At 68.2% G+C, this 55,143-nt stretch carries 54 protein-coding genes (1 of these 54 only partly in view); 17 read left to right on the forward strand and 37 right to left on the reverse strand.

Going from position 1 to position 55,143, the window contains the following annotated elements; translation table 11 throughout:
• Positions 1-531: transposase (locus AC3A6J_RS25250; RefSeq protein ID WP_487862748.1), on the forward strand; the 531-nt coding region annotated here is incomplete at its 5' end.
• A gap of 128 nt (positions 532-659) precedes the next feature.
• Here the strand turns inward: AC3A6J_RS25250 and pcaG are convergent.
• Both pcaG and pcaH read right to left on the reverse strand, forming a co-directional pair.
• Entirely contained in the window at positions 660-1,286 is a 627-nt protein-coding gene (pcaG, locus tag AC3A6J_RS25255) for a protocatechuate 3,4-dioxygenase subunit alpha (protein ID WP_487862749.1), read from the reverse strand.
• Between the two features lie 17 nt (positions 1,287-1,303).
• The gene (gene pcaH / locus AC3A6J_RS25260) at positions 1,304-2,041 is read right to left on the reverse strand and encodes a protocatechuate 3,4-dioxygenase subunit beta (protein WP_487862750.1); all 738 of its coding nucleotides are present in this window, start codon (positions 2,039-2,041) and stop codon (positions 1,304-1,306) included.
• Positions 2,042-2,150: 109 nt separating this feature from the next.
• Between pcaH and AC3A6J_RS25265 the strand changes: the two genes are divergently transcribed.
• Complete coding sequence (locus AC3A6J_RS25265) at positions 2,151-3,158, forward strand: LysR substrate-binding domain-containing protein (protein ID WP_487862751.1); 1,008 nt, start codon at positions 2,151-2,153, stop codon at positions 3,156-3,158.
• Here AC3A6J_RS25265 and AC3A6J_RS25270 read toward each other — a convergent pair.
• The gene (locus tag AC3A6J_RS25270) at positions 3,155-3,589 is read right to left on the reverse strand and encodes a DUF1841 family protein (protein WP_487862752.1); all 435 of its coding nucleotides are present in this window, start codon (positions 3,587-3,589) and stop codon (positions 3,155-3,157) included. The genes AC3A6J_RS25265 and AC3A6J_RS25270 overlap by 4 nt on opposite strands.
• A gap of 283 nt (positions 3,590-3,872) precedes the next feature.
• Between AC3A6J_RS25270 and AC3A6J_RS25275 the strand changes: the two genes are divergently transcribed.
• The 7 genes from AC3A6J_RS25275 to AC3A6J_RS25305 all read left to right on the forward strand — a co-directional run bounded on the left by AC3A6J_RS25275 (position 3,873) and on the right by AC3A6J_RS25305 (position 16,049).
• Entirely contained in the window at positions 3,873-7,250 is a 3,378-nt protein-coding gene (locus AC3A6J_RS25275) for a hypothetical protein (RefSeq protein WP_487862753.1), read from the forward strand.
• A 91-nt stretch (positions 7,251-7,341) separates the two neighbouring features.
• The gene (gene pal / locus AC3A6J_RS25280; protein WP_487862754.1) at positions 7,342-7,848 is read left to right on the forward strand and encodes a peptidoglycan-associated lipoprotein Pal; all 507 of its coding nucleotides are present in this window, start codon (positions 7,342-7,344) and stop codon (positions 7,846-7,848) included.
• 49 nt (positions 7,849-7,897) lie between these two features.
• A complete protein-coding gene (locus tag AC3A6J_RS25285; RefSeq protein WP_487862755.1) occupies positions 7,898-10,966 on the forward strand; it encodes a glutamate ligase domain-containing protein in 3,069 nt (1,022 codons plus the stop codon).
• On the forward strand, positions 10,963-11,235 hold the full coding sequence (locus AC3A6J_RS25290; RefSeq protein ID WP_487862756.1) for a hypothetical protein: 273 nt from the start codon (positions 10,963-10,965) through the stop codon (positions 11,233-11,235). Before AC3A6J_RS25285 ends, AC3A6J_RS25290 begins: the two co-directional genes overlap by 4 nt.
• A 78-nt stretch (positions 11,236-11,313) precedes the next feature.
• Complete coding sequence (locus tag AC3A6J_RS25295) at positions 11,314-13,146, forward strand: peptidase domain-containing ABC transporter (RefSeq protein WP_487862757.1); 1,833 nt, start codon at positions 11,314-11,316, stop codon at positions 13,144-13,146.
• A 30-nt stretch (positions 13,147-13,176) separates the two neighbouring features.
• Positions 13,177-14,493 carry an HlyD family type I secretion periplasmic adaptor subunit gene (locus AC3A6J_RS25300; RefSeq protein WP_487862758.1) on the forward strand — a complete coding sequence of 439 codons (1,317 nt, stop codon included), beginning with the start codon at positions 13,177-13,179 and terminating at the stop codon, positions 14,491-14,493.
• On the forward strand, positions 14,490-16,049 hold the full coding sequence (locus tag AC3A6J_RS25305; protein WP_487862759.1) for a TolC family protein: 1,560 nt from the start codon (positions 14,490-14,492) through the stop codon (positions 16,047-16,049). The genes AC3A6J_RS25300 and AC3A6J_RS25305 overlap by 4 nt, the downstream gene beginning before the upstream one ends.
• A 42-nt stretch (positions 16,050-16,091) precedes the next feature.
• Here the strand turns inward: AC3A6J_RS25305 and AC3A6J_RS25310 are convergent, their stop codons facing one another.
• From AC3A6J_RS25310 to AC3A6J_RS25385, 16 genes are all read right to left on the reverse strand, one after another.
• Positions 16,092-17,528, reverse strand: coding sequence for a sigma 54-interacting transcriptional regulator (locus tag AC3A6J_RS25310; RefSeq protein ID WP_487862760.1), 1,437 nt, complete (start codon positions 17,526-17,528; stop codon positions 16,092-16,094).
• A gap of 15 nt (positions 17,529-17,543) precedes the next feature.
• The gene (locus tag AC3A6J_RS25315; protein ID WP_487862761.1) at positions 17,544-19,607 is read right to left on the reverse strand and encodes a TadG family pilus assembly protein; all 2,064 of its coding nucleotides are present in this window, start codon (positions 19,605-19,607) and stop codon (positions 17,544-17,546) included.
• A gap of 9 nt (positions 19,608-19,616) precedes the next feature.
• Positions 19,617-20,090: a TadE family protein gene (locus AC3A6J_RS25320; protein WP_487862762.1), complete on the reverse strand. Its 474-nt coding sequence runs from the start codon at positions 20,088-20,090 to the stop codon at positions 19,617-19,619.
• A 17-nt stretch (positions 20,091-20,107) separates the two neighbouring features.
• Complete coding sequence (locus tag AC3A6J_RS25325; protein ID WP_487862763.1) at positions 20,108-20,593, reverse strand: TadE/TadG family type IV pilus assembly protein; 486 nt, start codon at positions 20,591-20,593, stop codon at positions 20,108-20,110.
• Between the two features lie 35 nt (positions 20,594-20,628).
• The gene (locus AC3A6J_RS25330; RefSeq protein WP_487862764.1) at positions 20,629-21,123 is read right to left on the reverse strand and encodes a DUF3613 domain-containing protein; all 495 of its coding nucleotides are present in this window, start codon (positions 21,121-21,123) and stop codon (positions 20,629-20,631) included.
• The gene (locus tag AC3A6J_RS25335) at positions 21,120-22,079 is read right to left on the reverse strand and encodes a tetratricopeptide repeat protein (RefSeq protein ID WP_487862765.1); all 960 of its coding nucleotides are present in this window, start codon (positions 22,077-22,079) and stop codon (positions 21,120-21,122) included. Before AC3A6J_RS25335 ends, AC3A6J_RS25330 begins: the two co-directional genes overlap by 4 nt.
• Positions 22,076-23,038, reverse strand: a complete 963-nt coding sequence (locus AC3A6J_RS25340) for a type II secretion system F family protein (RefSeq protein WP_487862766.1) — start codon at positions 23,036-23,038, stop codon at positions 22,076-22,078. Before AC3A6J_RS25340 ends, AC3A6J_RS25335 begins: the two co-directional genes overlap by 4 nt.
• Positions 23,035-24,024, reverse strand: coding sequence for a type II secretion system F family protein (locus tag AC3A6J_RS25345; protein WP_487862767.1), 990 nt, complete (start codon positions 24,022-24,024; stop codon positions 23,035-23,037). The genes AC3A6J_RS25340 and AC3A6J_RS25345 overlap by 4 nt, the downstream gene beginning before the upstream one ends.
• Positions 24,017-25,339 carry a TadA family conjugal transfer-associated ATPase gene (locus tag AC3A6J_RS25350; RefSeq protein ID WP_487862768.1) on the reverse strand — a complete coding sequence of 441 codons (1,323 nt, stop codon included), beginning with the start codon at positions 25,337-25,339 and terminating at the stop codon, positions 24,017-24,019. The genes AC3A6J_RS25345 and AC3A6J_RS25350 overlap by 8 nt, the downstream gene beginning before the upstream one ends.
• 9 nt (positions 25,340-25,348) lie before the next feature.
• Positions 25,349-26,632, reverse strand: a complete 1,284-nt coding sequence (locus AC3A6J_RS25355) for a CpaE/TadZ family protein (RefSeq protein WP_487862769.1) — start codon at positions 26,630-26,632, stop codon at positions 25,349-25,351.
• 34 nt (positions 26,633-26,666) lie between these two features.
• A complete protein-coding gene (locus tag AC3A6J_RS25360; protein WP_487862770.1) occupies positions 26,667-28,034 on the reverse strand; it encodes a type II and III secretion system protein family protein in 1,368 nt (455 codons plus the stop codon).
• A 23-nt stretch (positions 28,035-28,057) separates the two neighbouring features.
• Positions 28,058-29,062 carry a Flp pilus assembly protein CpaB gene (cpaB, locus tag AC3A6J_RS25365; RefSeq protein WP_487862771.1) on the reverse strand — a complete coding sequence of 335 codons (1,005 nt, stop codon included), beginning with the start codon at positions 29,060-29,062 and terminating at the stop codon, positions 28,058-28,060.
• A gap of 63 nt (positions 29,063-29,125) precedes the next feature.
• A complete protein-coding gene (locus AC3A6J_RS25370) occupies positions 29,126-29,623 on the reverse strand; it encodes an A24 family peptidase (RefSeq protein ID WP_487862772.1) in 498 nt (165 codons plus the stop codon).
• A gap of 16 nt (positions 29,624-29,639) precedes the next feature.
• Entirely contained in the window at positions 29,640-29,825 is a 186-nt protein-coding gene (locus AC3A6J_RS25375; RefSeq protein ID WP_487862773.1) for a Flp family type IVb pilin, read from the reverse strand.
• A gap of 426 nt (positions 29,826-30,251) precedes the next feature.
• Positions 30,252-31,670 (reverse strand): L,D-transpeptidase family protein, encoded by a 1,419-nt coding sequence (locus AC3A6J_RS25380; protein WP_487862774.1) that lies wholly within the window; start codon positions 31,668-31,670, stop codon positions 30,252-30,254.
• Complete coding sequence (locus AC3A6J_RS25385; protein ID WP_487862775.1) at positions 31,637-32,770, reverse strand: YybH family protein; 1,134 nt, start codon at positions 32,768-32,770, stop codon at positions 31,637-31,639. The genes AC3A6J_RS25380 and AC3A6J_RS25385 overlap by 34 nt, the downstream gene beginning before the upstream one ends.
• Positions 32,771-32,978: 208 nt before the next feature.
• Here AC3A6J_RS25385 and AC3A6J_RS25390 point away from each other — a divergent pair, with 208 nt between their 5' ends.
• Positions 32,979-33,998, forward strand: coding sequence for a Bug family tripartite tricarboxylate transporter substrate binding protein (locus AC3A6J_RS25390; RefSeq protein WP_487862776.1), 1,020 nt, complete (start codon positions 32,979-32,981; stop codon positions 33,996-33,998).
• Positions 33,999-34,108: 110 nt separating this feature from the next.
• On the opposite strand, the gene AC3A6J_RS25395 is transcribed toward AC3A6J_RS25390, so the two are convergent.
• Positions 34,109-34,897, reverse strand: coding sequence for an IclR family transcriptional regulator domain-containing protein (locus tag AC3A6J_RS25395; RefSeq protein WP_487862777.1), 789 nt, complete (start codon positions 34,895-34,897; stop codon positions 34,109-34,111).
• A gap of 145 nt (positions 34,898-35,042) precedes the next feature.
• Between AC3A6J_RS25395 and AC3A6J_RS25400 the strand changes: the two genes are divergently transcribed.
• From AC3A6J_RS25400 to pcaF, 3 genes are read left to right on the forward strand one after another with little or no spacing between them, the layout of a single operon-like run.
• Entirely contained in the window at positions 35,043-35,744 is a 702-nt protein-coding gene (locus tag AC3A6J_RS25400) for a 3-oxoacid CoA-transferase subunit A (RefSeq protein ID WP_487862778.1), read from the forward strand.
• Positions 35,741-36,394, forward strand: coding sequence for a 3-oxoacid CoA-transferase subunit B (locus AC3A6J_RS25405; RefSeq protein WP_487862779.1), 654 nt, complete (start codon positions 35,741-35,743; stop codon positions 36,392-36,394). The genes AC3A6J_RS25400 and AC3A6J_RS25405 overlap by 4 nt, the downstream gene beginning before the upstream one ends.
• 43 nt (positions 36,395-36,437) lie before the next feature.
• Positions 36,438-37,643 (forward strand): 3-oxoadipyl-CoA thiolase, encoded by a 1,206-nt coding sequence (gene pcaF / locus AC3A6J_RS25410; protein WP_487862780.1) that lies wholly within the window; start codon positions 36,438-36,440, stop codon positions 37,641-37,643.
• Between the two features lie 3 nt (positions 37,644-37,646).
• Here pcaF and AC3A6J_RS25415 read toward each other — a convergent pair whose 3' ends face one another.
• The 4 genes from AC3A6J_RS25415 to AC3A6J_RS25430 form a co-directional block, all read right to left on the reverse strand.
• Positions 37,647-39,194: an Ig-like domain-containing protein gene (locus AC3A6J_RS25415; RefSeq protein ID WP_487862781.1), complete on the reverse strand. Its 1,548-nt coding sequence runs from the start codon at positions 39,192-39,194 to the stop codon at positions 37,647-37,649.
• A gap of 160 nt (positions 39,195-39,354) precedes the next feature.
• Positions 39,355-39,609 carry a hypothetical protein gene (locus AC3A6J_RS25420; protein ID WP_487862782.1) on the reverse strand — a complete coding sequence of 85 codons (255 nt, stop codon included), beginning with the start codon at positions 39,607-39,609 and terminating at the stop codon, positions 39,355-39,357.
• Between the two features lie 139 nt (positions 39,610-39,748).
• Positions 39,749-40,702 (reverse strand): bifunctional Delta(1)-pyrroline-2-carboxylate/Delta(1)-piperideine-2-carboxylate reductase, encoded by a 954-nt coding sequence (lhpI, locus tag AC3A6J_RS25425; RefSeq protein ID WP_487862783.1) that lies wholly within the window; start codon positions 40,700-40,702, stop codon positions 39,749-39,751.
• Positions 40,703-40,704: 2 nt separating this feature from the next.
• Entirely contained in the window at positions 40,705-41,547 is an 843-nt protein-coding gene (locus AC3A6J_RS25430) for an alpha/beta hydrolase (protein ID WP_487862784.1), read from the reverse strand.
• Between the two features lie 98 nt (positions 41,548-41,645).
• On the opposite strand from AC3A6J_RS25430, the gene AC3A6J_RS25435 reads away from it, so the two are divergent.
• Positions 41,646-42,404 (forward strand): sulfite exporter TauE/SafE family protein, encoded by a 759-nt coding sequence (locus tag AC3A6J_RS25435; RefSeq protein ID WP_487862785.1) that lies wholly within the window; start codon positions 41,646-41,648, stop codon positions 42,402-42,404.
• A 113-nt stretch (positions 42,405-42,517) separates the two neighbouring features.
• On the opposite strand, the gene AC3A6J_RS25440 is transcribed toward AC3A6J_RS25435, so the two are convergent.
• Genes AC3A6J_RS25440 through AC3A6J_RS25455 form a run of 4 tightly spaced genes read right to left on the reverse strand, consistent with a single transcriptional unit; the run spans position 42,518 to position 45,243 of the window.
• Positions 42,518-42,877 (reverse strand): DUF1428 domain-containing protein, encoded by a 360-nt coding sequence (locus tag AC3A6J_RS25440; RefSeq protein WP_487862786.1) that lies wholly within the window; start codon positions 42,875-42,877, stop codon positions 42,518-42,520.
• Positions 42,878-42,887: 10 nt separating this feature from the next.
• Complete coding sequence (locus AC3A6J_RS25445; RefSeq protein ID WP_487862787.1) at positions 42,888-44,351, reverse strand: DHA2 family efflux MFS transporter permease subunit; 1,464 nt, start codon at positions 44,349-44,351, stop codon at positions 42,888-42,890.
• Between the two features lie 25 nt (positions 44,352-44,376).
• Positions 44,377-44,796, reverse strand: a complete 420-nt coding sequence (locus AC3A6J_RS25450; RefSeq protein WP_487862788.1) for a VOC family protein — start codon at positions 44,794-44,796, stop codon at positions 44,377-44,379.
• A gap of 15 nt (positions 44,797-44,811) precedes the next feature.
• Complete coding sequence (locus tag AC3A6J_RS25455; RefSeq protein WP_487862789.1) at positions 44,812-45,243, reverse strand: VOC family protein; 432 nt, start codon at positions 45,241-45,243, stop codon at positions 44,812-44,814.
• A gap of 125 nt (positions 45,244-45,368) precedes the next feature.
• Here AC3A6J_RS25455 and AC3A6J_RS25460 point away from each other — a divergent pair, with 125 nt between their 5' ends.
• Complete coding sequence (locus AC3A6J_RS25460) at positions 45,369-46,031, forward strand: TetR/AcrR family transcriptional regulator (RefSeq protein WP_487862790.1); 663 nt, start codon at positions 45,369-45,371, stop codon at positions 46,029-46,031.
• Positions 46,032-46,088: 57 nt separating this feature from the next.
• Here AC3A6J_RS25460 and AC3A6J_RS25465 read toward each other — a convergent pair whose 3' ends face one another.
• Entirely contained in the window at positions 46,089-46,574 is a 486-nt protein-coding gene (locus tag AC3A6J_RS25465; protein ID WP_487862791.1) for a MarR family winged helix-turn-helix transcriptional regulator, read from the reverse strand.
• Between the two features lie 24 nt (positions 46,575-46,598).
• Positions 46,599-47,210 carry a TetR/AcrR family transcriptional regulator gene (locus tag AC3A6J_RS25470; protein WP_487862792.1) on the reverse strand — a complete coding sequence of 204 codons (612 nt, stop codon included), beginning with the start codon at positions 47,208-47,210 and terminating at the stop codon, positions 46,599-46,601.
• Positions 47,211-47,294: 84 nt separating this feature from the next.
• Here AC3A6J_RS25470 and AC3A6J_RS25475 point away from each other — a divergent pair, with 84 nt between their 5' ends.
• Positions 47,295-47,933 (forward strand): NAD(P)H-dependent oxidoreductase, encoded by a 639-nt coding sequence (locus AC3A6J_RS25475; protein WP_487862793.1) that lies wholly within the window; start codon positions 47,295-47,297, stop codon positions 47,931-47,933.
• On the opposite strand, the gene AC3A6J_RS25480 is transcribed toward AC3A6J_RS25475, so the two are convergent.
• The 7 genes from AC3A6J_RS25480 to AC3A6J_RS25510 form a co-directional block, all read right to left on the reverse strand.
• Positions 47,872-48,225 (reverse strand): ArsR/SmtB family transcription factor, encoded by a 354-nt coding sequence (locus tag AC3A6J_RS25480; protein ID WP_487862794.1) that lies wholly within the window; start codon positions 48,223-48,225, stop codon positions 47,872-47,874. The genes AC3A6J_RS25475 and AC3A6J_RS25480 overlap by 62 nt on opposite strands.
• Complete coding sequence (locus AC3A6J_RS25485; protein ID WP_487862795.1) at positions 48,209-48,688, reverse strand: SRPBCC family protein; 480 nt, start codon at positions 48,686-48,688, stop codon at positions 48,209-48,211. The genes AC3A6J_RS25480 and AC3A6J_RS25485 overlap by 17 nt, the downstream gene beginning before the upstream one ends.
• 102 nt (positions 48,689-48,790) lie before the next feature.
• Positions 48,791-50,545, reverse strand: coding sequence for an acyl-CoA dehydrogenase family protein (locus tag AC3A6J_RS25490; RefSeq protein WP_487862796.1), 1,755 nt, complete (start codon positions 50,543-50,545; stop codon positions 48,791-48,793).
• 17 nt (positions 50,546-50,562) lie between these two features.
• Complete coding sequence (locus AC3A6J_RS25495; protein ID WP_487862797.1) at positions 50,563-51,552, reverse strand: Bug family tripartite tricarboxylate transporter substrate binding protein; 990 nt, start codon at positions 51,550-51,552, stop codon at positions 50,563-50,565.
• Positions 51,553-51,586: 34 nt separating this feature from the next.
• Positions 51,587-52,351 (reverse strand): SDR family NAD(P)-dependent oxidoreductase, encoded by a 765-nt coding sequence (locus tag AC3A6J_RS25500; protein WP_487862798.1) that lies wholly within the window; start codon positions 52,349-52,351, stop codon positions 51,587-51,589.
• Between the two features lie 19 nt (positions 52,352-52,370).
• On the reverse strand, positions 52,371-54,224 hold the full coding sequence (locus tag AC3A6J_RS25505) for a feruloyl-CoA synthase (RefSeq protein ID WP_487862799.1): 1,854 nt from the start codon (positions 54,222-54,224) through the stop codon (positions 52,371-52,373).
• Positions 54,221-54,994: a crotonase/enoyl-CoA hydratase family protein gene (locus AC3A6J_RS25510; RefSeq protein WP_487862800.1), complete on the reverse strand. Its 774-nt coding sequence runs from the start codon at positions 54,992-54,994 to the stop codon at positions 54,221-54,223. The genes AC3A6J_RS25505 and AC3A6J_RS25510 overlap by 4 nt, the downstream gene beginning before the upstream one ends.
• A 103-nt stretch (positions 54,995-55,097) precedes the next feature.
• Here AC3A6J_RS25510 and AC3A6J_RS25515 point away from each other — a divergent pair, with 103 nt between their 5' ends.
• On the forward strand, positions 55,098-55,143 hold the beginning of the coding sequence (locus tag AC3A6J_RS25515; protein WP_487862801.1) for an amidohydrolase family protein. 821 nt of this gene lie beyond the right edge of the window; only the first 46 of its 867 coding nucleotides appear in the window; it begins with the start codon at positions 55,098-55,100; its stop codon lies off the right edge, out of view.

Consider the following 55,143-nt stretch of genomic DNA (forward strand, 5'->3'; position numbering starts at 1 on the left):
GAGCACATTGCAGCGCTGGACGCCCAGGGCATCACCAGCTACGTGGCGCCCAACCGTGCCGTGAACAACAAAGGCGATGGCAGTCTGTACGAGCGCAGCGCCTTCACCTACGAAGCGGCCAGCGACAGTTTTACTTGCCCTGCAGGCAAGCAACTCAGACGCAAGCAACTCTCGCGCACGGACAAGATGGTGATCTACGCCGCCCAGCCCAGCGACTGTGCCCAGTGCGCGCGCAAGCCCGCATGCACCACGGCCAGGCAACGCTTCGTGACACGCCACCTGTACGAAGAGGCGCTGCAAGCCAACGCGAGCCGGATGGCCGCGCAGCCATGGATGATGGCGCTCAGGCGCAAGACCGTGAAGCACCCCTTCGCCAGCATCAAGCACCTGATCCTGGGCAATGCCCGGTTGCTGATGAGACACACGAGCGGAGCGCGTGCGGAGTTCAGTCTGGCTGTGATGGCCTACAACCTCAAGCGGGTGTTCAACATGAAGGGAGCGCCCTGGATGCTCCGGGCGCTGGGGGGCTGAGGCCCTTGGGGCAATCGCTCGCCTAACGAAAAATGCCCCGCTCTCGCGGGGCATCTCGATCTAAGCGGGCGGCAGACTATTTACACAGACTGTTTCGCGGGCTTTTTACGTGGCACCGTGGCCGTGGCTCAGACGTCGAAGAACACCGTCTCGTCGGCGCCCTGCATGCGGATGTCGAAGCGGTAGCCGACCGCGCCGCCTTGCTCGAAGCGCTCGGCAATCAGCGTGTGGCGCCGCTCCGCCGGCACGCTCGCGAGCACCGCGTCGCGCGCATTGGCCTCTGCCTCGTCGCTGAAGTAGATGCGCGTGAACGTGTGCAGCAGCAGGCCGCGCATGAGCACGATCACGTTGATGTGCGGTGCCTCGCCGGGCGACTCGGCGCCGGGCTTCACCGTGTGGAACACGAAACGGTTCTGCGCGTCGGTGCCGGTGCCGACGCGGCCGAAGGCGCGAAAGCCGATCTCGCGGACCTCGGCCGGCGTCTGCGGATAGCGGCCCTGGCCGTCGGCCTGGCTGATCTCGACCATCGCGTCGTTGATCGGGTTGCCGTCGCCGTCGATGACGCGGCCCTCGAGGCGGATGCGCTCGCCCGCGGCGTCGTCGAGCGCCACGGCGGCATCGAAGGGCTGGTCGAAGTCGTAGCCGTACTGCGTGGCCGTGAGGCCGTAGGCGAAGTAGGGGCCCACCGTCTGTGACGGGGTCTGGCCAAAGTCGGCCTGCTGGGCGGTCATGAGCTGGTTGTTGCTTTTGTCCATGTCGTGCGTCTCCTGGCTCAGCGGTTCTCGAAGGGGGTCTCGTCGGCGCCGCGCAGCACGATGTCGAACTGGTAGCCGAGCGCGTAGCCTTCCTCGGTGATGTCGAGGCTGAAGTCGGCGATCAGCCGGTTGCGGTAGCGCTCGGGCGTGCCGGTGATCATCGGGTCGTACTGCAGCAGCGGGTCGCCGGGAAAGTACATCTGCGTGACCAGCCGGCTCGCAAAGCTCTGGCCGAACAGCGACAGGTGGATGTGCTGCGGGCGCCAGGCGTTCGGATGGTTGCCCCAGGGGTAGGCGCCGGGCTTGATGGTCAGGAAACGGTAGCGGCCTTCGCTGTCGGTGAGGCAGCGGCCAGCACCGAGGAAGTTGGGGTCGAGCGGCGCATCGTGCTGATCGACCTTGTGCACGTAGCGGCCCGAGGCATTGGCCTGCCACAGCTCGACCAGCGTGTTGGCGACGGGGCGGCGGCGCTCGTCGAGCACACGGCCGGTGAGGATCATGCGTTCGCCGAGCGGCTCGCCGTTCTTGCACGCGTTGCGCGTCAGGTCGTGGTCGAGCGCGCCGATGCTGTCGTGGCCGTAGACCGGCTGCTGCAGCTCGCCGAGCGCCGCCTTCAGCGGCACCAGCGGCTTCTGCGGGCCGCGCTTCATCGTCGACTTGTAGCCGGGATAGATGTACGAGGGATGGGCCTGCCAGTCGCGCGGCGTGAGCACGGCGGCGGGGGCGGCCTCGATGGCCTGGGTTTTGGTCAACATGGGATGTCGTCTCCTGGGTGGGGCGGGGTCTTGTCCGAACATCGAACTCTAGAAGGCCGGTCCGATGATGTAAATTGAAGATTGGTCTCATTTGAATAACCACAGGTAATTGAAAGACTCCGCCGATCTCCGCCAGGATTTTTTGCGCAACGTGCAGTTGCGCCATTTGCGCTGCCTGGTCGCGGTGGCGCAGGAGCGTCACTTGGCGCGCGCGGCCGAGCGGCTCGCGCTGAGCCAGCCCGCGGTGTCGAAGACGCTGTCGGAGCTCGAAGCCATCGTCGGCACGCGACTGGTCGAGCGCAGCAGGGCGGGTCGGCGTGGCGTGCAGGGCCTCACGCCCGCCGGCGAGCAGTTGCTCGCGCATGCGCTGCGCGTGCTCGAGGCGCTCGACGCCAGCGCGCAGGCGGTGGCACCGGCCTCGGGCGAGCGCGTCGAGCGGCTGCGCATCGGGGCGCTCCCGAGCGTGGCGCCGGCACTGCTGCCGGGGCCGATCGCGCGCTTTCGCGAGCGCTGGCCCGCGGTGCAGATGCTGGTGAAGAGCGCCGCAAATCCGGTGCTGCTCGACGAGCTGCGCGCCGGCGAGCTCGACCTCGTGGTCGGCCGCATGAGCGACCCGCGGCTCATCGGCGGACTCAGCTTCGAGTTGCTCTACACCGAGCCGCTGGTGTTCGCGGTGCGTGCGGGCCATCCGCTGCTGGCGCGCTCGCCCGCGCGGGCGGTGTCGGTGCAGGCGGTGCTCGGCTATCCGCTGGTGGTGTACGGCGAGGGCACGGTCCCGCGCCACCATACCGAAAGCTTCCTGCAGGCGCGCGGCCTGGCGCTGCCGCCCGATGCGCTGCAGACGCTCGACGTGGCCCTGGCGCGCGGGCTCGTCGCGGTGTCCGACGCGGTCTGGATCACGCCGCTTGGCGCCGCCCGCGGCGAGCTGGCCGACCAGCGCCTCGTGCGCCTGCGCATCGACACCACGGGCACCGACGAACCCGTGGGCCTGCTGCTGCGCAGCGATGCCGAGCCCTCGCTGCCCCGCGCCGCCATGGCCGCGCTGCTGCGCGAGGCGGCCCGGGAGCAGGGTGCGCCGCTGGCCCGGTCCCGGAAGAAGCCCTCCGTTCGCGTCTAGTCGCGCGTTGCGCGGCGCTGCACGCAATCCACGTAGCCATTGCCGTCGGGCGGGCGGCCGGCGCGCTGGCTCTCCCACATCATCTGGCCCAGGCATTCCATCGCCTCGTGGTGCGCATCGAGCAGCGAGCCCCGGCGCGCGGCCAGCAGTTCGACCGCCTGGCGGATGCCGCGCGGCTGGTCGATCGAGCATTGCTCGCTGATAGACAGGTGCATCGACAGGTGCAGGAACGGGTTCTCGCGGCCCGACGCGCCGTCGTACACGCGCGCCACTGCGGCATCGGCATCGGCCAGGTCGTCGTGGTACTCGGGATGGGCCTCGATCCAGCCGGCCGCGAGCGTCTCGAGTGCTTCCATCGGCAGGCTCTGCCGCTGCTTCGCGAAAACGTCGCAGAAGAAGCGCCGCACGTCTTCCTGGGAGGGATTGAACATATCTGTAGGAAACAAGAAAAAGGGGTCGGAGGGGAAGGATTCTCGGCGCCGAGCGGCCGGGAATGGGGGGCGACGTTCCGGTAGCGCCACGTTACGTCGTTACGTAACAAGTGGCTCAAAGACGCCGCCAGAGGCCGTCCACGGCAGCGGTCCGGCGCCCATCGTCTCAAGAATATCCATGTAAATCAAAGGCTTGCAAATTTGTAGGCGCGAATGCCCTGCGGATCTTCGAGGCGGCACGGTAGTTGCCCCTGTAAAGGCATCTTTTGTCACAGAGGCTGCCATGAACGACCCACAAGCATCGACCCCTTCGACCGACGGACTCGCCGCCAGTGGCGTGGCGCCCGTGGTCATTGCCCAGGCCAACACGGGCGCGCCGCTCGGCACATCCGCCGCGGCCGTTTCGTCGGCACCTGCCGCCGCCGCGGCACCCGCAAGCATCGGCACATTGTCCAATGCCACGCAGGGCGTCGCCGTGATGCGCGACGGTGTCCGCATTCCGGTGGAGGGCAATCAGAGCCTGATCGCAGGCGACCGCGTGCTGGTCCCCGAGGGCGGACAAGCCAACGTGCTGTTCCCCGGCTCGGCCAGCAACAAGGCGCCGCTGGCCGGCGTCTTCACCAGCGGCACCGATGCGACCATCGGCTCGACCAAGCTGCCGGGCGGCCTTGAACAAGTGAACGTCGACGTGGCCCAGGGCGACCTGCAGGTCACGCCGCCCGACAGCGACGCCGATGCGGCCGCGCTGGCGGTCAGCAAGAAGCTTCCGGCAGCCGGCGGCCTGGGACTGGGCGAATTCGCACTCGGCGCGCTCGGTGCCGTGGGCCTGGGTGCCGCTCTGGGCGGCGGTGGCGGCGGTGACGGCGGTATTTCGTTCTTTTCACCGATCGGCGGCGGCGAGACCGATGCCGATGCCGACGCGGATGCGGACGCCGATGCGGATGCGGACGGTGACGCCGATGCCGATGCCGATGCCGATGCCGACGCGGATGCAGACGCAGATGCCGACGTGGACGCGGACGCGGATGCCGACGCAGATGCCGACGCGGACGCGGATGCCGACGCCGATGCGGATGCGGATGCAGATGCAGATGCAGATGCAGATGCAGATGCAGATGCAGATGCAGACAGCGACAGCCTGCTCGACCCGGTCGACGACCTCGCGGACGGTCTTCTCGGAACCGGCGGCAGCAGCAGCGGCGGATTGGGCAGCACGCTCCAGCCGGTCGCAGACCTGGTCGACCAGACCACCGACCTGATCGACGACATCGTCGCGCCCGTGCTCGGCTCCGATTTCGTTGCGGACAACCCGAACCAGTTCGAGCCGGTGGACCACTTCGCCGGCGTCGTGCTCGACGGCCTCAACGGTGCGGCCAGCCCCGTTGTCGACGGCCTGCTTGGCCAAGGCGCCACCGACGCGCTGCTCGGCCAGGTCGACTACGTCACCGACGCGGTTCAGAACGGACTGGACCACCTGCTGGGCGAAGAGGGCATCCTGACGGGCGTGACCGACGCGCTGGGCCTCGACGGCGTGATCGACACGCTGATCGGCGAAGACGGCGTGGTCAGCGAAGTGCTCGACGGCCTGCTTGGCGAAGACAGCCTGCTGGCAGGCGTGGTGGGCCCGGACGGCCTGCTGGGCGGCCTGCTGGGCGAAGAAGGCCTCGTTGGCGGTCTGCTCGGTGAAGACGGTCTGGTGGGCGGTCTGGTTGGCGGCGTGCTGGGCGACGACGGCCTGATCGGTGGGCTGCTGGGCGGCGATCTTCTTGGCGGCGACCTGCTGGGTGGTGTGCTCGGCGAAGACGGTCTCGTGGGTGGCCTGCTCGGTGGTGACCTCCTCGGAGGCGACCTGCTGGGTGGTGTGCTCGGCGAAGACGGCATCGTCGGCGGCCTGCTCGGTGGCGACCTCCTCGGCGGCGACCTGCTGGGCGGCGTGCTGGGCGAAGACGGCATCGTCGGCGGCCTGCTCGGTGGTGACCTCCTCGGTGGCGACCTGCTCGGCGGCGTGCTGGGCGAAGACGGCATCGTCGGTGGCCTGCTCGGCGGTGACCTCCTTGGCGGCGACCTGCTGGGCGGCGTGCTCGGCGAAGACGGCATCGTCGGCGGCCTGCTCGGTGGCGACGGTGCACTGGCCGGCGTGCTGGGCAGCGAAGGCCTCACGGGCGGCCTGCTGGGCCAGGACGGTCTGGTGGACAACCTGCTCGGCGCGAACGGCGCACTGGGCGGATTGCTGGCCGACAGCCCGCTCGGCGGCCTGCTGGGCGGCGAAGACGGCCTGCTAGGCGGCCTGACCGACGGGGTGCTGGGCGACGACGGCTTGCTCGGTGGCCTGCTTGGCGACGACGGCCTCGGCGGCGGTCTTCTGGGTGCGGACGGCCTGCTCGGCAACGATGGCCCGATCGGCGGCCTGCTGAACGGTGACCTGTTGGATGGCGTGCTGGGCGAAGACGGTCTGCTCGGCGGCCTGCTGGGTGGCGGCCTCCTTGGCGGCGACCTGCTCGGCGGCGACCTGCTGGGCGGCGTGCTCGGCGAAGACGGCATCGTCGGCGGCCTGCTCGGTGGTGATCTCCTGGGCGGCGACCTGCTCGGCGGCGTGCTCGGTGAAGACGGCATCGTCGGCGGCCTGCTGGGCGGCGATCTCCTGGGTGGCGACCTGCTGGGTGGCGTGCTCGGCGAAGACGGCATCGTCGGCGGCCTGCTCGGTGGTGACCTCCTGGGCGGCGACCTGCTCGGCGGCGTACTCGGTGAAGAGGGCATCGTCGGCGGCCTGCTCGGTGGCGACCTCCTTGGCGGCGACCTGCTCGGCGGCGTGCTCGGTGAAGACGGCATCGTCGGCGGCCTGCTCGGTGGTGACCTCCTCGGCGGCGACCTGCTCGGCGGCGTGCTCGGTGAAGACGGCATCGTCGGCGGCCTGCTGGGTGGTGACCTCCTTGGCGGCGACCTGCTGGGCGGCGTGCTTGGTGAAGACGGCATCGTCGGCGGCCTGCTGGGTGGTGACCTCCTTGGCGGCGACCTGCTGGGCGGCGTGCTTGGTGAAGACGGCATCGTCGGCGGCCTGCTCGGTGGCGACCTCCTTGGCGGCGACCTGCTTGGCGGCGTGCTTGGCGAAGACGGCATCGTCGGCGGCCTGCTCGGTGGCGATCTCCTGGGTGGCGACCTGCTGGGCGGCGTGCTGGGCGAAGACGGCATCGTCGGCGGCCTGCTGGGTGGTGACCTCCTTGGCGGCGACCTGCTGGGCGGCGTGCTGGGCGAAGACGGCATCGTCGGCGGCCTGCTCGGTGGCGACCTCCTGGGCGGCGGCCTGCTGGGCCAGGACGGCCTGGTCGGCAGCCTGCTCGGCAGCGACGGCCTGCTCGGTGGCGTGGTGGCCAACATCCTCGATCCGGTGCTCGAAGTGGCCGGCGGCGCCGCCGAGACGCTGGAGCCAGTCGTGGCTGCCGTGTCCGAAGTGGCCCAACCGGTGACCGACATCCTGGCCGGTGCGGGCACCACGCTGTCGCCGGTGATCGAGACGGTCGCAGGGCTGGTCGACACGGTGGAGCATGCCGCGCCGATCGTGACCGACGTCGTGACCCCGATCGCCAGCCTGGTCGACCAGGTCGCCGGCAACAACAGCGTGCTGACGCCCGTGTCGAACATCCTGCACGGCCTGCTGGGCTGAGCCCCGGAAACACCACGGGGCAACCCATCACAAGAACGACAGCACAGGGACAGGCCGCAACCCGGCCTGTCCCGCCAAAAGGACGATCAACATGAACAAGAACTTCCGGATACTCGCCACCCTCGCATTGGCCGCCAGCCTTGCCGCTTGCGGCACCGGCCCCAAGGACGGCCGCGAAGACGCCAAGTACTACTTCTCGAACAAGGCCGCGAGCAACGTGGCCAGGGTGCAGGCGCCGCCGGCGCCGCTGGCGCAGAACGGCCCGGTCGGCGTGCCGCGCATCGTGTACTTCGACTTCGACAAGTACAACATCCGTGCGCAGGACCGCAGCGTGGTCGAGGCGCACGCGAGCTACCTGCGCAACCGTCCCACGAGCCGCGTGGTGATCGAAGGCCACACCGACTCGCGCGGCGGACGCGAATACAACCTGGCGCTGGGCCAGCGCCGCTCCGAAGCCGTGCAGCGTGCGCTCACGCAGCTGGGCGTGCCGGCCGAGCGCATCGAGGCCATCAGCTGGGGCATCGAGAAGCCTGCGTCGCCCGACAACACCGAGGAGGGCTATCAGCTCAATCGCCGAGCTGAATTCAGCTACCGCTGAAGCCGGAGAACGCGACCCCCTTGCGCAGCGTGAACAGGCCCTGGGCTGAATGATGTCCTTCTCCGAACAGCTCCATGCCTGCCACGAGCGCCTGGCCTCGGTATGTGCGGCGCTGCCACCGCCCTATCCGGCCTTCACGCTCTTCTTCTCGGTCACCGACGGTTCGCAGCGCGCGCATGTGGTGCACGCACGCGCGGCCGATTTCGAGACCGCGTGGCGCGAAGGCGCGGAAGCGGTCGAACGGCGGGTGCGCGACTGCGGCCTCGTCGCGCCGTGGCTGCGCATCGACTGGGTCGAGGGCGCGAGCCCGTTGGGGTGGGGCCAATTCAAGGCCCAGCTCGGCGCCGTCAAGCGCAACTACTTCCGTCTCGGCCTGGCCTTCGACAAGGACTTCGAGACCGCCTTCACCGAGCAGGAGCTCAACGCCAATGCGATGCTGAGCGGCGATTCGACCATCGCGCATGCGGTGGTGAACGCGCGCAATTTCGCGCTCTATGCCGAAGCGCGTTTTGCCCGCGCGCTGGCGCTCGATCTGCCCGCGGACCACCCGGTCTACCTGCTCGCGACAGTGGGCGTGTTCTGCCAGGCCGACGGCGTGGTGCACAAGCTGGTGGGCACGGGGCTCGATGCGGGACGCCGCCAGTCGCCTGCGCTCACGCCACCTTCGGCCCTCGAGCTGGTGCGCAGCGGCGCGGTCTATCTTGCGCGCCAGGTGCAGGACGACGGGCTGTTCGTCTCCGGCTACTTCCCCTGCTTCGACCGCCGCATTCCGACCTACGACGCGATGCGCCATGCAAGCGTGGTCAGCGCCATGGTCGAGGCCTGGGAGCTCACGCGCGACGAGAAGCTGCGCGCCGCGATCGACCGCGCGCTGCCGCCGCTCGCGAGCCGCTTCATCCGCGAATACAAGCTGCCCGACGGCCGCGAGGCCGCCTTCCTGGTCGACGGCGAAGAGATCACGCTCGGCGGCAACGCCGCCTGCATCCTCGCGCTGGTGGCGCACGGCGAGGCGATGGAGACGCGCCGCTGGCTGCCGCTGCTCGAGAAGCTCGCGCTGGGCATCGCCTCGCTGCAGGACCCTGCCACCGGCCGCTTCAACCATGTGCTGCACGCCGCCGACCTGCGCGTGAAGCAGGCCGCGCGTGCCGTCTACCACGAGGGCGAGGCGGTGTTCGGCCTCATGCGGCTCTACGGCCTCACGCGCGATCCGCGCTGGCTCGCGGTGGTCGAGAAGGCCTTCGACCATTTCATCGCCAGCCAGCACTGGCAGGCGCACGACCACTGGCTGAGCCGCTGCGTGAACGAGCTCACGCGCTGGAGCCCGCAGGAGCGCTACTTCCGCTTCGGCCTGCAGAACGTCGCGGGCTACCTCGACTTCGTGCTCGACCGCAAGACCACCTTCCCGACGCTGCTCGAACTCATGCTGGCCGCGCAGCAGATGCTGCAGCGGCTCGAGGGCATGGCGGCCATGCGGCACCTGCTCGACGAGCTCGACACCGAGAAGTTCTACCGCGCGCTCGACTACCGCGCGCACTACCTTCAGAACGGCTTCTTCTGGCCCGAGATGGCGATGTACTTTCGCCGTCCGTCGCACATTGCCGGCGCATTCTTCGTGCGCCACCATGCGTTTCGCGTGCGCATCGACGACGTGGCGCAGTACATGTCGGGCTTCGTCGCCTACCACCGCTACCTGCTCGAGCGGCCGGCAGTGCCGGGTGCGGGCAACGCCAGGGACGACGGCGCCGAATGGACCGCCGACGAGATGGCGCGCGTGACCGGCGGCGACTGGGTGGTGCGGCCCGACGACGGCTGGCGCGCCACCGGCATCACGCAGCGCTCGTTCCTGCGCAAGGGCCGCGTGGTGTTCGAGCACCAGACGCGCCCCTCGAAGGCGCCGCTGGCCGCAGTGATCCTCAAGGGCGTGCTGCAGCCCGCGGCCGCCGTGCTGTGCACCGACGCCTCGGCGCACCTCGACAAGCGCGTACCGGTGCTGCAGGTGAAGAACCTGCCGCAGGCGGTGCTGGCGCTGGGCACGCATGCGCGCACCGAGTTCGCGGGCCGTGTCTGCGGCGTGGTGGGCAGCGGCGCGGCCAGCAGCACGGTGGCGGCGATGCTGGCCGATGCCCTGGGCGTCTGGGGCGAGGTCGGCCGGCCCGAAGGCAACGTCAGCCTGCCCTCGGGCATGGCCTGGAACCTGACCTGCATGCCGCGGCGCGCCGCCTACTGGGTGCTGGAGATGGGTTCGCCGAACCTGCCCGCGCTGACCGAGCTGGTGCGCCCGATGCTGGCCGTGGTCACCGGGCTGTCGGCCTCTGCGCAGAAGCGCAGCGGCCCTTCGGACGCCGCCGCGCGGCAGGACAGCCGCATCTTCGAGGGCATGGCGCCTGGCGACACCGCGGTGCTCAACCGCGACATCCCCGAGTTCGCGGCCTTCGCCGAAGCCGCCATGGCACACCAGCTCCAGATCGTGAGCTATGGCGAGCACCAGGACGCCGACCTGCGGCTTCTGGCCTTCGACCACGGCGAGGCGCAAGTCGCAGTGCTCGGCGAGCCGTTCCAGCTGCGGCTCAACGCGCCGGGGCGCCACATGGGCCTTAGCGCCGTGGCCACGCTGGCGGCGCTGCATGCGATGCGGCTCAAGCTCGCGGCCGCGGTGGAGCCGCTTGCCGCATTCGAGCCCTCCGGCGCGCGCGGCGCGCTGCACACCATCCACATCGGCGGCGGCAGCTTCAAGCTGATCGACGAGACCTACGACGCCAACCCGAGTTCGATGCGCGCTGCGCTCGAACTGCTGTCGCAGGCGCCCTGCGAGCCCGCGCGCCGCGTGGCGATCCTCGGCGACATGCAGGAGCTCGGCCCCGCTGCGCAACGCCACCACCTCGACCTCGAGCCCGAGCTGCTCGCCTCGCAACCCGACCGCGTGCTGCTGTGCGGACCGCTGATGCGCGCGCTGCATGCGCGCATCAGCACCAAGGTCCGCTCGCACTGGTTCGTCGACGTGGCCGATCTGTCGACCGCACTCGGAGGCCTGCTGCAGCCGGGCGACTGGGTGCTGGCCAAGAGTTCCCCCGGTGTCGGCCTTTCGCGCCTCGCCCGGGTATTGAAAGCACTGCCATGAAACCCAGCCTCTCCCTTCCACTTTCCGCCGAGGCTTCGCCCGCGACCCCGCGCCGCTGGTGGCTCGGATGGTTTCAGCTTCTTTGCGCCTGGTTGCTGTGCATGTTGCTGTGTGCCAACGTCGCGCTCGTGCTCGCGCAGGACCAGCCGCCGCGGGAGCCGGAGCGCCCGGTGGCCCGCAAGCCCGTTGATTGCGGGCTTCAGGATGGCGCGACCGCGGCGACCGCGCCGCCTACGCTGCGGGAAGCGCTTCGATGCAGTGGTGCGTAAAAGAAAATCGCTTCGTAACATTTGGGTAACAGTCGATAATGACGCAGGCGTCATTGCCGCACGGATCGGCCTTTTCCCATGATCAAGTTTCTTCTGCCCAGCCAGCTGCTGGCCGACCCGCCGGAGGAGGCTGGCTCGAGCCCCTACGCGGGCGCGCTGCACAAGGCGTTTCGCGATGCCTATCCGCTGGTCAAGAGCGCGGCCTGGCGCTCGCTGCCGATCAGCCTGTTCGGCCTGCTGCCGTCGATCTTCCTGCTGCAGGTGTATGACCGCGTGCTGTCGCGCAGCGGTGTCTCGACGCTGGCCGCGCTGGTCTGCGGCATCCTGTTCTTCCTGTGCATCGAGTTCTGGCTGCGCATGCGGCGCTCTCGCCTGCTGCGCAATGCGGGCGCGATCATCGACCATGGTGTCTCGGGGGCGCTGCTGCATTCGATGCTGAACCGGCCGCTGCGCGCACTCGAGGCGCGCCCGGCTTCGGTGTGGCACCAGTTCTTCCGCGACGTGGCCTCGGTGCGCGGCACGGTCACGGGCGGCCTGGCGCAATCGATCTTCGACCTGCCGATGGCGGTGTTCGCGCTGGCGGTGATCGGCATCGTGGCACTGCCGGTGCTGCCTGTGGTGGTGCTGTTCCTCGGCATCATGGCCTTCCTGGCCTGGTGGTGGGCCGATGAGGTGCGCACCGGCCGGGTCGAGGAAGTGCAGCGCGGACGCGGCCTCGACCGCATGACCGCCGAGATCTGCAACGCCCGCGAAACGCTCAAGACGCAGGCCAACGACGGTCCCACCGTCGAGATGTGGCGCCAGACCTACAACGACTGGCTCGGCGAGAGCTTCAGCAAGAACGGCCAGATCGAGACCGCGCGCGACGGAACCACGGTGCTGCTGACGGTGTTCTCGGTGATCATCGTCACGGTGGGCGCGATCTCGGTCATGGAGCAGTGGATGACCGTTGGCGGGCTTGTCGCTTCGAACATGCTGGCGCTCAAGGCGCTGCAGCCGGTGGCCGGCCTGGTCTCGAGCTGGCGCTCGCTGGCCGCTGCCAAGGAAGCGGCCAAGCGGCTAGAGAAGGTGCTGGGCGAGCCCGTCGAGAAGCCGCCGTCGGGCATGACGCTGCCGCAGCCGCTCGGCCGCGTGACGCTCAAGGACGTGAGCTTCAGCTTCAGCGCCGAGTCGCACAAGCCGGTGCTCGAGAACGTCGACCTCGACATCGGTCCCGGCGGGCTGCACGTGATCGTGGGGCGCAACGGCGCCGGCAAGTCGACGCTGGTCAAGCTGCTCTCGGGCCTGTACACGCCCACGCGCGGCGTCATCAGCATCGGCGAATACGACCTGTCGCAGTTCGGCCGCGAAGAGCTGTCGCGCTGGATCAGCTATCTCTCGCAGGAGGTCTACTGGTTCGGCGGCCCGCTGATCGACACCATGCGCCGCACCGCGCCGGGCCAGAGCGACGAGCAGGTGGTGGCCGCCTGCAAGCTTTCGGGCGCGCACGACTTCATCTCGCGGCTGCCCGACGGCTACCGCACCGTGGTGGGCGAGGGCGGCGTGGGCTTCTCGGTCGGCGAGCGGCGCAAGCTCGCGCTGGCCATGAGCTTCCTGCGCAAGCCTTCGGTGCTGGTGCTCGACGAACCAAGCAACGACCTCGACTTCCAGAGCGAGCGCACGCTGCTCGCCACGCTGCTTGCGGTGGCCAAGGTGCGCACCGTGGTGGTGGTGACGCATTCGCTGCGCATCGTGTCGGCCGCCACCACGGTCTACCACGTGACAGGGCAGGGCAATGTCGAGCAGGGAACGGCGGCCGTCATGGTGCCGAAGCTCTTCGGCGTGAAGAAGGCGCTGGTGGCGCTGGGCGATGGCGGTGCGGGCGACGACGAAGCCGCGCACGGCGCCGGCGCCAGCCGCTCCATGGCCTGAACGAACGAAGAACCGTATGTGGGGACCGAATTGAAATCAGATTTGCCGCAGATCCTCCAGGAAGAGGAAAGCAAGCGCTCGGCGCAGACGTCGCCCAGCGGCCGGCGGCGCCAATGGGTGATCGGCGGCGCGGTGGCGCTGCTGGCCGTGGTGGGGCTGGGCTTTCCGATGGAGACGGTGGTGGTGGCGCCGGGGCGGGTTATTCCGTCCGACCGGGTCAAGTCGATCCAGCATCTCGAAGGCGGCATCGTCAGCGAGGTGATGGTGAAGGAAGGCGACCGGGTGCAGCAGGGCCAGTCGCTGGTCGAGATCGACCTGGGCGGCAGCGGCCTGAACTTCGAGGAGCTTTCTGCACGTTATGCGTCCACGCAGGCCACGCGCATCCGGCTCATGGCCGAGAGCCGGGGCCAGCCGCTGCGGCGCGACAGCTTTGCCGCCGACATCGACGCCAGCGTGCTCGACGGCGAGGTCGGCGCCTATGAGGCGCGCTCGCTCGAGCAGCGCGGCGTGATGGCCGGCGCGGTGTCGATGCTGGAGCAGGCGCGCAGCAAGCTGCTCGAGCAGCAGGCCAAGGTCAAGGGCCTGAACGACCGGCTGGCGCTGATGCAGAAGGAACTCGAGATTTCCGAGCAGCTGCTCAGCGAGAAGCTCGTGGGCCAGGTCGAGGTGCTCGAGAAGCGCCGCCAGGTCGAGGGTGTGCGCAGCGAGCTTGCGGTGGCGCGTCAGGGCTCGATCTCGGCCGGCGCCGCCATCGCCGAGGCCCAGGCCAAGATGGCCGAGGCCGAAGGCCGCTTCCGCCGCCGTGCATCCGACGAGCTGGCCACCGTGGAGCGCCAGTTCGCGAGCCTCAGCGAAGACCTCGCGCGGGCCCGCACGCAGCGCTCGCGCACCACCGTGAAGGCGCCCGCCGACGGCATCATCAAGGGCCTGCGCAGCGCGAGCCCGGGCTGGGTCATCAAGCCCGGCGAAGCGATCATGGAAGTGGTGCCCGACAAGGACGAGGTCATGATCGAGGCGCGCCTGAACCCGAACGACCGGGGCTTCGTCGAGATCGGGCAGGGCGCGCGCGTGAAGATCACGGCCTACGACTACCTGCGCTACGGCGCGGTCGAGGGCCAGGTCACGCTGGTGGCGGCCGACGCCGACCGCGATCCGGCCGTCGCCAACTCGACGCCCTACTACCGCATCCTGGTCGGCACCGAGCAGACCTTCGTGGGGCAGAAGGAAAACCGCATCACCGCCGGCATGGAGGCGGAGGTCGACCTGAAGGTGGGCACCGATCCGTTCATCTGGTACATCCTTCGTCCGGTGCTCAAGCTGCGACGCGAAGCGTTCCGCGAACCATGAGCGCGACGACCGATACAGGCCGGCGCCGAACCACGGGCACCGGCGTCCTCTGTGCGGCGCTGTGCGCCGGCCTCTTGCTGCCGCCCGAAGCCGCGCTGGCGCAGGAGTCCCCGCCAACGCTGGCGGCCGCGCGCCGCCTTTCGTCGCCATCGCTCGGCGCCGCGAGCTCCGTGCAGCGCGTGAAGCAGGCGCTCTTCACGCTGTCGCAGGAATTCCCCGAGGTGCAGACCGCGCAGGCCGCCGCCAACACCAGCGGCTTCGGCGTGGAGACGGCCAAGAAGGCGCGCTATCCGCGGTTCAAGATGGGCACTGCTTCGGGCACCTACAACAGCGGCGCTGCCAATGCCGCCACGGAGAACTACACCGTGCTGACCGCCGAAGCACGCGTGAGCCTGATCGACGGCGGTGCCATGAGCGCCGCCGTGCGGGCCGCCGAGGCGGGCAACCAGGCCGACGAGGACGCGGTTGTCACCACCTCGCAGAAGGTGGTGCTGGATGCGCTCACCGCCTACCTGCAGGTGCAGCGCTTCGACCTGAAGAAGCAGATCGCGCGCAAGTCCACCGAAGTGGTGGCCGAGCTCTCGCGCGTCGAATCGCGGCGCGTCGCACTCGGAGCGACGGGCGAGAACGACCTGAACATGGCGGCCTCGCGCCGCGCCGCCGTGGCCGCGCGCGAGGCAGATTTCGAGGCCCAGCGCGACGAGGCGCTGGCCAAGTTCAACACCTACTTCCGCTTCACGCCCGAGCCTTCGTCGCTGCCCGTGCTCGCCGCGCCCGCAGCCTGGCGCATCGTGTCGCGCGACGAGGCCCTGCGCCGTGCCGAGGAGCGCAGCACCGAGATCGCCGAGGCCAGGGGCCGCGTTGCGCGCGCGCAGGCGCTGGTCGAGCAGCAGGAAGCCAGCATCTGGCCCACGGTTGACGCGGTGGTCGTCAAGAGCAAGGACCCGCGCGGCGTCTCGCCGCAAGATCCGACGCGCGCGGCCTTCGAGCTGAACTGGAACTTCGGCAACGGCTTCGACCGGCAGATGAAGTTGAAGTCCGCGCTCGCCGAGGTCGCCAACCAGGAAGCCAAGCTCGAAGGCGTGCGGCTCAACCTGCTCGAACTCACGTCGGCCTCGTGGTCGCGCACCGTGTCGGGCCGCGAACGCGAACGCCAGCTCATGGAGGCCGTCAACGCGTCGGGCCAGTCGTTCCGCGGCCGGCGCCGGCTGATGGAGTTCGGCCGCGAGACCCTGCCCGCCGTGCTCGACGCGCAGCTCGACTACTACACCCTGCTGTTCGACTATGTCGATTCGGTCTTCGACCTGCGCATCACCGAGCTGCGCCTCGCGCGCACCGTGGGTGAACTGCGCATCGACCCCGAAGCCGGCAACAACTGGATCGACCGCATCTTCGGCCCGCCGACCCGCCCGGTGCTGAGCGACGACGGCATGCTCGCGATGCTGTGCATTGCGAGCAACGCGGCCTGTGCGAACGAGGCGGTGGTCGACCGGAGCGCGAGCGCGACGGCCGCCGCCCCCGCGCTGCGCACCACGCAAAGAATGCCTGCCCGCTGATCCGCGGGCGAGCGCGGAGCGAGCCCCTTCGGGGGCGGGCTGCTAAGTCTCTTCCGGGATGCCGGGCTCGCCGTCGAGAATTTGATACTTGCGCATCTTCTCCCACAGCACCTTGCGGCTGATGCCAAGGTGCTGCGCCGTGTCCTGGCGCTTCCAGTCGTTGGTCTCGAGCGCCGCGATGATGCGGTTGCGCTCGCTGCTGTTCCAGCCCCGGCGCTCGCCGCTGCCGTCGAGCGCCACGCCGTTGCTGCTGCCCGCGCCCATGCCACCGCCGCCGTTCGCGGCCAACATCGCCGGCGTCGGTGTGCCGCGCGTGAGCGCGATCGCGCGCTGGATCAGGTTCTGGTCCCAGCCGCGCAGCTGCCGTGCGATCACGCCCACGCGCTCGGCGAGGTTGCGCAACTGCCGCACATTGCCCGGAAAGTAGATCTCGGCGACTGCATCGCAGAGCCAGTGCGGCGTCTCGCCCAACGTCTCGAGATCGTCGCCGAGCACGTTGCGCAACAGCGCCTTGAAGATCGCGATCTTGTCGATCTCGCCGCGCTCTTCGAGGCTCGGCACATGCAGCTCGATCACCGCGAGGCGATAGAACAGGTCGGCGCGGAATTCACCGCTCGCCACCATCTCGCGCAGGTTGCGGTTGGTGGCGGCCACGAGCCGAAAGTCGACCCGGATCGGTGCGGTCGCGCCCAGCCGCGTCACCGTGTTGTCCTCGAGCACGCGAAGCAGCTTGACCTGCTGGTACTTCGGCAGGTCACCGATCTCGTCGAGGAACAGCGTGCCGCCGGTGGCCTGCTCGAAATAGCCGCGGTGCGCATGCACGGCACCGGTGAACGAGCCCTTGGTGTGGCCGAAGAAGAGCGATTCGAACAGCCCGTCGGGAATCGCGCCGCAGTTCACCGCCACGAACGCGCCCTTGCCGTAGTTCTCGTGCCCCAGGTGCAGCTGCTGCGCGACGCGCTCCTTGCCCACGCCCGTCTCGCCGCGCACCAGCACGCTGTGGTTGCAGTTGGCAAAGGCGTTCACTTCGGCCAGCAGCGACTGCATCGCCTCCGAATGCGCCACCAGCTCGTCGGGCGGCTGCGGTGCCACCTCGCGCGCGCGCAGCTGCCGCACGAGCTTTGCCACCATCGTGCGCAGCTCCGCGCAGGTGAAGTCGTAGGGCAGCACATGCAGGTACTCGGGCGGGTAGGTCCGCGAGTCGCGCTCGCGCGCCGCTGCCGCGACCCAGATCACGGGCATCCCCTGCAGCAACTCGGTCGCATGCGCGAGCCCGCCGTTGTCGATGACCGTCACGCTCAGGATCGCCACGGAGGGCCGCAGCGCGGTGCCGCGGTCCTGTGACGGAGCAGGCATGCCGTCGGCCCGGATCACCTCGACGTCGAAGCTCGCCATGCAGCGCGCGATGCGGTCGAGGATGTCGGCCTTGCCTTCCCAGACAAAGAGGTCGAGTTCGTCGAAGTTGGTGGCTGCGCTCATGTGCAAATGCGTGAATCAATAGACAAGCTCTACACCTCGGTGACAGGAGAGGCGTGCGCCAACCTCGGCCTTGGCGAGGTCGATGCCGAGCAGGTCCAGAAGAAGGTTGACCGCAGGGTCGAGCAGGGGCGCGAGCGCGTCCCTGACGATCGTCTGAAGTGTGTTCAGAAGGCCGCTGACGAGGCTCACCGTGCCGTTGAGCAGAGGCCCGAGTACTCCGCTCGTGGTGCTTGAGTACGCCTCGACGCGTATTCCGCCGAGAGCAGACCCGAGCCCCGCGACGACGGACTGTGCACTAAGGGACTGGAACGACGGATCGGGGGCTATGCCGTCATACGGCGCGGCGTCGATTTCGGGCAGGTTCTCCGGCGCGGGCGCGGCGTAGCCCAGTGCTTGGCCGCTCGAGCTACCGGGCACCGTGGAGTTGACGACAATCCCCAAGCCAGAGAGAAGGTTCTTCTTTGCATTGGCTTCGCCTTCGACGAAGTTGCCGGCAGCATTCTTCCATTTCACCCCCGTGCACAGCACCGACAGCAAACAGAAGCTGGGCCGGGCCACGCGATACCCGACTTCCACTATGCCCACCGGCTCCGCCGCTGCAGGTGCGGACGACGAGAACGCGTTCGTCACCTTGCCCACGTGGAGCTCTGCAACGCTGGTGGACGCCTGGACCTCAAGGGTCTTGTTCTCAATTGCGTCGCAGGTGTGACCCGTGACGAGCGCCGAGCCGTTGCCGGAACTGATGCTCACGTCGATGGGCGTGGCGAGCGCATCGGCGTAGATGACTTTGGTTTCCGTGCACGCGGGTAAAAGCCCGCCGCAGAGGACGGTTCCCACCAGATCGGACACGATGGACCCGAGGTTCAAGGTTGCGACGCTCTCGAGGAACTTGGCGAGTGGCGACAGTGCACCGGTTACGGCTGAAAGCACATTTGACACCGCCGAGCCCAGCCCGCTCAAGTTCACGGAGAGCAGTACGCGGACCTGCGCGGTGCGCACATAGATCCTGTTCGGGTCGTTCACGCCCAGGCTCGAGTCGATCAATAGTGGATTGCCAACTGCCGAGACTTGAGGCGCCTCGATCGCACGAACCTTAGCGGTGATGCCGGCGATGCCTGGCACATTGATCGGGATGTCGGCTGCCAGTGCGTTCTTGCCATTCGCCAGCTGTACGACACCCTGCACGAGGTCGAACAGCTGCAGGTCGGTCTGCAGGCCTGCGGCCTCTGTGCCGCTCGCGATGTTGAGAAGCTCGCCGAGGGTCAGCGCCACGGGCGACACCTCGGCAGCGAGCGCCAGGCGCTGCAGTGCGTCGACTGCCGCCGTTGCGGTGGCACCACCGCGCTCCATCACCGTGATCATGCTTCGCAGCAGCACGCCGGCATCCACACTGGTGTCGAGCACTTGGTCGTACCGTGCGGCGTTGATGCCGAGGTCCAGCTTGAGTTGGTCGAGATAGTCGAGCAGCTTGATGCGGCTGTCGAGAAGGCCCTGCCAGCCGCCGATCGATACGTCAAGAGAGCCGCCGAGCAAGCCGCCGAACAGCGCGTTCAGCAGCGTCGAGCGTTGTGAGTCAACCGCAGCAAGCGTGCTGCGGATGTTCAGCGACGCCATTGGCTGGCGCTTGGCGGCCAGCGCATCGACGCTGATCGCGAATGACTGGCTACCCGGCAGGGCTGGCAGAAGGAGCGCTGCGGGACGCGTGATCGTGACGCGAACCGAATTCAGGAACTGCCCCGCACCGGGCGCGCCGAAGTGAAGTGGCCCAGGACGCGCGGCCGGATCCCAGTGGCCGCACGTGATCTCGGCCGAGGTTACGGACGCGAAGATCGCCGGCATGTTCTGCGCGGCATTTGCGACCGCTGCGGCCGTGGCATTGGCGCAGTTCGCAGGCAGTACCGCCTGGGCGCCCGACAGCGCCGCGAGATCGGCGGTTTTCTGGAGCTCGCGCTTCATGTAGAACATGTACCCTAGCTGGGTGCCAACCAGCACGATAACTATGAGGCTCAGCGCGATCGTCGCGTTGATGACCACTGATCCGCCCTGTCGCCGGGCTGCGCTCCGATGGATTGAATTCATCGTCGCCTCCTAAGAAGAAGATCTGGCTACCGTCGCCTTGCCGAGCAAGCGGTCGGGCATCCAGCTCGAGGTGAGGGGAAGCGGCGGCAACAGCGGATTGGCGCGATACGGATAGCTCACCTTCACAGCGATATGCGCCGCTGACACGGTGACCTCTGGAGGAGTTCCAGCCATTTGTTGGCGAAGCCAGTCCTCCTTCGACGAAGAACTGCTTCCAATGGACGCAGGCGTGATCATCGAGAGCGCCAGTGAGCGATAGATCGCTGTGCGGACGTTCGTTTGCAGATCTGCGGTCGCCATGCTTCCGGGCAACATCTGAGAAGCTCGCGCGCCATCTTCTGCTGCCCGGGAGACCACCTGCTGGACATAGAGCACGCCGGAGAAAGTCACGAGACCATAGATGCCCAGAAACAGAACGCCGAATACCAGCGCAAACTCGATGGCAGCCACGCCGCGCTGTTGACGCGAGGTCGTTCGGGTCATGGCCGCGCGGGTGGTTTTCACAGCGATGCCCCATCGAGCAACATGCTGGCCCTGCCCGCGATCTGGTCGGGCACGGCAAAGCTCGGAAAAGCCGGAAAGATCCCATCGATTCCGCTGACGGTCACAGTCACGACCATTTGGCAGCGGGCGTTCCACGCGGGGCCGCAGGGCGGCGCCGTTTGCGAGCAGGTGCTTTCTTCCGCCATGCAAATCACTGCTTCCACAGCGCGATTCGCTTTCAACCCCGCAGGCAGCCATTCGGTGCGCTGCTTCGCGATCGTGTCGGCTTCAGTTTGCCGCGCAGCCAAGGTGATCTGGTACCGCAGGCCGGCCCTTGCCCCGTCTTCGGCCGCGTTCTGCAAACTCAAGCGCATCGTCAACAGGAAGCCGTAGCAGATCACCGCGTAGAGCAGCGCAAAGATCATCAGGAACACAAAGGCAAACTCGATCGCGTACACGCCGCGCTCGGCGCGTCCCGGCTTCGCATGTCGGCGTATTTCCATCGTGGTTCCTTTGCGTGGCGAAGGTAGACGAGCGTTCAGCGAGTCCCGGAAGCGCCACCGCCCCCGGACTTCGTCACCGTCGACCCGAGTTGATCGGGAATCGGATGCTCGAAGCTCTTGAGATAGCGGTCATAGCTGCGGCTTGCGACGCTCCCGCTGATCGAGCGATGCGTGCTGGAAGCGATCTCTCCACTGCGTTGCCATGCCAGCAAGCCTTGCGTCGCATCGCCCGTCCGCAGGGGTGGCGGGTCGAATTCCTCGAACTCGTCTTCGGGTTCGGCCATCGCTTCCGCTGGCTGCAATGCTGCCTGATGCTGTGCCGGTGAACTGGCGAGCGTGGCTTCACCCGCAACTGCGGCGCCGCCCGAAGTCGGCGCAATTGGCATGACGACAGCCTTTGCGCCCGCGTCACTCGCTTTGGCATCGCTCGCCTGCGCCATGGCGGTGGTCACTCCGAGGAGCAAGAGCGCAGCAGCCAGGGCAGCGCGGGTGTGCACCGTGACGCTTCGTTCGGCGGATGTGTAGTTCATGGTGTGCCTCGTGGATTCGGATTCGTTGAGAGCGGCGCATCGGCGCTCGGCGCTGAAGGATTCGTCTGGCTCGCAGTCCGCATGCCGGCTGCGTCCGACCAGCCCGATGGCCGCAGCGCGAGAGGCACCACTGCGGCTACGTGCCGAGCAGATGCCGGCGCTGCCGTCGCGGCGGCGATGGGAGCAACACCAGGCACGGCGGACTTTCCGGGGCCACGCATCTGCAATGCCGCATCTCGCACGGCCGAGCGTGTTGCTTCGGACATGCGATGCGCATCCATCAGCGCCGTCGCCTGATCGCGTTGACCGGTCACTTCCAGGTAGAGCGCGAGATTGGCCTGCGCTTGCGTGCTGTCCGGGCGCAGCTGCAAGGCTTGCATCAAGGGCAGCCGAGCCTGTTCGATCTCGCCGGCACGCAAGTGCGCATAGCCAAGGTCGCTGAGCAGCAATGCGTCCGTCGGCGTGCGGCGCTGCGCCTGCGCAAGCAGTTGCACGGCCTCGGTGTAGTCGCCGCGTGTGCCGGCCAGCAGCCCCAGGCCGCGGTAGCCCGCGCTCTCGAGCGGGGTGCCCATCAGGCGCTTGTAGGCGGCTTCGGCCGGGGCTGCCTGTCCTGTCCGGCGCAGTGCTTCAGCACGCACACGCGTGGATTCGGGCGACACGCCCCAGCGTTGTTCGAGTGCATCGATGTGCGCGAGCGATGCAAACCAAAGGTCTTCCCTTTGCATCTGCTCGACAAGCTTCAGATAGGTCGCTTGCGTGTCCACGGACGCGCCGGCCTTTGTCTCCGCAGCGGCTTCGGCGGCCATGCGCTGTTGCGCATCGGCGCTGGCGGCGTACTGGTCCTTCATGCCGGCGCAGCCGGTGACGGCCAGGACTGCAGCAACTGCTGCAGCAGCGATGAGAGCCGGCGTGCGGCGAGCCGCACGCGGGACAACGCAAGGGTCGAATGGTTTCATTTGGCGGCGGCCCCCAGTGAGCGGAAGATCGCGAGGAAGGCGGGGCCTGCCGTGACGATGACGAGCGCCGGCAGCAGCGTGCTAACCATCACGGCGGTCATCTTTACCGTGATCTTTCCGATCTTTTCCTTCATTTCGGAACGCCGGTGTTCGCGCAGCCGGTCGCTGAAGATGCGCAAGGGCTCCTGAACGGCGCCGCCGTGCTTGTCGACCTGCACCAGCAGGGAGACGAGCCCGCGCAGGTTTTCGTTCTTGTGCAAGGTTGCCAGGCGCTGCAACGAATGCTCGCGGCTGCGCCCGCGGCTGTACTGGTTGTTGGCGAAGGTCAGTTCGTAGCCGAGCACGCGCAGCACATGCGAAAAGTCGCTGGCCATGATCTGCAGGCTCTGGTCGAGGCTCAGCCCCACGCCTTGGAGGAGGCGCAGTAGATCGATGAAGAGCGGAAGCTCCTGGTTCACTCGGTCGCGCCGTTTGGCTGCAAAGCGCACGAGCGTCCATTTCGGTGCCATGAAGCCGACGACGAACGCAACGGCCAGCACGATGACGACAGTGCGCTGCGGATGGCCTGCGCTCCAGAGCACATAGGCGAGAAAAGGGAAAAGGAACGCGAGAGCGATGCGAGTCACCAGAAAGACCAGTTGCGCTCGCTTCGACGAAAAGCCGCACTGGTCGATGAGGTTGCGGTCTTCGTTCGCCACGAACGCCCGGCCGATGCGTGAATCGAGCCAGTGGAATGGCAATTCGATGTCCGACTTGCCCAGGCCATCCGCGTCCTGAGTGGAATCGGAAGCCTTTGGGGGGAGCGGAACCGTCGCGCCCTGCTGGATCGCGCGGTCGATGACCTTGCCGCTGCGCGAGCGTCGCAGCTCGGCCGCGATCAGGGCCCCGGCACCGGCGAGCAAGCCCAATGTCAGCAATGCCAGGCTGACGATCACCAGTTGATTGGGCGTGAAGGTCATGTCAGTTTTGCCAACCGATAGAGAAGCGCCGCGCCGAACAGCTGGAAGCCGCCAGCGGAGAGCACCATGATGCGACCCGTGTCATCGTTCCACATGCCAAAGAAATAGCCTGGATTGGTCAGGATGAAAAACACGCCCACGCTCACGGGCAGCAATCCGAGGATCCATGCGGAAAGCCGCGTCTCGGACGACATGGCAAGCAACTCGTGCTCGGCCTGCTCGCGGTCACGCATGAAGTTGCCGACGCGTTCCAGCAGCAGGTCCGAGCGGCCGCCATAGCGCACGCCCAGGCCAAGGATGGAAGCGAGCAAGAACATTTCCTCGATGCGGACATTGCTCGCCGTCTGGTGCAAGGCCCGGTCCAGATCCATGCCGGCGCGAACCAGAGACGCCGAGCGCTCAAGCTGCCCGCGAAGTGGCGCGTCCGTCGTGGCGATCGCCAACTGAAACGCTGCCTGTGTGGAGTTGCCGATGGTGATCAGGCGCACCATCGCGTCGATGTAGCCGGGCAGCTGGCTGACCAGCTTGCGGCGGAATTTCTGCAGCCGAAGCCAGATCGCAAAGACCGCAAGAAGCGTCAAAAAGGCGAGCGCGCTCAAGGCCGTGAACCAGCCGCCGAAAAGACCGGCCACCGAGGCCAATGCGACGATCGCGCCTGCTCCCAGCGCGGTCGTGCGCACGTCGATCACGCCGACCAGCCATCCGGGAAGCGCCTTTTCGAACAGACCTGCCGATGCGCCAGCCGAGGCACTTGCTTCCGTCTCGAGCCACGGGTCCGTGGTCACGCTCGTCAGGAGGCCATCGCTGGACAAGGGCATCGGCATTGGCACCGGCACCGCATCGGCCGTGCTCGCCAGGATCTGCTGGTTCAAATGCCGCCCCGCCGCTTGGCGTGCCTGGCGCCCTTTTGCCCATTGCCACAGCAGCAGCCCCGCGGCTGCAAGCAGCAGCGCAATGCAGGCCACCGTGAGCAGGACTTCACGCACGGTTGTCTCCCTGCTGCTGCTGCGCGCGCGTCAGCGACTGGCGGAAGCGCGTGATCTTGGGCGAGTGCGGCGCGATGCCGAGCGACACCCAACGATCGCGCTCCTCGCCGTCGGGCGACGCGATGGGTTCGTAGCGATAGAGCTCCTGCATCGCGACCACGTTGTCGTTGACGCCCGTGACTTCGCTCAGCGAGAGGATGCGACGCTGGCCGCTCGACAGGCGCCCGATCTGCACGATGAAATCGATGGCATTGGCGATCTGCCGGCGCAGGCTCACTTCGCTGCCCTGGTAGCCGGCAAAGCCCGCGAGCATTTCAAGGCGGTAGAGGCATTCGCGTGGAGAACTGGCGTGGATGGTCCCCATCGACCCTTCGTGGCCCGTGTTCATCGCCTGCATCATCTCGATGACTTCGGCACCGCGCACCTCGCCCACGATGATCCGGTCGGGCCGCATGCGCAGGCTGTTGCGCAGCAGGTCGCGGATCGACACCACGCCGGTGCCGTCGAACCCGCCTGGCCGGCTTTCGAGTCGAACGACGTGGCTGGTGCCGAGCGACAACTCTGCCGTGTCTTCGATGGTGATGACGCGCTCGCGCGCAGGAATAAAGGTCGCCAGCGCATTGAGCAGCGAGGTCTTGCCCGAGCTGGTGCCGCCGCTCACGAGGATGTTGCAGCGCGCCCGCACGGCAATCTCCAGCAACTGCGCCATGCCTGCGTCGAAGGTGCCGAGCTTCACCAGGTCGGCCGGCGTGAGCGGCTCCTTGCGGAACTTGCGGATCGAGACCGACAGGCCGTCGATCGCCAGCGGCTCGATGATGACGTTGATGCGCCCGCCGTCCGGCAGGCGCGCATCCACCATCGGATTGGATTCATCCAGCCGACGCCCGAGCGGCGCGAGGATGCGGCGCACGATGCGCATCACGTGCTCCGAATCGGCGAAGCGCACCGTCTCGCGCTCCAGCATGCCATGGCGCGAAACGTAGACGTTCTGGTAGCCGTTGATCAGGATGTCTTCGACCGCCGGATCGTTGAGCAGGTCTTCCAGCGGGCCGAAGCCCGCGAGCTCCTTGGTCAACGCATCGGAGATGAGCTGCATCTCGCGGTCGTTGATCGGCACGCGGCGCAGCCGCACGAAGCTGTCGACCTCCAGTTCGACGAACTGCTGGATCGACGCGCGCGACCAGCGGCCGAATTCCGCACCGAGCTCCTCGATGCGGCTCAGCAGGTGGTCATGCGTCCAGCTTTTGATGTCCTGGAACTGCTGGGAGTTGATGAACGCCTGGTCGTCGTCGGCGAATTCGAGATCGGTGGACATAGAGGCGGTTCAACCTTCAGTAGAGCTTTTTCGGAAGCCGACGATTTGCGCCATGCGGGCCCTCCAGCGGGATTCAGTGGACGATGCCTGGCCTGCGTCGGCCCCATGGGCCTGGTTCAGGCCGCGTGCGAGGGCGGCAATGCCCTGCGAATAGGGGTCACTGCGTGCAGTGCGCACCAGCATCTCGCCACGGCTCGCTGCCGCCAGCAACGGCGTGCTGCGCATCGGCAACACGTGGTGCAGCGTCAACTCGAGCCGCTCGGCAATGTCCTTGGCCGGCAGCCCGACATGGCTGTCGAATTTGTTGACCACGAGCTGCAGCCGATCGGTCTCGACGCCGCGTGTGCGCAGTTCCTTAAGCATGTTGGCGGTGGAGACGATCGCGCCGATGCTCTGGTCGCACACCACCCAGCTGCGCTGGGCCGCCTTCACGGTCTGGGCGACGAAGTCGAGGGTTGTGAAACCGCCGAGGTCGGCGATCTGGAAGTCGTAGAACTCGCCCAGGCGCTTGATGAGCGCCACCGAATCGGCGTGGGAGATCTCGCGCACCTGCGCAAGGCTCACAGGCAGGGGCAGCACGGCCAGGCCGCTCGTGTGATGCGCAAGGGCGGTGTGCAGCAGCGTCTGGTCGAGGCGCCGCAGGTTGCGAACGCCGTCAACAAAGCTGAAGCCGCTTTGCGTGTCGAGATAGAGAAGACCGTCGCGCGCCGGCAGCCCGAGGTCGAGCAAAGCCACGCCGCGGCGCGTGTTGCGTCCGGGGACCGCCGCCGCTGCTTGAGACAGCTGGTCATTGAGCATCAGCGACAGGCTGGTCGCGAGCGTGGTCACGCCGATGCCGGAGCGGGCGCCGAGCAATGCGAGCGTGCTTCCGCGTGGGCGGTTCGGCGAGCTGGTCTGGCGGTCGAGCAGCTTGCGCAACGTGCTGATGGTGTCGCTGGGCGGCGCGCTCATGTCGACGAAATCGTCCACGCCGGCGCGCAGCGCCGCAAGCATGGACGCGGGCTCGGCCGAAGCCCCTGTCGCAAGCACCGGCAATGTCGGCCATTCGCGCTTGAGGCGTTGGTGGAGTTCGCTGGCCGCAGCAGCGTGCTCGCCCGCGAAATCGAGGAACACCGCCGCAGGGCTGAGCATGGCGATGCGCTCGTCCATCGCCTTGGCGTCGGGCGGAAGGGTCACCACCGCGCCCACCCGGCCGAGCGCGTCGGTCAACCAGGTGACATGGCTGCTGTTCGGCGATGCAAAGAGATAGGTCTCCGCACCGATTTCGGGAAGGCTGTCGCGTGGGGCGTTCATCGCATCGGCCACTGGATTGGTGAACTGGTTGTCGTCAACGCGAAAAGCCCGGGACCGTGGTGCCGGATGCCGGGCCCAACAGATGCGAACGCCAGACCGGGCCGTCGCGCTGCTCTGCGCCACCGGGAAGGTACGGGCCCAGGTCGGTGCCACGCGCAATGGGTTTCACCAGGTGCGGCGTGACGAGGATCACCAGCTCCTTCTCGCTCATCTGGTATTTGTTCTGCTTGAAGAAGGTCCCGAGCACGGGGATGTCGCCGAGCAGCGGAACCTTGTCTGCGTTCGAGGTCGTGGTGCGGCTCACGAGGCCGCCGATGATGAAGCTCTCACCGTCGCCGAGTTCCACCGTGGTGTCGGCGCGGCGTGTGCTGATCGCGGGCACGGCGACGCCACCGATGCTGAGCGAATTGGTGTAGTCCAGGTCGCTGGCTTCGGGCGCCACCTTGAGCACGATGCGGTCGTTCGACAGCACGGTCGGCGTGACAGTGAGGCCGATGCCGAACGGTTTGTACTCGATGCTCGTCGTGCCCAGGCCCTGCGGTGCGGGAACAGGGAGCTCGCCGCCGGCCAGAAAGCTCGCGCTCTGGCCCGACAGCGCCACCAGCGTCGGTTCGGCCAGCACGCGTGCCATGCCGTTGCCTTCGAGGAAGCCAACGTTCAGGCCGAGGCCCGCCTTGCCGAAATTGAACAACAGGCTGAAGGCCTGCGCGAGCGGGTTGTTGGCTTCGCTGCCGATCGAGCCGTCGGAGGCGAAAGTGGTGGAGCGCAGCGACGACGGCGTGAACACGCCGAAGCTGAAGCCGTTGGAATTGGCGCGGGTGCTGAAGATGTTGAGGCCGGCCTGCTTGAGCACGCTCCGGTTGAATTCGACGATCTTCACCTCGACCTGCACGCTGCTTCCTCGCACGTTGACGACGGAGCGGTCGATCAGCGTGGACTTGTCGCCGCTGGCGGCCAGGGCTGCAGTGCGCGCATCCTGGTGCGCTTCCATGCTGTCGAGCGAACCCTTGAGCGTGGCGCTGCGGCGGCGGACTTCGAGCGCGTACACCGTGGCGGCGGACTGGCCTTTTTCCCAGACCATGAGCGTGGTGCGCCCCGCGGCCTTGCCTGTGACGATCAGGCGCGCCGCCGGCGAGTTGGGCGATTGGCGTGTGAGCGAAACGCTTGCGACCGTTTCGTCTGCGAGGGCCATGCGCTCGATGCCCCTGCCGATCAGCAGCTCCTTTTGCGTGCCCGCGTCGATGCGCAGCGTGAGCGCGGCGCGCGCGGACGTTGCCTCCGCGGCGTCGGCAGCAGTGGATGCCACCGGCCAGACGCCCGGCGCCAGCAAGCTCAGCACCGCGAGTGTGGGGCGCAGGGCACGTGCCGGGCCGGCTGTTTTCGCGCAAGGGGCGATCGTCATGGTGTTCTTTTTTTCCTGCGTGATCAGTAGTTGATGGTTTCGCTGCGATCGCCGCGAATGACTTCGACCTTGAGCCCGCCGCGTGCATCGCCGGTGCGTGGCGCCGCAGTACGCGCGGCAGCCATGGCGGGCGCGCGCGAGGCGATGCTGCCCGGCTTGCCGCCGCTCACGAAATCTACCGTGGTGACGCCGGCCTGCGCGCGGTCCAGTCCCTCGAGCGGGGCGCGGCGCGGTTCGCCGGGCTTGGGCGCGGGCGGTTGCAGGGCAGGCGGCAATTCGGCCAGGAGCTTCGGATCGGGCTCCGCCATGTCGGTGGGATGACGCAGCGCCAGCATCAAACGGCCGCTGTTCTCGGCCAGCGTGAGCCGATTGATGTCGTCCACGGGAACCGCGAGCACCGCCGTGCGGGCTTGTTCGGCGCGCTGGGCCTGCTGTTGCGCGGTGCCGTTCTTGTCCACCTTGGTGGGCAGGCCGTCGACCGAGGCGCTGCCGTAGGCGAGCACGCGCTTGCGCGAGAGGAGCAGTCGGGCCTGACTGCGATCGATGTCCTTGCTGTCCGACTTGAGCATCACGAAGACGTCGACGAAATCGCCGGGCTGCACCTTGTTGCCCACGCCCATGATCTCGTCGGCCTTGATGGCGACCGCGCGCTCGCCTTCGGCGACGCGCAGTGCCAGGCCGGACACCAGCTGGCCTTCGAGCAGCGGCGAGCCTTCGCTCAGGTCGATGACGGGCACGCGTCCTGCGACGGGCGAAGTGTCCTGGAAGGCGCCCATCGGATTGATCGTCAGGCGTTCGACGCGCAGCGCATCGGCCGGGATCGCCTGGCCCGCGGGCAAGGGCTTGGCCGCCACGACAATGGGGAAGGTCTGTGCCTGGGCCGCTTTGCCGGGAGCCGCGGCAGAAGAAGAGGAGGGTGCGACAGCGACCGGTGGCGGGGGCTGGCGGCTGAGCATCCATGCATAGCCGCCGAGCGCGAGGGCCAGGAGCACGAGGAGGGCGGCGATGACTTTGGTGAGATTGATCATGGGCGGCGTGTCAGGGAAGGGCAATTCGAGCGCTGTCGATGAACAGCTCGGGTGGCAGAGCGATCAGCTCTGTCGGCCCCAAACCATCCACACCGCGGCGGCCAATGCGAGATAGGCCGCATAGGGAATAAAGCGGGTCCGCGTCGGCGACGGATTGCCATTTGCCGACAACGGTTGTCCGAAAAGCATGAGCGAAAGCCTCGGCGCCACGGGCCAGCGCTGGAGTGCCAGCCAGAGCGCGGCATGCAGGCCGGCAAGCACGCTGCCGATGGCCCAGACCGGGAGCAGGGACGTATGACCGATCCATAGCCCGAGTGCGCCAGCGAACTTCACGTCGCCGGCGCCCATGAGACCCAGGGCGTAGAACAGCAACAGAAATCCGAACCCCAGGCCGGCGCCGAGCAGGGCGGAAGACCAGCCGTGCGCGATGGGAGCGGTCCCGAGGGCCAGCGTCGCGAGCGCCAAAGTGGCGCCTGCGAGCACGAGCCAATTGGGAACACGTCGTTGCCTGAAGTCATAGACGGCGATCGCGAGCAACCACATCAAATAGGCTGATGTCATTGCTTGCGATATCACCTTACGCTGCAGCAGTTGCCAGATTGCTTCTGATTGATTCCCAGATGGTTTCCAGGCTCGCGGCGATGCCGGTAGGGCTGGTGATGGCAATAATCATCACCACCGAAATCAACCCCGCAATAATTCCATATTCAATTGCAGTAGCGCCTTCTTCGTCGCGCAGGAACCGAGTGATAGAGCGAAGCATGATTTTTACCCTTTGAAAAATGTTAACGAACGGCTGGGAGGCTTGATGTTATACGGCGTAACTCTGTGTATCAACAGGGCCAACCAACGGGAAGCGGCCGCGGTTGTGATAGCCCTACTCACTAAGCAGGATGGCTGCCAGCCCAGCGCCACCCTCCGAACCACCTCTGCGCCATCGCGCCCTGACCGGTTCGTAGGCGGATTCTTACCTCTGTAAACAGAGGTACCCATACCATGAATGTGGTACCCACGTTACGTGGAACAGAGGGGTGCGAAGGTGTTGACGTTACGGGAACACATGCGTTTCGCGTCACGTAACACCACGGTTGAGCGACCAGATGTAACGGTCGATATTGGGGGAGAAAGTGAGAAAAAAGTCACACATCCAGCCCCATAGCCCCCCGGTTGGCAGGGGCAAATTGAGGCTTTAGCCGAGGATGTCCTCGTGGAAAAGCTTCCACTCGCTGCCTTGCCGCAGCCAGTACTGGCGCCGGGTGCGCCCGCTTTTCTCGCCTTCGAACACTTCGCCGAAGGTGGCGACCATGGTGTCGTCGCCGTCGCGCCAGTGCAGGTACGACATTTCCTTGAACTGGACACGCTTGCCCTGGGCGTATTCCACTTCGTCCTGGAAAACCGAAGCCGGTTCTGCCGATTTCCTGCCGCCGCGCTGGAAATCCGGCAAATAGAATTTCTTCAATTGCGCTTCATTGCCAATGGCGCGCGCGTCTTTCCAGGCCGCCATCGCGCTGGTGAACGATTGGGCTTCCTTTTCGGCCTGCGCGCGCGAAATCCATTGCAGGCTCGGTGCGGTGACCACCGGCGTGGCGCCGATCTGCACCTTGCGCAGCAGCTGTTTCAGATCGGGGTTGGCCATGACCACGCAGCCGTCGCTGGCGAGCGGCGCGCGGGCGTACTGCTGCGGCGGGGTGCCGTGCAGCCAGATGCCGCTGCCGGTCTTGCCGCGGCGGACGTCGTACGGGTTCGGATAGTTGATCGGGAGCGCGCCCGCGCCGTAGAAGTCCTTCAGCGACTTCGGGTCGAGCTTGCTGGTGACGTAGTACACGCCGAGCGGGGTGCGTGCATCGCCTTCGCTGACCTTGCCGATGCCCGACTTGCCGACGGAGACGTAGTAGTCGGCGACGAGCTGCAAGCCCTTGTCGGAGTTCTCGAGCAGGTACAGGCGCGAGCGCGAGGCATCGACGGCGATGGCATAGCGGCTGCGCGTGGAAAGCGCGAGGAACTGCGAGGGCACGGTGCCGGGCGGCGGCCGGTCACGCAGTGCCTGCAGGCGCCGGCGCGACTCTTCGCGCAGTTCGGCCATGGCGGCGCTGCCGCGCAGCTTGCCGACGCTCGCGGCATCCGAAAAACCGTGCGCGGGCGGCACCTGGGTGGCGAGCAGGTCGGCATAGACCAACTGGGCCAACTGGAAGTTGGGATGGTCGCGCACCAGTTCGCGCGCCTTCTGCAAGGCCGGGCGGGCCTGGCCGCGGCCGAACAGTTCGTAAACGCCGATGAGCCGGGCCTCGGCGCTGCTGGCCTGCTCGATCGGGCCGGCCGGGGCGGCCCTTCTGCTGCGCGTGGCGTTTTTCGGCCGGGCCGCGCTTTTTAGCTCCGCCCGGCGGCTGCCGGTCGCCACCTTCGACTTGGTCGCTTTCGCGCTCTTGGCGTTGCTCGTCTTGCCCTGACCCTGCTTGGCCGAAGCACCGAGGGCAGCGGGCGCGGACACCAGCAGCGCCGTTGCCGCCGCGAGCGCGGCGAGCAGGCGCCCCCCGCGCCGCAGCGGAGGCGTCTGGGGCCGGACGACACCCGTCACTAGCCGCCGACGCTTTCCTTGCGGATCTGCCATTGGCTGCCCGACGTGCGCTGCAGCTCCAGCGTCTTGCGGCTCCTGATGTTGAGGTTGTCGGCGCGGTAGATCTGGCGGAACTTGGCCGTGGCCACTTGGCCGTCGACGTGGACCACGAGGTTCTCGAGGTTCACGCTGATGTTCGACTTGCCGACGATGCGCGCATGGCGCTCTTCTTCCCAGGCCTTGCGGCTCTGGCCGCCGCCGGGGTTGAAGTCGGGGCCGTAGGCCGCGAGATAGCGGTCCATGTCCTGCGCCGCCCAGGCCGCCGCCCAGGTGCGCACAGCGTTCTCGACGTCGGCGCTCGCGTCGGCCGTGGCGGCAGGCGCAGGTGCCGGCGCGGGCGCGGGTGCAGCAGCCGACGGGGGGGCCTTGGCGATCGCGACGGGCGGTGCGGCCGGGGCAGGGACAGTGGTGGCGCGGGTCGGGGCCGGCGCGGGCGCCGGCGGTGCAACGGCTGCAGCGGCAACAACTGCGGGCGCGGGCGCGGCCGGCGCCTTCGCGACCGGTGCAGGTGCCGGTGCGACCGGCGCCGCCGCTGCGCTGCCCGCCGGCGGCGTGAACAGCGTGCGGATCACCGCCAGCTTGGGCTGCACGGCCGCCGCATTGTTCTGGTCGAGCTGCAGCGCCTTGCTGTAGGCCTGGCTGGCCAGCCGTGCATACACGTCGCCGAGGTTCTCTTGCGCCGTGGCGTAGCTCGGATTGGTGCGAATCGCGCTTTCGAGCGCGGCACGCGCCTTGTCGAATTGGTTCTGGCCGGCGTAGATCACCGCCAGGTTGTTGTAGGGCTCGGGCAGTTCGGGCGAATCCTGCGTGAGCTGCGTGAACACGGCGATCGCCTCGTTGCGCTTGCCCGCGTTGAGCTGGATCACGCCCTTGAGAAAGCGCATCTGCGCATCCTTGGGCTTGTCCTTCAGGAACGCGTCGGCACGGGTTTGGGCCTCGTCGAACTTGCCGGCCTGCACGAGGCGGTCGACCTCGTCGTGCTCCGGTGCAGCGAGCGCCGAAAACGAGATGCCGCAAGCCGTCGCCACGAGCAGGGCGCGAACAACGGGGGACAACGAGCCGAAACGGGCGCGCAGCAGGGGGCTCTTGGGCATTGCGGGCAAGACCTCGTAGGGGAGAAAAGGGAGTGGGACGCGGCAGGAATTGTATGTGGGCGGGTAACTTCCGGATACCGAGCATGGCCGTCGCTAACGGGCAAGGCGCCTGGCTTGCGCGATAGGAAACATTCATGTAACGTTCTGTAAGTCCGGCCTCGCCGACACCTCCCCCGACACTTCCTGCCTCTCACTCTCTGGAGCCGCCTTGAAGATCACCAAACGCCGCTTGCTCGAAAGTGGCGCCGCCGCCCTTGCCGCAACGCTTTTCACGCCCGCTTCACTGGCCCAGCGCGCCGCCGCGCCGGCTGCCGCCGCCAGCGACGCCGCATGGCCCACCAGGCCGCTGCGCATCCTCGTGGGCTTTCCGGCCGGCGCTTCGCCGGACCTCGCGGCGCGTGCCATCGCCGAGCCGCTGTCGAAGATCCTGCGCCAGCCGGTCGTCGTCGAGAACAAGCCCGGTGCAAGCGGCAATCTGGTGGCCGACCAGGTGGCCAAGGCCACCGACGACCACACCATCGGCGCGCTGATCAACGGCAATCTCACGATCGCGAAGCTGCTCAATCCCAAGCTCGGCTTCGACCCCGAGAAGGACTTCGCGCCCGTGGGCCTGGTCGGCACCGCGCCGCTGGTGCTGGCGGTGTCGGGTGCGGCCGAGGGCAAGACGGCCGCCGAGCAACTGCTGTGGGTGCGCAACCTGAGCAGCGGCGGCAGGTACGGCACGCCGGGCGTGGGCACGGTGGGCCACCTGGGCATGGAGCTCATCAAGAGCCGTGCGGCCATCACCGCGCAGCACAAGCCCTACACCGGCAATCCGCAGGTGATTGCCGGCCTGCTGGCCAACGAGATCCAGCTGGCGCTGCTGCCGCCGGGGCTCGCGCTGCCGCATGTGAAGTCGGGCAAGATCAAGGCGATCGGCGTGACCTCGCCCGAGCGCAGTCCGCTGGCCGGCGACCTGCCGACGGTGCGCGACGTCGACGTGCGCGGCGCGGATCTCGAGATATGGACCGCGCTTGCCGCGCCCGCGGGCATGAAGCCGGCCGCCGTGGCCCGCCTCAATGCCGCGCTGACCGAGGTGATCCGTTCACCCGAGGTCGCGGCCGCATTGCTCAAGACCGGTTGGCAGGCCCAGCCCGGCCCGCCCGAGGCGCTGGCCCGCCGCATGCGCGCCGACACGGCTCGGCTCGGCGGCGTGATCATCATGAAGGGCATTCAGTCAGAAGGATAAGACGCCTCCCGAAGCGGCTCACTTCGTGTAGCCGCCTCCCCCCACTGGGGGGCGCACCCGGCGGCCGGGCAAAGCCCGTTCCACGGGTGCACTGGGTTGGGGGGCGGGTTCTAAAGCAGTTGCGAGACTTTTTTGGCGGCGTCGATCAGCGCGGGCAGCATCGTTTCCTGCATCGCCTGGGCGCTGGTGCGGTTGGCCTGGCCGCTGATGTTGAGGCCGGCCACCATGCGGCCTTGGCGATCGACGATGGGCGCGGCCACGGAGACGAGGCCTTCCTCGAGTTCCTGGTCGACGAGGCACCACTGTTGCCGGCGCGCCTGCGCGACCTTGTCCATGAGCGTGTCGACGTCGGTCACGGTGTGCTCGGTGAGCGCCTCGCGCGGCGAGGCTTCGAGGCGTGCACGCACCTCGTCGTCGTCGAGGTCGGCCAGCAGCAGGCGGCCTAGCGAGGTGCAGTAGGCCGGCAGGCGCGAGCCCACGCCCAGGCTGATGCGCATGATCTTCTGCGTCGGCACGCGCATCACGTAGACGATGTCGGTCGCGTCGAGCACGGCGGCCGAGCATGACTCCTGCACCTGCTGCACCAGCGCTTCCATCACGGGCTCGGCGCGGTTCCAGATCGGCATCGATGAAAGGTACGCAAAGCCCAGGTCGAGGATGCGCGGCGTGAGCGTGAAGAACTTGCCGTCGCTCACGACGTAGCCCAGTGTCTGCAGCGTGAGCAGGATGCGCCGCGCACCCGCACGCGTGAGGCCGCTCGCGGCGGCCACCTCGCTCAGCGTCTGGCGCGGCGCGCTTTCGCTGAACGAGCGGATCACCTGCAGGCCGCGCGCGAACGACTGCACGTAGCTGTCGCCGGGCGCGGGCGTGGTGCCGGTGTGGAGGGAGTGGGTTGCCATGCTGAGCGATCGTCCTTAGAATTCATTATACGAACAAATGTTCTTTATACGAACATTTTTGACGCATTGCACAGCGTCCCGTTGCGCGGTCGGCCGCCCGGTTCGCTGGTCCTTCCTTCTTCTTTCTTCTCCGGAGACAGGCTTCATGATCAACAAGATCGCGCGCTCGGTCGCCGATGCGCTGGCGGGCATTCCCGACGGCGCCACGGTGCTCATCGGCGGCTTCGGCACCGCCGGCATTCCCGGCGAGCTCATCGACGGGCTCATCGAGCAGGGCGCCAAGGACCTCACCGTGGTCAACAACAACGCCGGCAACGGCGAGACCGGCTTGGCCGCGCTGCTCAAGGCCGGCCGCGTGCGCAAGATCATCTGCAGCTTCCCGCGACAGGCCGACAGCCAGGTGTTCGACGGGCTCTACCGCAGCGGCAAGCTCGAGCTCGAGCTGGTGCCGCAGGGCAACCTGGCCGAGCGCATCCGCGCTGCGGGCGCGGGCATCGGCGCGTTCTTCTGCCCGACCGGCTACGGCACGCAGCTCGCGGGCGAGCGCGAAACGCGCGAAATCGACGGCAAGCAGTACGTGCTCGAGTACCCGATCCACGGCGACGTGGCGCTCATCAAGGCCGAGCGCGGCGACCGCTGGGGCAACCTGGTCTACCGCAAGGCGGCGCGCAACTTCGGCCCGGTGATGGCCATGGCCGCGAAGAAGACCGTGGCCACGGTGCACGATGTGGCCGAGCTCGGCACGCTCGACCCCGAGACCATCGTCACCCCGGGCATCTTCGTGCACCAGGTGGTGCGCATCGAACGCACGGTCACGCAGGCCGGCGGCTTCAAGAAGGCAGCATGATGAGCAGCAGCAACTACACCCGCCGCACCAAGGACCAGCTCGCCGCGCGCGTGGCCCAGGACATCTTCGACGGCGCCGTCGTCAACCTCGGCATCGGCCAGCCGACGCTCGTGGCCAACCACCTGCCGCAAGGCCGCGAGGTCATCCTGCAGAGCGAGAACGGCATCCTCGGCATGGGCCCCGCGCCCGAGGCCGGCGAAGAGGACTACGACCTCATCAACGCCGGCAAGCAACCGGTGACGCTGCTGCCCGGCGGGGCGTTCTTCCACCACGCCGACAGCTTCGCGATGATGCGCGGCGGCCATCTCGACATCTGCGTGCTCGGTGCGTTCCAGGTGTCGGCCACCGGCGATCTCGCCAACTGGCACACGGGCGAGAAGGACGCAATCCCCGCCGTCGGCGGCGCGATGGACCTGGCCATCGGCGCCAAGCAGACCTGGGTCATGATGGACCTGCTGACCAAGCAGGGCACGAGCAAGCTGGTGCAGGAATGCACCTATCCGCTGACCGGCATCGGCTGCGTCAAGCGCGTGTACTCCGACCTCGCCACGCTCGAATGCACGCCCCAGGGCCTGAAGCTCATCGACACCGTCGAAGGGCTGAGCCGCGAGCAGCTCGAACAACTCGTGGGCCTGCCGATCGCTGCATGACACCGGCCCAAGAACCGACCACCCCTTCCACAGAGACACACACATGACCCAGCAAGCCTTCATCTGCGACGCCGTTCGCACCCCCTTCGGCCGCTACGGCGGATCGCTCTCCAGCGTGCGCACCGACGACCTCGGCGCCGTGCCGCTCAAGGCGCTGATGGAACGCAACGCCAAGGTCGACTGGCAGGCCGTGACCGACGTGCTCTACGGCTGCGCCAACCAGGCCGGCGAAGACAACCGCAACGTCGCGCGAATGGCGGCGCTGCTCGCGGGCCTGCCGATCGAAGTGCCCGGCGCCACCATCAACCGCCTGTGCGGTTCGGGCCTCGATGCACTGGGCAGCGCCGCGCGCGCCATCCGCGCGGGCGAAGCCGGCCTGATGATCGCCGGCGGCGTCGAAAGCATGAGCCGCGCGCCCTTCGTCATGCCCAAGGCCGAGAGCGCGTTCAGCCGCAACAACGCGGTGTACGACACCACCATCGGCTGGCGCTTCGTCAACAAGCTCATGAAGGCGCAGTACGGCGTCGACTCGATGCCCGAGACGGCCGAGAACGTGGCGACCGACTACAAGATCGAGCGCGAGGCGCAAGACCGCATGGCGCTCGCCTCGCAACTGCGCGCCGTGGCGTCGCAGAAGTCCGGCTTCTTCGACGCCGAGATCGTGCCCGTGACCGTGCCGCAGAAGAAGGGCGATCCGCTCATCGTCAGCAAGGACGAGCATCCGCGCGAGACCAGCATCGAATCGCTCGCCAAGCTCAAGGGCGTGGTGCGCCCCGACGGCACCGTGACCGCGGGCAACGCCAGCGGCGTGAACGACGGCGCCTGCGCGCTGCTGCTGGCCGACGAAGCCAGCGCCGCGAAGCATGGCCTCACGCCGCGCGCCCGCGTCGTCGGCATGGCCACGGCGGGCGTCGCGCCGCGCGTGATGGGCATCGGCCCCGCACCCGCCACGCAGAAGGTGCTGGCGCTCACAGGCCTCACGCTCGACCAGATCGACGTGATCGAACTCAACGAAGCCTTCGCCGCGCAGGGCCTCGCGGTGCTGCGCCTGCTCGGCCTCGCCGACGACGATGCGCGCGTGAACATCAACGGCGGCGCCATCGCGCTCGGCCATCCGCTCGGCGCCAGCGGCGCACGCCTGGCCACCACCGCGGTGAACCAGCTGCACAAGGGCGGCGGCCGCTATGCGCTGTGCACGATGTGCATCGGCGTGGGGCAGGGCATCGCCGTGATCCTGGAACGGGTCTGAACGCTACGGCGCGGTGAAGATCGCCGCAAAGGCCAGGGCCAGGCCGCGCTCAGCGGCCTGCGCCGCCACCTGCACGCGCGCCGACGCGACGGCCGTGTTGCCCGCTGCATCGGTCGCAAGCACCTCGATCGTCTGCAGTCCGGCATTGCCCGGGGTCCAGTGGCAGACGTAGGGCGCGGCAGTGAAGGTGCACAGCGGTAGGCTGCTGCCGGCCAGCAGCACCTTCACGCCCGTCACGCCGGCGTCGTCCGACACGATGGGCGTCACCACCGTGGCCTGACCGACCACCGCGGCCGCGGGCGCGGCGACCGAAACGCTCGGCCGGTGGCTGTCGGGTGTGCCGAGCGCCAGGTCGATCGTGAACCCGTCGCGGCCCTGCACCGCCTTCTGCTCGAAGGCATCGAAGATGGTGAACCATGTGGCGCCGGCCACGCGGCCTTCGGCTTGCGCCTTGACCAGCAGCGTCGTCTTGCCGACCGCGAAGCAGCTGTGCCCGCAGCCCCAGTCGAAGACGAAGCGGCCGCTGGCGTCGGTGCGGCCCTCGGCCACCTGCACCAGCGGCTTGTGCCGGCCCGGATCGCGCCAGACGGCGACGCGCGCGCCGGGCAGCACGGCCCCGGTCCGGCGATCGGTAACCGCCACCTGCGTGCGCGCCGTGCCGGCCATGTAGGTCGAGCTGGCCCAGCGCGGCCACTGCCGCCAGTCGGTGTTGATCATCGCCCTGGTGCCCGCGGTGAAGCGGGTCATCGCGAGCGTGGCGGTGCGGTTGGCCTGCGGGCGGAAGCGCTCCTCGAACACGCTGCCGAGCAGCGGATCGTGCCGCCAGTGCTGGCGCGGCCACCAGTACGCATCGCGCGGATTGGAGAGTGCGAGATCGGCCTTCGGCGCGACGCCCGTGGTGTCGGTCACATGGCTCGCGTTGTAGTACTCGCCCGAGCCCGCGCCGAAGACATGCTCCAGCTCGTGCAGCAGCGTCTTGAGCTGGCGGCCGAGGTAGTCCTTCTCGACCGACTCGGGCGCTGCGGGCACGATATCGCGCGACAAGGCATCCGGGTCGTGGATGGCGGTCCAGTTGAGGTTCCAGATCACGCCCTTCTGCGGATAGGTCCAGCTCATCGCGAGCCCGCCGTGGCTGTAGCCGCGCTGCGAGGCCGATACGCACACGACGATCTCCCGGTCGACGAGGTCGTTGAAGGTGCAGGGCGGCGCGGCCTTGGGCGCGACCAGCCGGAGGTCCTGCGCCGGGTCGAAGACGAAGCTGCGCACCGTTTCGCGCGCGAACACGCTGTTGATGTCGGCCACGTACCGGGCGAGCCGCCGCCCTGCCTCTTCCGCGCCGATGGCCGAGGCATGCACCGGGTCGACGTAGAACTTGAGCCGGTGCACGCTCTGCGGCGCCTTGCCGACCTCGTCGAGCGCTGCCAAGGCCATCGACGGCGGCAGCAGGACCATGGCCCAAGCGACGGCTGCACCCGCCCGGCGCAGGTGCGCCACTGCACCGACGGCTTCGACGGCGCGATCCGCGAAGCGACTCCCCAACCTGAACAACATGCACGAACCCCCGCCGGCAGGACGCGAACGCGTCGGCCTGCCGGCAGTCCGGTCGACGCTCCTTGTCTATCCGGGGTGGGTGGGGCGCGAGTTACCTGGCAAATGCCCGAAAGTGTGAACTTTTCTACACATTAACGAGCCAATGGTGGTTTCGGACTCGTTACGAGCCGGCGAGCGACAACCGCCGCAGCAGGTCGGCCTGGCGCGATTCCTCGGCGTCGCGCAGGCTTTTGGCTGCGCGGGCGGCCACGTAGCTCACGTACATCGTTTCGATGGCGCGGGCCCAATCGTGCACCGCGAGCGAGGGCGGCGTGGCCGGGCCCGGCGCAGCAGCAGTGGCGTCGTCGACCGGACGAGCCGGCACGTCGAAACCGGCCTTGCCGAGGATGGTGGCTTTCTGGAGAACGGTAAGCATGCGGCGGGCCTCTCTGAACCTCTGTGAACCAGGGCGCTTCAGCTTAGCCAGCGCGCAAGAGGCGTGCCATCGGCCGCACGACCGGTGCGCGTGTCAGTCAATGGCTTTCGTTCCGCGTCGTGGCGACGATGGGTAGTCCTTAAGGCCTAGGAGAAAACGGCCCTGCGTTCTGCCAAACCAGCGTGGCCGCAGCCAGATCCTCGAGCGCGCTCCCCACCGCCTTGAAGACCGTGCGCTCCTCGCGGCCTGCGCGGCCGGTGCTTTCGCCCCGGCAGAGTGCGGTCAGCGTGCCCTGCACTGCGTCGGCGCGCAGCGTGCCGGCGGCGATCGCGTCGAGCAGTTCGCCGGCCTTCTGCAGTGCCTCGGGGGTGTCGACGAAGACCCGGGCACCCTCGAAGCAGCGCGCGTCGGCCTCGCGCATGGCGGGCGTGAAGCTGCCGATCAGGTCGAGGTGCGAGCCCGGCGCGAGCCACTCGCCGCGCACCAGCGGTGCGGTTGCGAGCGTGGCGCAGCTCACGATGTCGGCCTCGCGCACGGCGGCTTCGAGGTCGGTGGCGGCGCTGGCGTCAAAGCCTTCGGCGCGCCATTGCGCGGCCAGCGCCCTGGCGCTTTCGGGGCGATGATTCCACACCTGCACGCTGCCGAGGGGGCGCACGCTCGCATGCGCGGCCGGCAGCAGCCGCGCGATGCGACCGGTGCCGAGCACCAGCAGGCGGCGCGCGTCCTGGCGCGCGAGGAACGAAGCCCCGAGCGCCGAGGCGGCCGCGGTGCGGCGTGCGGTGATCTCGTTGCCGTCCATCAGCGCGAGCGGCACGCCGGTGCGTGCGTCGTACAGCACGTAAGTCGCATGCAGGCCCGGCAGGCCGCGCGCACCATTGCCCGGAAAGATGTTGATCGTCTTGATGCCCAGGAAGCCCGCGTCGCTCCACGCCGGCATGATGAGCACCGTGCCCTTGTCGGCGCCGGTGGTCTCGATGGCGTGCACATGACGCGGCGGCACCTGGGCATCGGCTGCAAAGGCCGCGCGCAATGCGGGCACCAGCTGCTCGAAGCCGAGCGGGGCGCGGGTGGCGGCTTCGTCGAAATGTTGCATGGTCAGGGTTGCCGTGGCGGTAGCGAAGCGTTGAAGAACTCGACCAGCGCGCGCTGGTACGTGGTGCCGAAGCGCGCGGCCGCCATGGGTTCGAGGTGGCCGGCGCCCGCCACCTCGATCAACCGCTTCGGTTCGCGCGCCGCCGCCAGCAGGCGCTGCGAATGCGAATGGGGAATCACCGCGTCTGCCGTGCCGTGGATCAGCAGCAGCGGAATGGGCGACACCGCGGCCACGTGGCGTGAGGCGGCGTAGGTGTCCCCTACCAGCAGGCCGGCGCCTGGCAGCTTCTCGTTGGCGATCGACGAGTACGAGAAGAAGGTCGATTCGATGGCCGCGGCCTTCACGCCGGCCCGGTTGCCCGCGCCCACCACGGCGATCGCGTTGGTGCCGCCGAGGCTTTGGCCGAACACCAGGAGCCGCTCGGCATCGACATCGGCGCGCGAGCGCACATGGTCGAGCGCGGCATTCGAATCTTCGAAGACGCCCTTCGGCTCCGGCTTGCCCTCGGACTCGCCGTAGCCGCGGTAGTCGAACACGAACACGTTGAAGTCCTGCTTCGGCAGCCAGGCCACGAAGCGCCAGTGCGACGACATGTTCTGCGCATTGCCATGGAAATGCACGACGGTGCCGCTGGCCTGCCGCGGGTCCGCGCGCCCGCTGGCGGGAATGAACCAGCCCGCGAGTGCCGTGCTGTCGGCGCTGTGGAAACGCACCGGCAGGTACTGCAGGCCGCGCGCCTCGGGCGTCTCGTAGCGCACCCGGTCGGGGTAATAGAACATCGACTGGACGCAGCCGCCGAGCAAGGCGGGCAGGACGAGCATCGAGGCCAGCTTGTGCCAGTTCATCGCGCGGAGGATAGCGCAGGCATCGCTCACCCCATCCTGCTACGCTCGGGCGGCCCGCCCCGAATGCCGCGCGGGCATTTTTCTGCGCCGCCTCCCCCATGGTCTTTCCCCTCATCACCGATCCGCATTTTTATGCGGTCGCCATTCCCGCCGTGCTGCTGCTCGGCGTCAGCAAGAGCGGCTTCGGCGCGGGCTTCGGCTCGCTCGCGGTGCCGTTGATGGCGCTGGCCGTCACGGTGCCGCAGGCCGCGGCCATCCTGATGCCCTTGCTGCTGCTGATGGACCTGCTGGGCCTGGCCGCATTCCGCAACGACTTCGACCGTGCGCTGCTCAAGTTCCTGATCCCGTTCGGGCTCGTCGGCACGGTGGTGGGGACGCTGCTGTTCCGGGTGTTGTCGCCGCACACGGTGGCGGGCATCGTGGGCGTGTTCACGCTGCTGTTCCTGGCGCAGCGGCTGGTGTTTCCGCCCAAGCCCGACGATCCGCTGCCCTCGCGCGCGGTGGGTGCGGTGTTGACCGCGGTGTCGGGCTTCACGAGCTTCATCGCGCATGCGGGCGGGCCGCCGATCAATGCCTACGTGATCCCGCTGCGGCTCAAGCCCGTGGTGTTCACCGCGACGATGGCGTACTTCTTCTTCGTGGTGAACCTCAGCAAGTGGATTCCCTACGCGTGGCTCGGCCTGATCGACCTGCGCACGCTGGCCACCTCGGTCGTGCTGATGCCGCTCGCGCCCCTCGGCGTCTGGGTCGGCATCCGCATCGCGCGGCGCATCGACGCCACGTGGTTCTACCGCTTCGTGTACCTGGGCATGCTGCTCACTGGCCTGAAGCTCGTCTATGACGGCTTCCTGGCCTGAACGCTGCCAGCCCACTCAGGCCAGTGCACCCGTGGAACTGGCTCCGCCAGGCCACCGGGTGCGCCCCCCAGTGGGGGGAGGCGCCTACACGAAGTGAGCCGCTTCGGGGCGTCCTAGAACTCGACAATTGGCTTGAAGCCGCCGAAGATCATCCGCTTGCCGTCGAACGGCAGGGTCTTCGGGTCCATAGCGGCGAGGCGCGGGTCGGCCATCACCTTGGCGTTGACCGCGTCGCGGTGCTTGCGCGACTTGTAGACGATCCACGAGAAGGCGACCGTCTCGTCAGCCTTCTGCTTCACGCTTTGCGGGAAGGACGTGTACTTGCCGGGCTTCACGTCGTCGGCAATGCATTCCACGTATTCGAGCGCGCCGTATTCCATCCAGATCTTGCCGGCCTTGCGCGCGAGCTTGCGGTAGGCCTCGATGTTGTTGGAGGGAACGGGAACGACGAAACCATCGATATAGCGAGCCATTGAAAGTCTCCTAGGGTTGAGGGGAAAAGAACGATTTGTTGTCGCTATCCTGCGATGCAGCCGGCGACGGGGTGCGCAGCAGCAGCCCGCCGAGCAGCCCCGCCACGGCCGCGAACACCGCGCCGATCAGGAAGGCCAGGTTGTAGCCGCCGGTGAGCGCGAGCGGAAGCTGCGCGCCGGCCGCGGTCATGGCGCCGGTGCGTGCCGCCGCCGCGCTCGCGAGCACGGCCAGGCCCAGGGCGCCGCCCATCATGAAAGCGGTGTTCACCACGCCCGAGGCCAGCCCCGATTCGGTAGGGCTCACCTCGCTCATCGCGGCGAGCAGCAGCGGGTTCAGCGCCATGCCCGCGCCGAGGCCGAGCAGCAGCATGCCCGGCAGCACATGCAGCATGAAGCTGCCGTTCACCGGCGCCCAGGCGAACAGCGCCAGGCCGACGGCCGCGAGGCCGAGCCCAATGGCAAGCGGCCCACGGATGCCGAAGCGCATCACCAGCCGGGCCGACACGCCGAGCGAGAACAGCGCCATGAGCAGGTTGGCCGGCAGGAAGGCCAGCCCGATCTGCATCGGCGTGTAGTTGAGCACCAGCTGCATGTAGAGCGCCGAGATGAAGAACCACGCGAACATCGCGGCCGCCCACAGCACCCCCACCACGTTCGATACCGACACGCTGCGCAGCCGGAACAGGCCGAGCGGCATCAGCGGATGCTGCACCCGTGCCTCGATGGCGATGAAAAGCACCATCAGCACCACGGCCGCGCCGAGCAGGCCGAGCGTTTGCGCCGACTGCCAGCCGGCCTCGTTGCCGTTGACGATGGCGTACACCGCGAGCATCAGCGACAGCGTTACCGCCACCGCGCCGGCCACGTCGAGCTTCTCGCCGTGGGCATGGCCGCGCGCCTTCGGCAGCAACGCCACGCACAGCGCATACACCGCCACGCCGATCGGCAGGTTGACCAGGAAGATCCAGTGCCAGCTCAGCGTGCTCGTGAGCAGGCCCCCGAGCAGCACGCCGAGGCTGCCGCCGCCCGCGCACACGAAGCCGTACACGCCCATGGCCTTGGCGCGGTCGGCCGGCTCGGTGAAGAGGTTCATGATCAGCGAGAGCGCCACCGCCGACACCACTGCGCCGCCCAGGCCCTGCACCGCACGCGCCGCGATCAGCAGGCCCTGCGAATTGGCGATGCCGCAGGCCAGCGAGGCGAGCGTGAACAGCACGAGACCGGCGAGGAACATGCGGCGGTGGCCGTAAAGGTCACCGAGCCGTCCGCCCAGCAGCAGGAAGCCGCCGAAGGTCAGCATGTAGGCATTCACCACCCAGACCAGCGAGGTTTCCGTGAAGCCGAGGTCGGTGCGGATCGACGGCAGTGCGACGTTCACGATCGTGGTGTCGAGCACGATCATCAGCACGCCAAGGCACAGCACCATCAGGGCCAGCCAGCGCTTGCGGTTGTTGTTGTCGAGGGTGTCGGTCATGGGTGTTCCTGCAAGAAAGACAAGATCAGACGAGGGGCTTGCCGCCGTTGATGAGCCACGGCGTGCCGAAGCGATCGGTGACCATGCCGAAGCCTTCGACCCAGAAGGTCTTCTCGAAGGGCATGCCGACCTGGCCGCCTTCGGCGAAGGTGTCGAACACGCGCTTCGCTTCGGCCAGCGAGTCGATGGTGAGCGCGACGCCGAAGCCCTTCATGCCTTCGTACGGCTGGCCCGGCATGCTGTCGGAAGCCATGAGCATGCCGTCGCCGTAGGCCAGCGAGGCATGCATGATGCGGTCGCGGGCCTCGGGCGGAAAGTGCTCGGCGTCGGGCGTTTCGCCGACGGTCATCATCATCTGGAGCGTGCCGCCGAGCGTCTTTGCGTAGAAGCGCATGGCTTCGGCCGCCTGGCCGTCGAAGGTGAGATAAGCGTGGATGGGAGACATGGTGTTTCCTTCGGATTACGCGGCAGCGACAACCATCAGCCAGCCCACGCCGAAGCGGTCGGCGAGCATGCCGAAGTTCGACGTGAAGAAGGTCGGCGTCAGCGGCTGCATCACCTGGCCCCCGGCGGCCAGCGCATCGAACCACTTGCGTGCGTCGGCGTCGGTGGCGGCGGTGATCGCCAGCATGATGCCCTTGAACTCCGCCTGCCCCGAGCACTGCCCGTCGGACAGCATCAGCTCGGTTTCGCCGACGCGCAGCACCGAATGCATCACCTTGTCGGCTGCGGGCGTGCCGCCCGCGCAGCCCTGTTCGGCTTCGGACGCAGGCATCTCGGGTGCCTCGCTGTAGCGCATCAACTGGACCACTTCGGCGCCGAGCGCCTGCTTGTAGAGAGCGATCGCTTCGTCGCAACGGCCTTCGAACGAGAGATAGGACTGGACTTTCATGGCGATTCCTTTGGAGGGATGAACGGGCGCGCAAGACACTGCGCGAATACGGAATACTTAGTTTGTGTACACCGTCCACAAAGAATAACAGACATAATGGACACTGTCCACATGGAGATTTTTCGATGAGCCCGCGCGTTGTCCCGCCCGTCCCGAAGCCGCCTGCCGCCCGCAGCACCTACCGGCATGGCGACCTGCGCCGGGCGCTGCTGGATGCGGGCATCGAGCTGGCACGCGACGGCGGCCCCGAAGCGGTCGCGCTGCGCGAAGTGACGCGGCGCGCCGGCGTGGTGCCGAACGCGGCCTACCGCCACTTTGCGAGCCGGCGCGAACTGCTGCTGGCGGTGCGTGCCGCCGCGCTCTCGGCCGCGGCGGTGGCGATGGAAAAGGAACTCGCGGTGCTGCCCTGCGAGCAGCCGCCCGCCGACTTCGCGCGCGCACGCGTGCGCGCCATCGGCACGGCCTACCTGCGCTTCGCTCAGGCGGAGCCGGGGCTGTTCCGCACCGCGTTCGTGGTGTCGTCCGAAGATGCGCAGGGCGACGTCGGACCGGGGAGCGCGGGCGAGAGCGGGCTCGACCCGTTCCAGCTGCTGGGCGGCGCGATCGACAAGCTCGTGGAGGCGGGGGCGCTCGATCCCGCGCGCCGCCTGAATGCCGAGTACCTGGCCTGGTCGGCGGTGCACGGGCTCGCGCTGCTGATCATCGACGGCCCGCTCAAGGCCATGGATGCGGCCGGCATCCATGCGCTCGGCCAGCAGCTCATCGACATGGTGGAGCGCGGCCTGTAGGTCCGCCTAGGAGGCTGTCGGGCTTGGACCATGCCCAAGCCCGACAGCCTCCTGGGCTCAGAGATAGATCTTCTGCAGCAGCCGGATCAGCGTTTCGCGCTCGCGCGCGGTGAGCCGGGCGCTCGCATCGGCCTCGAGCTGCACCACCGTCTGCTCGGCTTCCCGGATCAGCTTCTCGCCTGCTTCTGTGAGGTGCAGGCCCACCGCGCGGCCGTCGTGCGGATGCGGGCGGCGCTCGATCAACCCGCGGCTGTCGAGCGTGGACACCAGGCTCACGAGGTTGGGCGGCAGGATGTCGAGCGTGTTGCAGAGCTGGCGCGAGGTGGCGCCCGGGTTGTGCGCCAGCAGCGACAGCACCGAGAAATCGATCTGCTTGAGGCCGTAGGGCGCCATGCGTTCGGCGAACACGTCGCTCACGATGAGCCAGGCACGCCGCGCGTTGTAGCCGACGAAGTCTTCTAGCACGCGGGCATCGAGCCGGTCGTGCTTGCCGGCGGCCGCGGGTTCGGCCTTGGGCGTGCTTTTCTTGGAGGGTCGAGGCATAGGCCTGGAGCGTAACGCGTCGGCCTACCGCGCCGACGGCATTTGCGTCTTCGGCGTCGTGACCAGCAGCACGATCGTTGCATGCAGTTCGGCCGTGGCCTGGGCCGGCGTGATCTCGTTCGAGACCGCCGCGTACGACAGGGCCTCGGCCGCGCCGAGCATCGCGCGCACGCGCAGCGGCGCCAGTTGCCCGCCGGGCGCGAACGGCGCCAGCACCCTGCGGCACTTGGCGTGGAACGCGTCGGAACATTCGCGACGGATGAGTTCGAGTTCGGGCGCACCGGCCAGCGCACCGACGATGCCCGGCAGTTCGCGGCCCTGCGCAAGCACGCAGTCCACGTAGGTCGAGGCGATGACGTTCGCCATCGCGGGCAGCGTCGGGGCGCTCGCTGCGATGGCGGCGTCGATGATGAGTGTCTGGCGCGCCTCGAAGTCGAGGTACAGCGCCGAGATCAGGCCGTTGCGGCTGCCGAAATGGTCGTAGACCACGGGCTTGGCCACCTGCGCCTGCTCGGCCAGCCGGCCAAGGGTCAGGGCGTCCATGCCTTCATGGCGCACCAGCGCCCAGGCCGCGCCGATGAGCTGGCGGTAGCGGTCGCTGCGCGCGAGGCGCTTGCGAGGAGGAGCTTCGGTCAATGTCGGGGTGTTCGGCGTGGTTATGTACGAATGGTACATTGCAGGCATTAACCTACCAAACGTATATAGCGAAGGAGTCTCCCCATGCATGCGCTCATCGTCGTTGCCCATCCCAAGCCCAGCTCCGCCACCCATGCCATCGCGGCACGCGTCGCCGAAGGCGTGCGCCGCGCCGGGCATTCGGCCGAGATCGCCGACTTGGCGGCCGAAGGCTTCGATCCACGCTTCACCGAACACGACGTCGCGGTGCATCGGGAGCGACGCGCGCCCGCCGCCGACGTGCTTTCGGAGCAGGCGCGCATCGACCGTGCCGATGCGCTGGTGCTGGTCTATCCGGTGTACTGGTGGTCGTTTCCAGCGTTGCTCAAGGGCTGGATCGACCGCGTGTTCTCCAACGGCTGGGCCTACGACGAGGCGCCCGGCACACCGTTGACCCGAAAGCTCAGCGGGCTGCCGGTGTACCTGGTCGCGGTCGGCGGCGCGGATTGGCGCACCTATGCGCGGCATGGCTACTTCGGCGCCATGCGGACCCAGATCGACCACGGCATCTTCGACTACTGCGGCGCGCAGGTGCCGCGCACCGAACTGCTGCTCGAGCCAGCCGATGGCGACTGGCGCGAGAACTTCGAGTTGGCCGACGCGTTCGGTGGCAAGGTGGCGTCTAGTCCGATTCGGCGAACGCCTTCAGCTTCGCCAGCGCCGCTTCCCACTGCCGTCCAATGACTTCGAGCGTGCGGCGTGCCTCCTCGAGCTGCGTCGGATCGAACTGCCAGAGCCGTTCGCGGCCGAGCTTCAGGTCGGTCACGAGCCCGGCGTCGCCGAGCACCTGAAGGTGCTTGGTCACGGCCTGCCGGCTGATGTCGGTGCTGGCCGTGAGCTGCGCGATCGAGAAGGCGCCGCCCGCGCACAGCACCGCCACCAGCCGCAGTCGCGTGGTATCGCCGAGCGCGAAGAACACATTCGCGAGCCGCTCGGGCGGCGCGGCGATGGCGGGCGGCTCAGCCTTGTTCGGCATGGCGGCGCACGTTGTCGAGCTGCTCTTTCCAGCCGCCCGTGTTCATGCGGAAAGCCTCGAGGCGGCGCTGCGGCGGCACCTTGTCGAAACCCGACTCCACCGTCTTGACCAGCGTGGCGTTGCCCGGCGCGTCGTGCAGCGTCCAGGTGACGAGCGTGGGTTCTTCCTGGCTGTAGTCGACCTCGGGATCGACGGCATAGGGGTGCCAGCGCCAGGAAAGCAGGTCCTGCGGCTCGACGCGCTCGACGCGGACGTCGAACATGACGTGCGTGAAGCCCTCGATCGTGATCGGGCCGCGGGTCACCTCTCCGGGCGTGAAGCGCTGTCCTTTCAGGTCGGCGCCGAACCAGCGGCCGAAGGTTTCGGCGTCGGACAGCAGGCTCCACACTTTCGCGCGCGGCGCCTGGATGACGATGCTGCGCTCGATGCAGTCGGCGGATTCGGTGCGGGAGTCGTCGGTCATGGGGTCTCCTGAAGAATGGCGGACATCAATGAGCAACAAAATGGTTGCCTATCTATTGTGCAATGGTCCGCCAAAATCCGCAACTGAATGGTTGCAAATCCTTCAAGGTCGCGCGAGAGTCTTCGCAGCCGCATGCGACAGCGCCATCCCCTCGCAGGCGCGCTTGACGATCCCGTGGCGCATCTCGAACTCCGGCAGCACCCAGCGCCGGAAGGCCGCAGCGGGCGCGGTGCGTGCGGCGCGTTCCGTTGGCGTGGCCTCGGCGGCGTCGATGCGCGCCCAGGCCCAGGCCAGCAGCGCGAGCATCACGAGGCGCAGGTAGTCGTCGGCCACCTCGTGCGGCAGCGCGGGGTCGGCATGTGCGGCCATCGCGATCGTGGTGCCCAGGTAGCGCAGCTGCGCCAGGCGCCGCTGCACGTCGGCATCGACCTCGCGTGCGGCGTCGAGCGTGTCGCGCAGCTCGAGCAGCAGCGCCGACATCGCGGCGCCGCCGTCGGGCAGCACCTTGCGCACCAGCAGGTCGATGGCCTGGATCTCGTTGGTGCCCTCGTAGATCATGGTCACGCGCGCGTCGCGCACGATCTGCTCGATGCCCCATTCGCGCACGTAGCCGTGGCCGCCGAACACCTGCAGGCAGTCGCTCGCGCCATGGAAGGCCTGGTGCGTGCAGGCCGCCTTGAGCACCGGCGTGACGAGCGAGCACCAGCGCTGCGCGCGCTCGCGCGCCTTGGGATCGGCGTCGTGCGCGGCCACGTCGAGCATCAGCGCGCTACGGTAGGCGAGGGTGCGCGCACCCTCGACCCAGGCGCGCTGCGTGTCGAGGATGCGCCGGATCGCGGGATGCTCGGCGATCAGGTCGGCGGCCTCGCTGCCGCGGCTGGCGGGCGCGGGGCCGGGCGCGCGCATCTGGCGGCGCTCAGCGGCATACGCGCTGGCCTTCTGCCACGCGGCGTCGAGCAGGCCGATGCCTTGCAGCGCCACGTGCAGCCGCGCCGCATTCATCATCACGAACATCGCGGCCAGGCCGCGGCCCGGTTCGCCGACCAGCCAACCCGTGGCCTCGTCGAAGCGCATCACGCAGGTGGGGCTCGCGTGCAGGCCCATCTTTTCTTCGATGCGTTCGCAGTGCACCGCATTGCGCGCGCCATCGGGCAGGTGCTTCGGCACCAGCGCGAGCGAAAGCCCCTTGGGCCCGGCGGGTGCGTCGGGCAGGCGGCACAGCACGAGGTGCACGATGTTCGGCGTGAGGTCGTGCTCGCCGCCGGAGATGAAGATCTTGCTGCCGGCGACGCGCAAACTGCCGTCGGCCTGCGGCACGGCACGTGTGCGCACCTGGCCCAGGTCGCTGCCCGCATGGGCTTCGGTGAGGCACATGGTCGCCAGCCATTCGCCGCTCGCGAGCTTTGGCAGGTAGCGCGCTTTCAGCGCATCGCTGCCGTGGTGCTTGAGGCAGGCATAGGCACCATGCAGCAGGCCGGGCGCCATCGTGAGCCCGTGGTTGGCCGCGGTCATCCATTCGTAGACGATGGCCTCGAGCACCGTCGGCAGGCCCTGGCCGCCGTCTTCGGGCGCGACCGCGAGCGCGGGCCAGCCGCCGTCGACGAAGGCGCGGTAGGCCTCGCGAAAGCCGGGCGGCGTCGTGACCTCGCCATCGGCGAAGCGGCAGCCGATCTCGTCGCCGCCGCGGTTGAGCGGCGCGATCACCTCGCCGACGAAGCGCGCCGCCTCCCCGAGCACCTGTTGACAGAGCGCATCATCCACTTCGGCGAACGGCGCGAGCGCGCGCAGCTGCGACGGTGCATCGAGCACCGCGTTCAGGAGGAAGCGCTGGTCTTCAGGGCGGGGGGTGTAGCTCATCGATGGTGGAAGAAGTATCAGGACTCGGCGGTGAAGCCGATCTTCTTGACCAGCGGACCCCATCGGTCGAATTCGGACTGGAGCGATTTGCGCATGTCCTCGGGCGAGGAGCCGCTGGCCACCAGCCCGACCGCGAGCAGCCCGTCGGCGACGGCCTTGTCCTTGAGTGCGGCCTGGATCGCGCTGCTCGCGGCAGCAATGGTGGCGGCCGGCGTCTTGGCTGGCGCGAAGAAGCCGAACCATTCGTCGGCCACGATCTCGGGAAAGCCCTGTTCGGTGAAGGTGGGCACGTCGGGCAGGTAGGCCGGGCGCTGCGTGCCCGAGTTGGCGAGCACGCGCAGCTTGCCGGCCTTGGCAAAGGGCAGGCAGTCGCCGACCGGCGTCATGCTCGAGGCGATCTGGCCGCCGACCACGTCGTTGACGGCGGGCAGCGACCCGCGGTACGGCACGTGCCGCAGGTCGGTGCCGGTGTGGATGCCCAGCAGCGCGCCCAGGAAGTGCGGCGTCGAGCCCGCGCCCGGCGAGCCGTAGCTGGCCTGGTCCGGGTTGGCCTTGGCCCAGGCGATGTAGTCCTTGAGCGTCTTGACGCTGGCCGGCACCATCGGGCCGACCGCGAGCCCGTGGGTCATGACGGCGCCGATAGAGATCGGCGCGAAGTCGGCCATGGCGTAGCCGAGCTTGCGGTAGATGTGCGGATAGGTCGAGATCGCCGAGGCCTGCGCGAGCGCCAGCACCGAGCCGTCGGCCACCGAGGCCTTGAGCGTGTCGAGCGCGATGCGCCCGCCCGCGCCCGGCTTGTTCTCGACCACCGCGCTGTTCTTCGAGAACGCGGTGTCGCCGAGCTTCTCGGCCACGCGGCGGGCCACGCTGTCGCCAGCGCTGCCGGCCGGGAAGCCGTAGTAGATCTTGGCCTGCTGCACGATCTGCGCGAACGCGGCCAGCGGCTGCAGCGCGCCGAGCGCGGCGGCGCCGCCGAGCAGGTTCACGAATTGGCGTCGGTTGGTCATGGTGCTGTGTCTCCTGGATGTTCTTGGAATGGGATCAGCGCGGCGCCATGCGCAGGGCGCCGTCGAGGCGGATCACCTCGCCGTTCAGATGGCCGTTGGTGACGATGTGGCAGGCCAGCTCGGCGAACTCCGACGGCTTGCCGAGACGCGGCGGGAACGGGATCGACGCCGCGAGCGACTGCTGCACCGGCTCGGGCAGCTCCATCAGCAGCGGCGTGGCGAACAGGCCCGGCGCGACGGTGCACACGCGGATCGCGTGCTGCGCGAGATCGCGCGCCATCGGCAGCGTCATGCCGACGAGCCCGCCCTTCGATGCGCTGTAGGCCTGCTGGCCGACCTGGCCGTCGAAGGCTGCGACCGACGCGGTGAAGAGCATCACGCCCTTTTCCGCGTTGTCGAGCGCCTCGAGCTTCGCGCAGCGCGCCGCGAACAGCCGCGCCATGTTGTAGCTGCCGATCAGGTTGATGTTGACCACGCGCACGAAGTCTTCGAGCGGCGCGGGGTTGCCGTCCTTGCCGACGATGCGCTTGGCACTGCCGATGCCGGCCACGTTCATCAGGATGCGTGCGCTGCCGTGCGCGGCTTCGGCCTTGTCGAGCGCCGCGGTCACGCTGTCGGTATCGGTGATGTCGCACGCGCAGGCAATGCCGCCGATCTCGGCCGCGACCTTCTCGGCGAGTTCGGCGTTGCGGTCGAGCACCGCGACCTTGGCGCCGAGCCGCGCGAGCTCGCGCGCGGTGGCCTCGCCGAGGCCCGATGCGCCGCCCGTCACGAGTGCGGCCTGTCCTTGGATCTTCATGGGATGTCTCCTGGAATGTCTAGCGGGGCATGAGGGTGAAGGGCAGCGTGCCCGCGTGCATCGCATCGGCCAGCGCGGCGCGGTGCTTGAGCACGGCGCGCTGGTTGATGGAGCCCTTGTCGGTCACCTCGCCCTTGTCGATCGACGGCGGCTCGGCCACGAGGTGCAGCCTGGCGATGCGGTTGGCGCTGCCGGTGGCGCTTGCGGCGAGCGTGTCGACCAGCTGCTGGAAGTGCGCCTGCACCGGCGCGCTTTCGAGCACCTGCTGCATCGGCGCGTCTGCTGCGAGCCCGGCGAGCTGGCGCACCTTCTGCGTCGGGAAGATCAGTGCGCCGACTTCCTTCAGGTTGATGCCGGTCAGCACCGCGTCCTGCACGTAGGGCGCGCCGGCCGCGATGATCTTCGCGCGCAGCGGCCCGACGCTCACGAAAGTGCCGGTGGCGAGCTTGAAGTCTTCGGCGATGCGGCCGTCGAAGCGCAGGCCGCGGTGGATGTTCGATTCGTCGATCCACGTCACCGCGTCGCCGGTCGAGAAGAAGCCTTCCTCGTCGAAGGCCTCGGCCGTGGCCTGGGGCGCGCGCCAATAGCCCGGCGTGATGTTGGGGCCGCGGTAGCGCACCTCGGTCTTGCCGTCGACCTCGACCAGCTTGAGCTCGATGCCCGGCGCCGGCAGGCCGATGTCGCCCGACTTCACGTCGGGACCGGTGACGTAGAGCGCGAACGGGCCCGATTCGGTCATGCCGAGGCCGGTGCCCATGACGATGCGCTCGCCGACCTCGGCCTCCTGCGTGCGGTGCAGGCTGTCCCAAATGGGCTGCGCCAGCGCGGCGCCCGAGTAGAAGAACATGCGCACCCGCGAGAGCAGGTTGCGGCGCAGCACCGCATCGGTCTCCATCGCATTCGCGATGGCCTCGAAGCCGGTCGGCACGTTGAAGTAGATGGTGGGCGCGATCTCGCGCAGGTTGCGCAGCGTCTCGGCCATGCCGGTGGGCGTGGGCTTGCCCTCGTCGATGTAGAGCGTGCCGCCGTTGTCGAGCACGATGCCGACGTTGTGGTTGCCGCCGAAGGTGTGGTTCCATGGCAGCCAGTCGACCAGCACCGGCGGCTCCTCGCCCAAGGCGGGGATCGAGTGGCGCAGCTGCTGCTGGTTGGCGCACCACATGCGGTGCGTGTTGATGACCGCCTTGGGCATCTTGGTCGAGCCCGAGGTGAAGAGGAACTTGGTGATGGTGTCGGGCCCGGTGGCCTGCAGCGCGGCGTCGATCGCGGGCGTGGGCCGCGTGGCGAGCAGCTCGGCCAGCGGCGTGGCGGCACGGCCTTCGAGCCGGCCTTCGCCGAGCACCACTTCGGTGTCGTGCGGCACCGCGGCCTCGATGGCGCGGCCATAGCGCGCGGCATCGGCGGCGAACACCAGGCCCGGCGTGAGCGTCGCCAGCACGTGGCGTAGCTTCTCGAAGTCCTGGCTCACGAGCGAATAGGGCGGCGAGACCGGGCAGTACGGCACGCCCACGTAGAGGCAGCCGAGCGCGAGCATCGCGTGGTCGATGCTGTTCTCACTGAGGATCGCGAGCGGGCGCTCGGGGCCGAGGCCGCGCTCGAGCAGCGCTTGGCCGATGCTGCGTGCGCGCGACAGCGCCTCTGCATAGCTCACGCGCAGCCATTCGCCGGTGCTGCCGTCGGGCAGGCGCTCGCGCGCGGCGATGAAGGTGTGGTCGGGCGCGGCCTCGGCCCAGTGCACGAGCCGGTCGGTCATGCGGCCGCGGTACGCGCCGAGCGGCGTCTCGGCCTGCAGGTACTGCGTGCCGGGCGGGCCGGCGCGCAGCACGGCGCGCGTCACGCCGAAGGTCAGCGGGCGGTAGCGAATCGGGGTCATGATTTGCTCACCTTGGCGCCACGGCCTTCGAGGAAGTCGCGCACGCGGGCCTTGGCCTCGGGTGCGGCCTGCGCGATGCCCGCCATCAGGGCCTCGGTGAAGAAGCCATGGTCGGCCGACTGCTCGGCGATGCGCGGCAGCGCATGCATCAGCGCGTAGTTGGTCAGCGGCGCGTTGGTGGCCACGCGCTTGGCGATCTCGAACGCCTTGTCGAAGGCCGTGCCCTCGTCGACCAGGTACTGCGCGAAGTTGGCGCGCTCGCCGTCTTCGGCGTTGTAGACCCGGCCGGTCATCATCATGTCGGTCATGCGCGCCACGCCGATCAGCTTGGGAATGCGCACCGAGCCGCCGCCGCCCACGAAGATGCCGCGCGAGCCTTCGGGCAGCGCATAGAAGGTGGAGCGGTCGGCCACGCGGATGTGGCAGGCGCTCGCCAGTTCGAGGCCGCCACCGACCACCGCGCCGTGCAGCGCCGCAACCACCGGCACCGGGCCGTGCTGGACCAGATCGAGCGCGCTGTGCCACATGCGCGAGTGCTGCATGCCCTGGCCCGCGTCGCGCTCCTTCAGCTCGCGGAGGTCGAGACCGGCGCAGAAGTGCGGGCCTTCGCCGTCGAGCACTGCCGCGCGCACGCTCGAGGGCAGGTTCTCGAAGGCATCGCGCAGCGCGAGGATCAGCCCGTCCGAAAGGGCATTGCGTTTGGCGCCGCGCGCGAGGCGGACGATGGCGACGTCGTCGCGGATGTCGAGGTGAAGGTCGGGATGGGTCATGTTGCGTTCGTCCGTGAGTTCGATTATGGTTATGATAAATAACCAATTCAAGGCGCTGGAGCGCACTGATTCCTAGGGACTTACCCGTACTGGAGACCACGACATGGACCACCGGAACCTGATTGCCATCGACATCCACACGCACGCCG

The sequence above is a fragment of the Variovorax sp. Soil_C_39 genome, assembly GCF_057656815.1.

Bases quoted from the DNA above. Each gene is read 5' to 3' on its own strand.
- AC3A6J_RS25320 (WP_487862762.1), bottom strand. From the start codon at position 20,090: ATGACCCGAACGACCTCGCGTCAACAGCGCGGCGTGGCTGCCATCGAG.
- pcaF (WP_487862780.1), top strand. From the start codon at position 36,438: ATGACCCAGCAAGCCTTCATCTGCGACGCCGTTCGCACCCCCTTCGGC.
- AC3A6J_RS25375 (WP_487862773.1), bottom strand. From the start codon at position 29,825: ATGCTTCGCTCTATCACTCGGTTCCTGCGCGACGAAGAAGGCGCTACT.
- AC3A6J_RS25270 (WP_487862752.1), bottom strand. From the start codon at position 3,589: ATGTTCAATCCCTCCCAGGAAGACGTGCGGCGCTTCTTCTGCGACGTT.
- AC3A6J_RS25460 (WP_487862790.1), top strand. From the start codon at position 45,369: ATGAGCCCGCGCGTTGTCCCGCCCGTCCCGAAGCCGCCTGCCGCCCGC.
- AC3A6J_RS25490 (WP_487862796.1), bottom strand. From the start codon at position 50,545: ATGAGCTACACCCCCCGCCCTGAAGACCAGCGCTTCCTCCTGAACGCG.
- AC3A6J_RS25415 (WP_487862781.1), bottom strand. From the start codon at position 39,194: ATGTTGTTCAGGTTGGGGAGTCGCTTCGCGGATCGCGCCGTCGAAGCC.
- AC3A6J_RS25290 (WP_487862756.1), top strand. From the start codon at position 10,963: ATGAAACCCAGCCTCTCCCTTCCACTTTCCGCCGAGGCTTCGCCCGCG.
- cpaB (WP_487862771.1), bottom strand. From the start codon at position 29,062: ATGATCAATCTCACCAAAGTCATCGCCGCCCTCCTCGTGCTCCTGGCC.
- AC3A6J_RS25495 (WP_487862797.1), bottom strand. From the start codon at position 51,552: ATGACCAACCGACGCCAATTCGTGAACCTGCTCGGCGGCGCCGCCGCG.
- AC3A6J_RS25505 (WP_487862799.1), bottom strand. From the start codon at position 54,224: ATGACCCCGATTCGCTACCGCCCGCTGACCTTCGGCGTGACGCGCGCC.
- AC3A6J_RS25450 (WP_487862788.1), bottom strand. From the start codon at position 44,796: ATGTCTCCCATCCACGCTTATCTCACCTTCGACGGCCAGGCGGCCGAA.
- AC3A6J_RS25455 (WP_487862789.1), bottom strand. From the start codon at position 45,243: ATGAAAGTCCAGTCCTATCTCTCGTTCGAAGGCCGTTGCGACGAAGCG.
- AC3A6J_RS25445 (WP_487862787.1), bottom strand. From the start codon at position 44,351: ATGACCGACACCCTCGACAACAACAACCGCAAGCGCTGGCTGGCCCTG.
- AC3A6J_RS25405 (WP_487862779.1), top strand. From the start codon at position 35,741: ATGATGAGCAGCAGCAACTACACCCGCCGCACCAAGGACCAGCTCGCC.
- AC3A6J_RS25475 (WP_487862793.1), top strand. From the start codon at position 47,295: ATGCATGCGCTCATCGTCGTTGCCCATCCCAAGCCCAGCTCCGCCACC.
- AC3A6J_RS25295 (WP_487862757.1), top strand. From the start codon at position 11,314: ATGATCAAGTTTCTTCTGCCCAGCCAGCTGCTGGCCGACCCGCCGGAG.
- AC3A6J_RS25350 (WP_487862768.1), bottom strand. From the start codon at position 25,339: ATGTCCACCGATCTCGAATTCGCCGACGACGACCAGGCGTTCATCAAC.
- AC3A6J_RS25325 (WP_487862763.1), bottom strand. From the start codon at position 20,593: ATGGAAATACGCCGACATGCGAAGCCGGGACGCGCCGAGCGCGGCGTG.
- AC3A6J_RS25370 (WP_487862772.1), bottom strand. From the start codon at position 29,623: ATGACATCAGCCTATTTGATGTGGTTGCTCGCGATCGCCGTCTATGAC.
- AC3A6J_RS25275 (WP_487862753.1), top strand. From the start codon at position 3,873: ATGAACGACCCACAAGCATCGACCCCTTCGACCGACGGACTCGCCGCC.
- pcaG (WP_487862749.1), bottom strand. From the start codon at position 1,286: ATGGACAAAAGCAACAACCAGCTCATGACCGCCCAGCAGGCCGACTTT.
- pcaH (WP_487862750.1), bottom strand. From the start codon at position 2,041: ATGTTGACCAAAACCCAGGCCATCGAGGCCGCCCCCGCCGCCGTGCTC.
- AC3A6J_RS25510 (WP_487862800.1), bottom strand. From the start codon at position 54,994: ATGACCCATCCCGACCTTCACCTCGACATCCGCGACGACGTCGCCATC.
- AC3A6J_RS25465 (WP_487862791.1), bottom strand. From the start codon at position 46,574: ATGCCTCGACCCTCCAAGAAAAGCACGCCCAAGGCCGAACCCGCGGCC.
- AC3A6J_RS25285 (WP_487862755.1), top strand. From the start codon at position 7,898: ATGATGTCCTTCTCCGAACAGCTCCATGCCTGCCACGAGCGCCTGGCC.
- AC3A6J_RS25360 (WP_487862770.1), bottom strand. From the start codon at position 28,034: ATGACGATCGCCCCTTGCGCGAAAACAGCCGGCCCGGCACGTGCCCTG.
- AC3A6J_RS25340 (WP_487862766.1), bottom strand. From the start codon at position 23,038: ATGACCTTCACGCCCAATCAACTGGTGATCGTCAGCCTGGCATTGCTG.
- AC3A6J_RS25355 (WP_487862769.1), bottom strand. From the start codon at position 26,632: ATGAACGCCCCACGCGACAGCCTTCCCGAAATCGGTGCGGAGACCTAT.
- AC3A6J_RS25480 (WP_487862794.1), bottom strand. From the start codon at position 48,225: ATGCCGAACAAGGCTGAGCCGCCCGCCATCGCCGCGCCGCCCGAGCGG.
- AC3A6J_RS25440 (WP_487862786.1), bottom strand. From the start codon at position 42,877: ATGGCTCGCTATATCGATGGTTTCGTCGTTCCCGTTCCCTCCAACAAC.
- AC3A6J_RS25420 (WP_487862782.1), bottom strand. From the start codon at position 39,609: ATGCTTACCGTTCTCCAGAAAGCCACCATCCTCGGCAAGGCCGGTTTC.
- AC3A6J_RS25435 (WP_487862785.1), top strand. From the start codon at position 41,646: ATGGTCTTTCCCCTCATCACCGATCCGCATTTTTATGCGGTCGCCATT.
- AC3A6J_RS25430 (WP_487862784.1), bottom strand. From the start codon at position 41,547: ATGAACTGGCACAAGCTGGCCTCGATGCTCGTCCTGCCCGCCTTGCTC.
- AC3A6J_RS25500 (WP_487862798.1), bottom strand. From the start codon at position 52,351: ATGAAGATCCAAGGACAGGCCGCACTCGTGACGGGCGGCGCATCGGGC.
- lhpI (WP_487862783.1), bottom strand. From the start codon at position 40,702: ATGCAACATTTCGACGAAGCCGCCACCCGCGCCCCGCTCGGCTTCGAG.
- AC3A6J_RS25315 (WP_487862761.1), bottom strand. From the start codon at position 19,607: ATGAATTCAATCCATCGGAGCGCAGCCCGGCGACAGGGCGGATCAGTG.
- AC3A6J_RS25485 (WP_487862795.1), bottom strand. From the start codon at position 48,688: ATGACCGACGACTCCCGCACCGAATCCGCCGACTGCATCGAGCGCAGC.
- AC3A6J_RS25395 (WP_487862777.1), bottom strand. From the start codon at position 34,897: ATGGCAACCCACTCCCTCCACACCGGCACCACGCCCGCGCCCGGCGAC.
- AC3A6J_RS25385 (WP_487862775.1), bottom strand. From the start codon at position 32,770: ATGCCCAAGAGCCCCCTGCTGCGCGCCCGTTTCGGCTCGTTGTCCCCC.
- AC3A6J_RS25380 (WP_487862774.1), bottom strand. From the start codon at position 31,670: ATGGCAGATCCGCAAGGAAAGCGTCGGCGGCTAGTGACGGGTGTCGTC.
- AC3A6J_RS25330 (WP_487862764.1), bottom strand. From the start codon at position 21,123: ATGAACTACACATCCGCCGAACGAAGCGTCACGGTGCACACCCGCGCT.
- AC3A6J_RS25335 (WP_487862765.1), bottom strand. From the start codon at position 22,079: ATGAAACCATTCGACCCTTGCGTTGTCCCGCGTGCGGCTCGCCGCACG.
- AC3A6J_RS25310 (WP_487862760.1), bottom strand. From the start codon at position 17,528: ATGAGCGCAGCCACCAACTTCGACGAACTCGACCTCTTTGTCTGGGAA.
- pal (WP_487862754.1), top strand. From the start codon at position 7,342: ATGAACAAGAACTTCCGGATACTCGCCACCCTCGCATTGGCCGCCAGC.
- AC3A6J_RS25305 (WP_487862759.1), top strand. From the start codon at position 14,490: ATGAGCGCGACGACCGATACAGGCCGGCGCCGAACCACGGGCACCGGC.
- AC3A6J_RS25400 (WP_487862778.1), top strand. From the start codon at position 35,043: ATGATCAACAAGATCGCGCGCTCGGTCGCCGATGCGCTGGCGGGCATT.